The organism is Wolbachia endosymbiont (group A) of Acrocera orbiculus (assembly GCF_947250015.1).
In the GTDB taxonomy this organism is placed as follows: Bacteria; Pseudomonadota; Alphaproteobacteria; order Rickettsiales; family Anaplasmataceae; genus Wolbachia; species Wolbachia pipientis.
In genome coordinates, this window is the sequence record NZ_OX366272.1 from 1,211,099 (window position 1) to 1,268,769 (window position 57,671).

At 35.2% G+C, this 57,671-nt stretch carries 48 protein-coding genes, 1 tRNA gene and 8 pseudogenes (2 of these 57 running past the window's edge); 29 read left to right on the top strand and 28 right to left on the bottom strand.

What is annotated here, in order from left to right; all coding sequences use genetic code 11:
- Positions 1 to 1,009, bottom strand: the 5' portion of a protein-coding gene (locus OOL03_RS05990) for an iron-containing alcohol dehydrogenase (protein ID WP_264707289.1). The gene continues 248 nt to the left of window position 1, outside the view; only the first 1,009 of its 1,257 coding nucleotides appear in the window; its start codon is at positions 1,007 to 1,009; its stop codon lies beyond the left edge, outside the window.
- Between the two features lie 42 nt (positions 1,010 to 1,051).
- On the opposite strand from OOL03_RS05990, the gene dapE reads away from it, so the two are divergent.
- Entirely contained in the window at positions 1,052 to 2,248 is a 1,197-nt protein-coding gene (dapE, locus tag OOL03_RS05995) for a succinyl-diaminopimelate desuccinylase (protein ID WP_010082500.1), read from the top strand.
- 117 nt (positions 2,249 to 2,365) lie between these two features.
- On the opposite strand, the gene nth is transcribed toward dapE, so the two are convergent.
- Both nth and icd read right to left on the bottom strand, forming a co-directional pair.
- Positions 2,366 to 3,004 carry an endonuclease III gene (gene nth, locus OOL03_RS06000; protein ID WP_006279797.1) on the bottom strand — a complete coding sequence of 213 codons (639 nt, stop codon included), beginning with the start codon at positions 3,002 to 3,004 and terminating at the stop codon, positions 2,366 to 2,368.
- A 27-nt stretch (positions 3,005 to 3,031) separates the two neighbouring features.
- On the bottom strand, positions 3,032 to 4,459 hold the full coding sequence (icd, locus tag OOL03_RS06005; protein ID WP_264707291.1) for an isocitrate dehydrogenase: 1,428 nt from the start codon (positions 4,457 to 4,459) through the stop codon (positions 3,032 to 3,034).
- A gap of 145 nt (positions 4,460 to 4,604) precedes the next feature.
- Here icd and OOL03_RS06010 point away from each other — a divergent pair, with 145 nt between their 5' ends.
- On the top strand, positions 4,605 to 5,141 hold the full coding sequence (locus tag OOL03_RS06010; RefSeq protein ID WP_006279799.1) for an RDD family protein: 537 nt from the start codon (positions 4,605 to 4,607) through the stop codon (positions 5,139 to 5,141).
- A gap of 22 nt (positions 5,142 to 5,163) precedes the next feature.
- Complete coding sequence (locus OOL03_RS06015; protein ID WP_006279800.1) at positions 5,164 to 5,640, top strand: RDD family protein; 477 nt, start codon at positions 5,164 to 5,166, stop codon at positions 5,638 to 5,640.
- Between the two features lie 166 nt (positions 5,641 to 5,806).
- Here OOL03_RS06015 and rho read toward each other — a convergent pair whose 3' ends face one another.
- Complete coding sequence (gene rho, locus OOL03_RS06020; RefSeq protein WP_264707292.1) at positions 5,807 to 7,210, bottom strand: transcription termination factor Rho; 1,404 nt, start codon at positions 7,208 to 7,210, stop codon at positions 5,807 to 5,809.
- Between the two features lie 199 nt (positions 7,211 to 7,409).
- Positions 7,410 to 8,012: a cell cycle transcriptional regulator TrcR gene (locus OOL03_RS06025; RefSeq protein WP_274979679.1), complete on the bottom strand. Its 603-nt coding sequence runs from the start codon at positions 8,010 to 8,012 to the stop codon at positions 7,410 to 7,412.
- A gap of 331 nt (positions 8,013 to 8,343) precedes the next feature.
- Between OOL03_RS06025 and OOL03_RS06030 the strand changes: the two genes are divergently transcribed.
- The 5 genes from OOL03_RS06030 (at position 8,344) to trpS (ending at position 13,518) form a co-directional block, all read left to right on the top strand.
- The gene (locus OOL03_RS06030; RefSeq protein ID WP_264707293.1) at positions 8,344 to 10,152 is read left to right on the top strand and encodes a peptidylprolyl isomerase; all 1,809 of its coding nucleotides are present in this window, start codon (positions 8,344 to 8,346) and stop codon (positions 10,150 to 10,152) included.
- A gap of 401 nt (positions 10,153 to 10,553) precedes the next feature.
- Complete coding sequence (gene rpsP / locus OOL03_RS06035; RefSeq protein ID WP_006279266.1) at positions 10,554 to 10,874, top strand: 30S ribosomal protein S16; 321 nt, start codon at positions 10,554 to 10,556, stop codon at positions 10,872 to 10,874.
- 10 nt (positions 10,875 to 10,884) lie between these two features.
- Positions 10,885 to 11,871 carry a polyprenyl synthetase family protein gene (locus tag OOL03_RS06040; RefSeq protein WP_264707294.1) on the top strand — a complete coding sequence of 329 codons (987 nt, stop codon included), beginning with the start codon at positions 10,885 to 10,887 and terminating at the stop codon, positions 11,869 to 11,871.
- 61 nt (positions 11,872 to 11,932) lie between these two features.
- A complete protein-coding gene (locus tag OOL03_RS06045) occupies positions 11,933 to 12,502 on the top strand; it encodes a nucleotide exchange factor GrpE (protein WP_012673267.1) in 570 nt (189 codons plus the stop codon).
- A gap of 17 nt (positions 12,503 to 12,519) precedes the next feature.
- Positions 12,520 to 13,518: a tryptophan--tRNA ligase gene (gene trpS / locus OOL03_RS06050; RefSeq protein ID WP_182320709.1), complete on the top strand. Its 999-nt coding sequence runs from the start codon at positions 12,520 to 12,522 to the stop codon at positions 13,516 to 13,518.
- Between the two features lie 175 nt (positions 13,519 to 13,693).
- Here trpS and OOL03_RS06055 read toward each other — a convergent pair whose 3' ends face one another.
- The 4 genes and pseudogenes from OOL03_RS06055 to OOL03_RS06070 all read right to left on the bottom strand — a co-directional run bounded on the left by OOL03_RS06055 (position 13,694) and on the right by OOL03_RS06070 (position 18,462).
- Positions 13,694 to 14,455, bottom strand: coding sequence for an alpha/beta hydrolase (locus tag OOL03_RS06055; protein WP_012673268.1), 762 nt, complete (start codon positions 14,453 to 14,455; stop codon positions 13,694 to 13,696).
- A 1-nt stretch (position 14,456) separates the two neighbouring features.
- Positions 14,457 to 14,984 carry a c-type cytochrome gene (locus tag OOL03_RS06060; RefSeq protein WP_015589210.1) on the bottom strand — a complete coding sequence of 176 codons (528 nt, stop codon included), beginning with the start codon at positions 14,982 to 14,984 and terminating at the stop codon, positions 14,457 to 14,459.
- A 440-nt stretch (positions 14,985 to 15,424) separates the two neighbouring features.
- Positions 15,425 to 16,680, bottom strand: a pseudogene (locus tag OOL03_RS06065) (IS4 family transposase).
- 922 nt (positions 16,681 to 17,602) lie between these two features.
- A protein-coding gene (locus tag OOL03_RS06070) for an IS630 family transposase (protein ID WP_264707019.1) occupies positions 17,603 to 18,462 on the bottom strand; the annotation gives its coding sequence in 2 pieces (ribosomal slippage) (positions 17,603 to 18,138 and positions 18,138 to 18,462; 861 coding nt in all).
- Positions 18,463 to 18,523: 61 nt separating this feature from the next.
- On the opposite strand from OOL03_RS06070, the pseudogene terL (OOL03_RS06075) reads away from it, so the two are divergent.
- Positions 18,524 to 18,838: pseudogene (terL, locus tag OOL03_RS06075) on the top strand (phage terminase large subunit); the annotation flags it as partial.
- A 42-nt stretch (positions 18,839 to 18,880) separates the two neighbouring features.
- Here terL (OOL03_RS06075) and OOL03_RS06080 read toward each other — a convergent pair.
- The 3 genes from OOL03_RS06080 to OOL03_RS06090 all read right to left on the bottom strand — a co-directional run bounded on the left by OOL03_RS06080 (position 18,881) and on the right by OOL03_RS06090 (position 22,982).
- Positions 18,881 to 21,175, bottom strand: a complete 2,295-nt coding sequence (locus OOL03_RS06080) for a hypothetical protein (RefSeq protein ID WP_264707296.1) — start codon at positions 21,173 to 21,175, stop codon at positions 18,881 to 18,883.
- Between the two features lie 44 nt (positions 21,176 to 21,219).
- Entirely contained in the window at positions 21,220 to 21,417 is a 198-nt protein-coding gene (locus OOL03_RS06085) for a hypothetical protein (RefSeq protein WP_264339090.1), read from the bottom strand.
- Positions 21,418 to 21,689: 272 nt separating this feature from the next.
- Positions 21,690 to 22,982 carry a hypothetical protein gene (locus tag OOL03_RS06090; protein ID WP_264707693.1) on the bottom strand — a complete coding sequence of 431 codons (1,293 nt, stop codon included), beginning with the start codon at positions 22,980 to 22,982 and terminating at the stop codon, positions 21,690 to 21,692.
- Between the two features lie 518 nt (positions 22,983 to 23,500).
- Between OOL03_RS06090 and OOL03_RS07205 the strand changes: the two are divergent.
- The 3 genes and pseudogenes from OOL03_RS07205 to OOL03_RS06105 form a co-directional block, all read left to right on the top strand.
- Positions 23,501 to 24,221: pseudogene (locus OOL03_RS07205) on the top strand (hypothetical protein); the annotation flags it as partial.
- Positions 24,222 to 24,897: 676 nt separating this feature from the next.
- Positions 24,898 to 25,095, top strand: coding sequence for a hypothetical protein (locus OOL03_RS06100; RefSeq protein WP_264339090.1), 198 nt, complete (start codon positions 24,898 to 24,900; stop codon positions 25,093 to 25,095).
- A 44-nt stretch (positions 25,096 to 25,139) separates the two neighbouring features.
- Positions 25,140 to 27,434, top strand: a complete 2,295-nt coding sequence (locus OOL03_RS06105) for a hypothetical protein (RefSeq protein ID WP_264707296.1) — start codon at positions 25,140 to 25,142, stop codon at positions 27,432 to 27,434.
- A 42-nt stretch (positions 27,435 to 27,476) separates the two neighbouring features.
- On the opposite strand, the pseudogene terL (OOL03_RS06110) reads toward OOL03_RS06105, so the two are convergent.
- Positions 27,477 to 27,791 (bottom strand): annotated as a pseudogene (terL, locus tag OOL03_RS06110) (phage terminase large subunit); the annotation flags it as partial.
- Positions 27,792 to 27,852: 61 nt separating this feature from the next.
- Here terL (OOL03_RS06110) and OOL03_RS06115 point away from each other — a divergent pair.
- A protein-coding gene (locus OOL03_RS06115; RefSeq protein WP_264707034.1) for an IS630 family transposase occupies positions 27,853 to 28,712 on the top strand; the annotation gives its coding sequence in 2 pieces (ribosomal slippage) (positions 27,853 to 28,177 and positions 28,177 to 28,712; 861 coding nt in all).
- 28 nt (positions 28,713 to 28,740) lie between these two features.
- On the opposite strand, the pseudogene OOL03_RS06120 reads toward OOL03_RS06115, so the two are convergent.
- The 4 genes and pseudogenes from OOL03_RS06120 to hflK form a co-directional block, all read right to left on the bottom strand.
- Positions 28,741 to 29,973: pseudogene (locus OOL03_RS06120) on the bottom strand (WPE palindromic element domain-containing protein); the annotation flags it as partial.
- A gap of 116 nt (positions 29,974 to 30,089) precedes the next feature.
- Entirely contained in the window at positions 30,090 to 31,574 is a 1,485-nt protein-coding gene (locus OOL03_RS06125) for a DegQ family serine endoprotease (protein ID WP_264707298.1), read from the bottom strand.
- A gap of 3 nt (positions 31,575 to 31,577) precedes the next feature.
- Positions 31,578 to 32,450, bottom strand: coding sequence for a protease modulator HflC (gene hflC / locus OOL03_RS06130; protein WP_012673275.1), 873 nt, complete (start codon positions 32,448 to 32,450; stop codon positions 31,578 to 31,580).
- A 2-nt stretch (positions 32,451 to 32,452) separates the two neighbouring features.
- Complete coding sequence (gene hflK / locus OOL03_RS06135; protein ID WP_264707300.1) at positions 32,453 to 33,487, bottom strand: FtsH protease activity modulator HflK; 1,035 nt, start codon at positions 33,485 to 33,487, stop codon at positions 32,453 to 32,455.
- A gap of 513 nt (positions 33,488 to 34,000) precedes the next feature.
- Between hflK and OOL03_RS06140 the strand changes: the two are divergent.
- The 4 genes and pseudogenes from OOL03_RS06140 to OOL03_RS06155 form a co-directional block, all read left to right on the top strand.
- Positions 34,001 to 35,440 (top strand): annotated as a pseudogene (locus OOL03_RS06140) (actin-bundling T4SS effector WalE1 family protein); the annotation flags it as partial.
- 776 nt (positions 35,441 to 36,216) lie between these two features.
- Positions 36,217 to 36,552, top strand: coding sequence for a divalent-cation tolerance protein CutA (gene cutA, locus OOL03_RS06145; protein ID WP_006279213.1), 336 nt, complete (start codon positions 36,217 to 36,219; stop codon positions 36,550 to 36,552).
- Positions 36,543 to 36,617, top strand: a tRNA-Gln gene (locus OOL03_RS06150). Before cutA ends, OOL03_RS06150 begins: the two co-directional genes overlap by 10 nt.
- Before the next feature lie 135 nt (positions 36,618 to 36,752).
- Positions 36,753 to 37,211 carry a hypothetical protein gene (locus OOL03_RS06155; RefSeq protein ID WP_022626355.1) on the top strand — a complete coding sequence of 153 codons (459 nt, stop codon included), beginning with the start codon at positions 36,753 to 36,755 and terminating at the stop codon, positions 37,209 to 37,211.
- A 15-nt stretch (positions 37,212 to 37,226) separates the two neighbouring features.
- Here the strand turns inward: OOL03_RS06155 and OOL03_RS06160 are convergent, their stop codons facing one another.
- The gene (locus OOL03_RS06160; RefSeq protein WP_010962862.1) at positions 37,227 to 37,514 is read right to left on the bottom strand and encodes a hypothetical protein; all 288 of its coding nucleotides are present in this window, start codon (positions 37,512 to 37,514) and stop codon (positions 37,227 to 37,229) included.
- A 952-nt stretch (positions 37,515 to 38,466) separates the two neighbouring features.
- Positions 38,467 to 40,488 carry an ATP-dependent DNA helicase RecG gene (gene recG, locus OOL03_RS06165; protein WP_264707302.1) on the bottom strand — a complete coding sequence of 674 codons (2,022 nt, stop codon included), beginning with the start codon at positions 40,486 to 40,488 and terminating at the stop codon, positions 38,467 to 38,469.
- 296 nt (positions 40,489 to 40,784) lie between these two features.
- Between recG and OOL03_RS06170 the strand changes: the two genes are divergently transcribed.
- A complete protein-coding gene (locus tag OOL03_RS06170) occupies positions 40,785 to 41,612 on the top strand; it encodes a hypothetical protein (RefSeq protein WP_253303684.1) in 828 nt (275 codons plus the stop codon).
- A 3-nt stretch (positions 41,613 to 41,615) separates the two neighbouring features.
- On the opposite strand, the gene miaA is transcribed toward OOL03_RS06170, so the two are convergent.
- The gene (miaA, locus tag OOL03_RS06175; RefSeq protein WP_264707304.1) at positions 41,616 to 42,509 is read right to left on the bottom strand and encodes a tRNA (adenosine(37)-N6)-dimethylallyltransferase MiaA; all 894 of its coding nucleotides are present in this window, start codon (positions 42,507 to 42,509) and stop codon (positions 41,616 to 41,618) included.
- Between the two features lie 75 nt (positions 42,510 to 42,584).
- Here miaA and OOL03_RS06180 point away from each other — a divergent pair, with 75 nt between their 5' ends.
- The 5 genes from OOL03_RS06180 to OOL03_RS06200 all read left to right on the top strand — a co-directional run bounded on the left by OOL03_RS06180 (position 42,585) and on the right by OOL03_RS06200 (position 46,196).
- The gene (locus tag OOL03_RS06180) at positions 42,585 to 43,055 is read left to right on the top strand and encodes a hypothetical protein (RefSeq protein ID WP_264707306.1); all 471 of its coding nucleotides are present in this window, start codon (positions 42,585 to 42,587) and stop codon (positions 43,053 to 43,055) included.
- A gap of 118 nt (positions 43,056 to 43,173) precedes the next feature.
- A complete protein-coding gene (locus tag OOL03_RS06185; RefSeq protein ID WP_264707308.1) occupies positions 43,174 to 43,761 on the top strand; it encodes an L-threonylcarbamoyladenylate synthase in 588 nt (195 codons plus the stop codon).
- Positions 43,762 to 43,778: 17 nt separating this feature from the next.
- Positions 43,779 to 44,600 carry an AAA family ATPase gene (locus OOL03_RS06190; protein WP_264707310.1) on the top strand — a complete coding sequence of 274 codons (822 nt, stop codon included), beginning with the start codon at positions 43,779 to 43,781 and terminating at the stop codon, positions 44,598 to 44,600.
- Positions 44,601 to 44,673: 73 nt separating this feature from the next.
- The gene (locus OOL03_RS06195) at positions 44,674 to 45,468 is read left to right on the top strand and encodes a hypothetical protein (protein ID WP_264707312.1); all 795 of its coding nucleotides are present in this window, start codon (positions 44,674 to 44,676) and stop codon (positions 45,466 to 45,468) included.
- Positions 45,469 to 45,536: 68 nt separating this feature from the next.
- Positions 45,537 to 46,196, top strand: coding sequence for a conjugal transfer protein TraJ (locus OOL03_RS06200; RefSeq protein WP_264707314.1), 660 nt, complete (start codon positions 45,537 to 45,539; stop codon positions 46,194 to 46,196).
- Positions 46,197 to 46,202: 6 nt separating this feature from the next.
- Here OOL03_RS06200 and OOL03_RS06205 read toward each other — a convergent pair whose 3' ends face one another.
- The 4 genes from OOL03_RS06205 to OOL03_RS06220 all read right to left on the bottom strand — a co-directional run bounded on the left by OOL03_RS06205 (position 46,203) and on the right by OOL03_RS06220 (position 50,932).
- Positions 46,203 to 47,684, bottom strand: coding sequence for a proton-conducting transporter transmembrane domain-containing protein (locus OOL03_RS06205; protein WP_182320759.1), 1,482 nt, complete (start codon positions 47,682 to 47,684; stop codon positions 46,203 to 46,205).
- Positions 47,685 to 48,019: 335 nt separating this feature from the next.
- Positions 48,020 to 48,391: a holo-[acyl-carrier-protein] synthase gene (locus OOL03_RS06210; RefSeq protein WP_182320717.1), complete on the bottom strand. Its 372-nt coding sequence runs from the start codon at positions 48,389 to 48,391 to the stop codon at positions 48,020 to 48,022.
- Positions 48,388 to 49,656 (bottom strand): proline--tRNA ligase, encoded by a 1,269-nt coding sequence (proS, locus tag OOL03_RS06215; protein WP_264707315.1) that lies wholly within the window; start codon positions 49,654 to 49,656, stop codon positions 48,388 to 48,390. The genes OOL03_RS06210 and proS overlap by 4 nt, the downstream gene beginning before the upstream one ends.
- A gap of 55 nt (positions 49,657 to 49,711) precedes the next feature.
- Positions 49,712 to 50,932, bottom strand: a complete 1,221-nt coding sequence (locus OOL03_RS06220) for a WH2 domain-containing protein (RefSeq protein ID WP_264707316.1) — start codon at positions 50,930 to 50,932, stop codon at positions 49,712 to 49,714.
- A gap of 257 nt (positions 50,933 to 51,189) precedes the next feature.
- On the opposite strand from OOL03_RS06220, the gene OOL03_RS06225 reads away from it, so the two are divergent.
- Positions 51,190 to 52,049 (top strand): IS630 family transposase gene (locus tag OOL03_RS06225; RefSeq protein ID WP_264707034.1). Its coding sequence is split into 2 segments (ribosomal slippage): positions 51,190 to 51,514 and positions 51,514 to 52,049, totalling 861 coding nucleotides; the frame shifts between segments, so codons are not numbered across the junction.
- A 132-nt stretch (positions 52,050 to 52,181) separates the two neighbouring features.
- Here OOL03_RS06225 and uvrB read toward each other — a convergent pair.
- Both uvrB and OOL03_RS06235 read right to left on the bottom strand, forming a co-directional pair.
- Positions 52,182 to 54,089, bottom strand: coding sequence for an excinuclease ABC subunit UvrB (uvrB, locus tag OOL03_RS06230; protein WP_264707317.1), 1,908 nt, complete (start codon positions 54,087 to 54,089; stop codon positions 52,182 to 52,184).
- A gap of 394 nt (positions 54,090 to 54,483) precedes the next feature.
- Positions 54,484 to 54,756: pseudogene (locus OOL03_RS06235) on the bottom strand (transposase); the annotation flags it as partial.
- Between the two features lie 133 nt (positions 54,757 to 54,889).
- Between OOL03_RS06235 and OOL03_RS07040 the strand changes: the two are divergent.
- The 5 genes and pseudogenes from OOL03_RS07040 (at position 54,890) to OOL03_RS06245 (ending at position 55,962) form a co-directional block, all read left to right on the top strand.
- Positions 54,890 to 55,063: a hypothetical protein gene (locus OOL03_RS07040; RefSeq protein WP_010082315.1), complete on the top strand. Its 174-nt coding sequence runs from the start codon at positions 54,890 to 54,892 to the stop codon at positions 55,061 to 55,063.
- A gap of 126 nt (positions 55,064 to 55,189) precedes the next feature.
- Entirely contained in the window at positions 55,190 to 55,432 is a 243-nt protein-coding gene (locus OOL03_RS07210) for a hypothetical protein (protein WP_454897178.1), read from the top strand.
- Positions 55,392 to 55,573 (top strand): annotated as a pseudogene (locus OOL03_RS07050) (transposase); the annotation flags it as partial. The gene OOL03_RS07210 and the pseudogene OOL03_RS07050, both read left to right, overlap by 41 nt.
- A complete protein-coding gene (locus OOL03_RS07055; RefSeq protein WP_369408987.1) occupies positions 55,550 to 55,702 on the top strand; it encodes a transposase in 153 nt (50 codons plus the stop codon). The pseudogene OOL03_RS07050 and the gene OOL03_RS07055, both read left to right, overlap by 24 nt.
- Before the next feature lie 11 nt (positions 55,703 to 55,713).
- Positions 55,714 to 55,962, top strand: a complete 249-nt coding sequence (locus tag OOL03_RS06245; RefSeq protein ID WP_049749685.1) for an IS110 family transposase — start codon at positions 55,714 to 55,716, stop codon at positions 55,960 to 55,962.
- A gap of 344 nt (positions 55,963 to 56,306) precedes the next feature.
- Here the strand turns inward: OOL03_RS06245 and OOL03_RS06250 are convergent, their stop codons facing one another.
- Positions 56,307 to 56,693: a cytochrome c-type biogenesis protein gene (locus tag OOL03_RS06250; RefSeq protein ID WP_319803717.1), complete on the bottom strand. Its 387-nt coding sequence runs from the start codon at positions 56,691 to 56,693 to the stop codon at positions 56,307 to 56,309.
- Positions 56,677 to 57,671, bottom strand: the 3' portion of a protein-coding gene (locus tag OOL03_RS06255; protein WP_264707321.1) for a hypothetical protein. The gene runs 46 nt beyond the window's last position; only the last 995 of its 1,041 coding nucleotides appear in the window; the start codon falls outside the window, past its right edge — the gene reads right to left on this strand; it ends in the stop codon at positions 56,677 to 56,679. Before OOL03_RS06255 ends, OOL03_RS06250 begins: the two co-directional genes overlap by 17 nt.

The following is a 57,671-nucleotide window of genomic DNA, read 5'->3' on the forward strand; positions in this document are numbered from 1 at the left end:
TCTGTTCAAAAGTTCTTACAAATTCGATATTATCAAAGCACTGAGTTATATGTTTTACATCTAAAGTGGTCGGTTTGATAATCGGGTTTTGTATTGATAATATCTTTTCCTGCAAATTAGCCATGGTAATCGTCGTAACAGCAATTTTTTCGCCATGTAGTAAGGAATGATCTCTTGTTACCATTTCCATTGCGTGAGCTATCATATGCTCTCCTTGGCTTGCAGAATAGCTGCCTTTTGATATTACCATTCCAAGTCCTGAAATTAGTAGAACTTCCATAAGTAATAGGACCACTTTTCTACTTCTTTTAGTAAGCGCCGTATACTCTCTTAGCAAAATTTGCTCCAAATCGCGAACAAGTGTAAAAGGTAATTCATTGTATTCTGTGCCAAGCAACAAATGAGATAGTAGCCAGTCAGCCTGAACTGTTGAACGACAAATGAAATCTGCAAATCCGCTTAATGTGAGACGCAGTGGTGCATTGGCAAGTATGTCTATATCTATATATACTGCTCTTGGAAGATGTGCTTTGAACGATTTTTTATATCCATTTACTAATATTGAAGCATTTGCAGAGGTATATCCATTCATAGAAGCGGCTGTTGGGAACGATATATAATCTTTTTTCTCGAGGTAGCTTGCATATTTGCAGATATCGTTAACAGTGCCGCTACCAAATGCAACTATTAAGTCACTGTCTTTTGCTTTGTTTCTAACTAGATTTACGGTTTCAAGAGAGGCAGCTCTGCTTGTTGTCATTTCTCTACCTGATGTCATCCCAGCGCGTGACACTGGAATGGCAGGTGGAGCTGGAATAATTAAGTTAGGAATTTTATTAAGTACGTTTTTGTTTAAAAGTTTTGCTGTATTTTTATCTGCAACTAGAAAGACGTCATTTCCGTGTCGTGTGCATATTTCATAGATATCATCAGCAAGGTAGTAATCTGTTATTACTTCCCTTAGAAAAGTTTGTTCGGTTTGATGTAATATTTGTTTTAAATAGTGCATAGAGTGTTTACAATATAGCAGTATAAGTATTTTAAGATTGACATGAAAATTGACCCTGTAGAGCTAACTAGGAAATTGATCTCTTTTGAGAGTATAACACCAGAAGACAGCGGGGCAATAGAGTATATAGCAACAATCTTCAAAAAGAGCGGCTTTGATTGTGAGATTTTAGAATTTGGTGATAAAGTTAAAAATCTTTATGCGAAATATATAAATGGAGTACCAAATTTGTGCTTTGCTGGGCACGTTGATGTTGTACCACCGGGTCAGTTAAAAGATTGGGCATTTGGTCCATTTAAACCAGAAGTGAGGGATGGAATGCTATATGGAAGAGGGGCCGCTGATATGAAAAGCGGAGTAGCTGCATTTATTGCTGCTATGGTAAATTTGATTGCAGAGAAGTTTCAATTTAATGGTTCGATAAGTGCATTGATTACCAGTGCTGAAGAAAGCATGGAAGAATATGGAACAAAGGCAGTTTTGGAATGGATGAAAAATAAGCAGAAAAAGATAGATTTTTGTGTGGTTGGCGAACCAACCAGTAGTGAGAAATTAGGTGATACCATAAAAATAGGCAGAAGAGGTTCTGTAACATTTGAATTAATTTGCCATGGAAAACAAGGGCACGTTGCCTACCCAGACCTAGCAGACAATCCAATATATAAGGTAATATCGATATTGAGTAAGGTAAAAAATACTACTTTTGATCATGGTAATAAATATTTTCAGCCTTCACATTGCGAAGTTACTACTATCGATGTTGGAAATAATACTAGCAATCTAATACCTGGCTCAGCAACTACACGTTTTAACATTCGATATAACAATGAACAAACACCGGGTGGCTTATATAAGCTGATTGATGAAATATGCTCCAGTGTAACTAACGATTATAAACTTTCTATGCATAGCAGCAGGGACGTTTTCCTCTCTACTCCCGATAGAAATACTGATATTATGCTTGATGCAATAAGTAAGGTTACCAACATTGATGCTATACTTAGCACAAGTGGTGGCACATCTGACGCTGCGTTTATCAAAGATGTTTGTCCAGTGATTGAATTTGGTATAATCAACAAAACTGCACATCAGATAAACGAATGCGTATCAGTAAACGATATACACAAGTTAACAGCTATATATAAGGAATTTATAGAAAATTATTTCAATCCCACTAATAAAATATTGAATCAGGTCAACGTAGTTAGTAATATATCTAGTGGTCCATTGTTAGCTTAGATGTAATCAGATCTCTTGCATAACTGTTGTCTGAATAACAACTGGTGTCATTCCAGCAAAATGTGTCAAGTAAGTTTTTTCGTTTCTATAGCTACTTGGATGACAAAAGAAGAAATACTAGACTTTATACCTTTTGCACTCAAATTCACATAAATCATGAATTATGCACGTTTCACACGAAGGTTTCTGTGCTTTGCAAACATATCTACCATGCAAAACTAGCCAATGATGAGCATAAAGCAGGTATTTTTTGGGAACCACATTTAAAAGAGATTGCTCTGTTTTAAACACATCTTTTTCTTTCACAAGCCCAATTCTATTGCTCACTCTAAAAACGTGAGTATCAACTGCCAATGTTGGAATGCCAAGCCCCGAATTTAAGAACACATTAGCGCTCTTTCTCCCCACTCCAGGCAAAGACACCAAATCATCAAAATTAGTAGGTACTTTGCTGTTGTATCGTTCTACCAATATTTTACTAAGCCCGATTATATTTTTTGCTTTGGAATTATATAAACCAATACTGCTTATGCATTTTTTCAGCTCACTCTGCCCAAAGCTCAGCATTTTTTCTGGTGTATCAGCGATATTAAATAGTTCTCTTGTAATTTTATTAACGCTTACATCAGTTGTCCGCGCTGATAAAACTATCGCAACCAGTAACGTAAAATGATTGGTATAATTTAGCTCTATTTTTGGCGCAGGATTTGATTGTTGAAACTTTTCAAATATTAGTTCTACTTTTTTTGAGTCCATTTCATTTACCACACCTCTTTTAAATATTTAAACAAAGAACCCCTCTTTCCCATCATACAAATACAATTTGTCCATTCTCACCACGTCAAAATTGTGTTCTTCAAGTTTGATTAGCAAGTTATTCACATCACTATTTGTAATAGCTTGCTTTTCATTATTTGCGATAAACCTACAGGTTATTTGATCACTTGAAGGTTTTGAGTTTCCTGGCCAAATCGCAAGACCTTTTGAGTATATTGCTATCATTTGCAGATTACTCGATTCAAATAACCTAACTATTTGGTCAAAGTTGCTGGATTTGTCCCAAGCAAGCGCTATATCACTACCTACTAGCTTTTTGGTTTTATAGTCCTGTTCATAGCTATTTTGTATTTCACTTATTTTGCTATTTGTACTGCTACCGACTGTAAGCTCAGATAATGTTTTCGGTTTTTTTCCTAGATTATCTATAACGGCTTCTGCAAATTCTTTGGTACCAATTTTCTGTTTACTCTTTTTCTCTTTATATAAATCGGCGGTATGTATTCCATCCTCCAAAGTCTTGAGCCATGAATCGTAAATTAGTTTTGCAGTACTCACTTGACTGATGTAGACCAACATATGCACTGCAGCATTCAAAAGTCCAGAAGGATTAGCTATGTTTTTTCCTGCAATATCAGGAGCAGAACCGTGCACTGCTTCAAACATTGCATATTCATTACCTATATTGCTACTTCCAGCGAGTCCAACAGATCCAGAGGTTTGCGCCACAATGTCCGATAATATATCGCCATATAAGTTCTCGGTTACTATAACATCGAAATTCTCCGGTTCTGTGGCAACACGTGCCATCCCAATATCGACTATATAATGTTCTGCCTTTATGTCCGGGTATTCCTTTGCAATACGATCAAACGCCGCATGGAAAGTTCCGTCAGTCATTTTCATTATGTTATCTTTAGTAAGACAAGTTACCTTCTTTCTACTATGTTTTTTTGCATATTCAAAAGCGTACCTGCATATTTTTTCTGAGCCGGATCTAGTAATAATTTTAGTGCATTGGTAAGAGTCACCAGTGAGCCTGTGCTCTATTCCGGTGTAAACGTCCTCTTCATTTTCACGTATTACTACGATATCAAACTTATCGAATTTATTTTCTATAACAGGATGATATGAAATGCATGGTCTGATATTTGCATACAACCCTAGATTTTTTCTGAGTGCAACGTTTAAGCTTTTGTGGCCTTTACCTTGAGGAGTTGTTGTCGGAGATTTTAATAATATTTTTGTCCTTTCAATTGATTCCCAACCACTTGGAGAAATTCCGTGAGACCATTCTTTACTATAAACACGCTCCCCTATTTCAATAATATCTATTGAGATTTTCGCTTCTGCTTCGCGCAATATCGACAGCACCGCTTCCATGATTTCTGGTCCGATACCGTCGCCATATGCAACTGTGATTGGTGTTGACATAACTTCCCTAGTTATAAATGATTTAATATTAATTTAAATAATAGAGTGGCACAAGTAGCTAATATTACCCAAGTTAGTATATTTACGGTTATTTAATAACGTATTTTTATATTATATGATGATATTATGAAATATAGGTGGGGTTATGAATACTGAAATAAATGTTAAAGTAAATTATGTAGGATTTACAAGGCGTATTGTAGCAGAAATACTTGACCTCATCATATTTTCCCCTCATTTTATCTTCGGTTTTATCTATGGTGTATTCATCGTATCATTACAAGATCAAGATAAAGACTCTTTTCAGGAACTTGCACAACTAGCAACAGAAATACCATTTATAGTTTCTACAGTGGTCGCAACATTAGTACTAACAATATCCAAAATATTAATGGTAACAAAACTTGGTGGTACCCCAGGAAAACTATTGTGTGGTATGCATATTAAAGATGCTAATACATTTACAAATGTTACCCTTATGCAAGCAACAATAAGATGTATTTCTAAGGGAAGCATCTGGATTATTTTTCGCTTTTTGCTTCATCTGCATTATCATGGTTATACTTTTCTATATCTTTTAATTGTGCTAATTTTATTTTTGTTTGCAGTATTTGATCAACGCAAACAGACTTTTTACGATAAAATTGCAAAAACAGTAGTGATAGACTATAAATCTAGTTGATATTTTTCTTTATAGGTAGTACATGGATAAAAAAGTAAACTACTCAACGATGACAAGACGTACTCTAGCATTTATAGTTGATTGTATTTTATTTATCGCAATACCATTTGGTTTAATGGCGGTGGGTTTCTCACTTACACACGCAATACAAGGGATCATGGGTGCAATAATTGTAATCACCACGATTGTATTTTCTTTATTTTTAATGATACCATGTATATTTCATATATTCATGCTAGTAAAATTTGGCGGCACTCCAGGACACTTGTTATTTAGCATGCGCGTAAAAGACAAAGATACATTTGAGTCAATCACTACAATGCAAGCAATGAAAAGGACTATAGCTCTTTTTATAATTTATTGCATATCACTTTGTAATCCCATTTTATTCTTAGCTATACTAATCTTAGTTTTAGTATGTGCAGTAGGTGATGAACATAAACAAGCTTTTCACGACAAAATTGCAAACACGGTAGTGATAGATTATAAACCTAGTTGATATTTTCCTTTAGCTGTCTGCCACCAAGGGTGTCATTCCAGTGTCACGCGCTAACTTAAGGTAAATTGCCAACTTAACTATAAATATATTTTGGTAAATCCAAATTATTTTAGCTATAAGAGCGTTTTACTTTTTGCTCAGCATATCCATCATAACTGGCTTACTTTTAGTGATTCATGGAGTTAAAAAAGTCAGCATTGCTCTTTGTTAAAAGTAGTTTGTCACGTAAAAATTCCATTGCTTCAACGGGTCCCATAGGATTGAGTATCCTACGTACCACCCATATTTTATTTAGTATAGCCTTATCAACTAATAGCTCTTCCTTCCTTGTTCCGGATTTTGTAATATCAATAGCTGGAAATATACGTTTATCAGAAAGTTTTCTATCAAGTATGATCTCAGCATTTCCTGTACCTTTAAACTCTTCAAAAATAACTTCATCCATTTTTGAACCAGTATCTATAAGAGCTGTGGCGATTATAGTTAAAGAACCCCCATTCTCAATATTACGAGCTGCTCCAAAAAAGCGTTTTGGTCTCTGCAGTGCGTTTGAATCTACACCACCAGTTAGAACTTTCCCAGACGAAGGAATAACCGCATTATAAGCACGTGCAAGTCTAGTAATATTGTCAAGTAGAATTACCACATCTTTTTTATGCTCAACCATTCTTTTAGCTTTTTCTATTACTATTTCAGCAAGCTGTACGTGACGGTAAGCAGTCTCATCGAACGTAGAACTTACTACCTCACCTTTTACAGAACGTATCATATCTGTTACTTCTTCAGGTCTTTCATCTATAAGTAACACTATTAATTCTACTTCAGGGTGATTTATAGCTATAGAGTTAGCCATTTGCTGAAGCAATACAGTTTTTCCTGTGCGAGGTGGAGCAACTACTAACGCTCTTTGCCCTTTTCCAAGAGGAGCTACTATATCTATAGCACGCATGCTTAAGCCTTTTTTATCATCACCATTATTACACTCAAGTACTATGCTTTCCTCAGGATAAAGAGGAAGCAAATTATCAAAATGGACGTACTTTCTTAATTCACTTACTTCAGTAGAGTTTATACTTTGAACCTTAGTTAAAGTAAAATATCTCTCTTTATCACCAGGTGGCCTTATTTCTCCATATGCCATATCTCCTGTACGTAAATTAAACTTCTTTATTTGCCCGTTAGAAATATAAACATCATCGGTACTTGGGGCATAATTTGCACTTGCTGAACGTAAGAAACCAAAACCATCAGGCAATATTTCCACTATTCCACTCCCTGTGGTTATGCCTCCTTCTTCACTCATTTTTTTCATTAAGCTGAATATTATTTCCTGCTTTAGCATTCTACCATTGCTTTTACCGTTAGTTGAAATTTTTCTTTCTTCAGCTAACTCTAACAATTCTTCTGCTGTTTTCTCTTTTAATTCGCTCAGATCTAATGTTTTTCTGTTTTTCTCAGTACCTTCATTGACCATCTGTTTTACTGTATCGTTATTGTAAATTTGCTCACTTTTTTCAGGTTGAGCTGTAACCTTTCCTTTTGCCAAAACATCTTCATTGATTGTTGTCATAATCCTCCAAAAATTTTAATTGATGCTTACTAACCTAAAATGTGACTATAAGATAATAAATTATGCTGAGTTAGTTTCAGTGCGTATTAAGCTTAATTATCATTAAACCCCGTACTTTACTTACATTATACTAATAAACACTAGCAAGTCAAGTTAATTTAATGTTAACAAAACACAAAAATTTGAGGATTTTCAATAGCTATTCTTTATATTTTTTTAACCTTTCTTGCTTCTCCTCTTCTACTTTTGCTTTTTCCACTTCTGCTTCTAAATTTTCTTGACTACATAAGCCGAGTAGTACAGGATCTTGGGGTTTTATATTTTGCATGTTATGATGAGATCCATCTCTTACCTGCTCAACTGTGTAATTTGTTGTACTAATTAATTTAGCTATAACGTTATCGTCCAAGATAGGAAATTTTTTTACTAAATAATAAATCGCATCAGGTTTATCTCTACGTCTTGCCGTAGAGGCAAAGCCAAGAATGCTACCAATCGCTTTACTTCTTTTTTTTATATTTTTTATAATCAAATTTGGTACACGATTTGAATTTTTTTTGCAATCATCGATTTCTTTTTCAGTAATTATTCCAGAAATAATAGGGTTATATTTTTCTACTTCTATTTCCTCATCAGCTATGTCTTGTACTTCTTCAAGGGCCAATCTGCAACATTGTGCTATTTGATTAAAAGTTAAACCAGTGTTGTCTACTAACCAAGCAGCTATTTGCACTAGAAACTGTTTATTTCTATCGTTATTGCCCTTAGAAGATTCCATTGACATCAAAAAAGCATCTCCCATTTAAAGTATCCCTTACTGTTATACAGAGCTAAAATATAAACTATTAAAACTAAAAAAGCATTAATTTTGTCATTCAATAACTTTTTGTTTGTCACTTCCCACCTCTTAAGTTAATTAAATGCGCTTACCTTTAAGCATATTTCAAACAAAATATTTCCCCTTCCTAAGGTATAGTATAACTCAGTTAAACATATGTTCCTATTTAAGATTAGAGAGTTAAATTTTAAGTTAATATATTGTAATATTATATATATTAGCTAATAAAGCAACAGGTTTACAAGCATTAAATTATCACTATTCTATAATTAATCATTAATTAACTGGGTTTAAAATGAATGTTAAAAATTTTTTCACTAAAGTAACCGTTGTCCTTTTAGCTTGCTTGTTAATCTTCATGGGAATTGGCAACCTTTTATCAGGTGATGATGAAAAAGAAGAGGTAGCTAGGGTTGGAAAAGAAGTTATAACGTCAGATGAGTATAAATCACTATATCAAAATTATGAAAAGCAAATTTCTGGATCTGATGCGAGTAGAGAACAAGTAAAAAAGCTGAAATATGATTTGCTTAACGCACTTATAGAGCAAAAACTATTGTTTAACCTAACTAGTGAGCTGGGGGTGACAGTTGGAGAAGAATCTATAAAAAACCATATTAAAAACACCAAATACTTTCAAAATGATAAAGGTGAATTTGACAAAAATAAATTCTATGAAACGCTAAATGACCTGCATATGACAGAGAAAGAGTATATAGCAAAGCTAGAGAAAGTCCTGCCTGCAATGATGTTCATGACTTCATTATTTAAAGATAATTATCCAGTAACTTTTGGCGAGAAAATTGATGAGCAGATATACAAAAGTCGCTACCAAACTAGAGTAGTTGATATTGTTAAAATAACTGAAGATGCAGTTACAAACATTCCTGAACCAGATGATCAAGCCTTACTTGATTTGTACGAAAGAAATAAATCCCATTTTTATTATCCTGAGTATCGAACTGCGCAATATATTTCCCTAGGCCAAAAGTATTTTGAAGATCAAATCAAGATCTCAGATGAAGAAGTTGATGGTATAATAGAACAACAAGAACTTAAAAATCAAAGAGATATATTCAATGCAATATTTTCTACCAAAGAAGAAGCTGAGACAGCAAGAAGAGCATTTGAGGAGGGTAAAACAAGCTTTGAACAGATAGTAGAAGAGTTTGGCAAAGCAAAACTTGAGGAAACTAAAGTAAATAATATAACTAAGGATTTTTTACCAGAAGACGTGAGAGAGAAGGTATTTGCTCTCAAAGTAGGTGAAGTAAGTGAAGTTTTAGCAAGCAGTTTTGGTTGGCACATAGTAAAAGTGGAAAGTGCGCATCAAATCTCTGATGAAGACTTAGTTGATTTAAAAAAAGACATAAAGTCAGTTCTAACTAACCAAAAGTCTTTTGAAAGAGTCAATGATTTCATAAACCAAGTGAACTATAAGATATACAATGGTTCAGAAATTGAAGAAATATTGAGTGAATATAATTTACCTATACAAACTATTGGTCCAGTAGATGCGAGTGGAAAAGATCAAAGCGGTAATAACGTAGGAGATTCTGGTGATTTGATTTCTTTCATTTTTTCGCGAGAAAAGGATCAGAAAGGTTATTTTAAGGGCGTTGGGGACGCTGTTGTTAGTGTAAAAATCGTCGATATCGTTCCACCCAAATTGCAAAGTTTTGAAGAAGGCAAGGCATTAGCGGTAGAGCTTTGGCGTAGTGAGTTTATAAAAGAAAGAATGTTTAAATTCGGGCAAGAGGTTGCAGTTCAACTAAGAGAAAAAACAGATTTGGAAGAAATTCAAGGTGTGGAATTAGTTAAAGGTCAGCAGATGCACCGCAATAAAGTGGATCAACAAAACTACCCCTTTTCTTTTGTAGAAGAGATTTTCAATATGAAAACAACTGGTTCAGTGACAGATCCTATTCAATACAATAATGAAATTATAATAGGTGTTCTAAAAGAAATGCATTCATCAAATGGCAAATTAAACATGCTTGACACCGGAAAACGTGTGATGATATCGCTAAAAGAGCAATTAATTAGCTATCTGGAATCAAAGTATAAAGTCGAAGTTAATCACGCTATACTTGATGATATATAATCAAAAATCTTATAAGTTGCTTCAAACGCATCCAGTGCCCAGACACACAACTGTACGAACATTGCGATTTGAGAGCAATCTTCACTAGAAAGGATGTCATCCCAGTGCCCAGACACTGGGATCCAGGAATTTTATTAAGTTGGTAAGCATAAAAGTAGCCGTTTTATGTTAAAATACAACGTTTTAATGATTAAAAAAAGGCTGGATTCCAGTGTCAAGCACTGGAATGACACCATTTGCTGTGCAATTTACCTTCACAAATGAATGTTCGTATAGCTGTGCACCCGGCACTGCCCTACATTATTGGTAATTATATTATAAGGTGCAAAAGTTGTATAATTCATTTGACTTAAAACGGCTCATTGTATAAAATTGTGGCTAATATATGAATAAAGGTTAACATGGCAGTTAAAATAAGGTTGGCGAGGTTTGGCGCAAAGAAACGCCCTTTTTATAGGATAGTTGTAGCTGATTCACGAGCACCAAGAGATGGGCGTTTTATTGAGAAAATAGGACAATATGATCCAATGTTACCAAAAGACAATAAAAATCGTGTTGTGGTGAAAGCTGATAGATTAAAACATTGGCTAAGTGTAGGCGCGCAGGCAACTGAAAGAGTACTGTGGTTTATCAAAAAAGGCATAGTAACTTTAGAAACAGAACCAAAGAAAACAGAAAAGAAGAAAGTAGAGAACGAGAAAGCACAAGGGCAAGAGGCATAAGTCTCTTAAAATGCTAAATACTGATTTAACAAACAGCGATAAATTAGACGATATTGTATCTTCTGATTTGTCAGCTATGAATGACTTTGTCTTCAAAAATGTCAATGATGAAGATGCTAAGCTTGCTACTGATATTATATCTCATCTTGTTAGGTCAGGTGGAAAAAAAATAAGGCCTAAACTAGTTTTTATTATATGTAAAATGCTAAACTATTCTGGGGAGAATAGGATCAACGTTGCTGCATCGGTAGAGTTTATACACAATGCTACTTTACTTCATGATGATGTGCTCGATGAAAGTGAGGCACGCCATGGAGTTAAAACAGCGAATAAGATTTGGGGAAATAAATCAAGCATTTTAGTTGGTGATCTATTGTTGACTCTAGCATTTAGATGGCTTATAGAGTGTGGAAATTTAAATATTCTCTCTATTTTATCTAAAGCATCGCATTTACTTGTGAAGGGTGAAATAAAGCAGATGACAGCACGCTTTAACCCCCACACAGTCAGGGAAAATTATTTTGATATCATTGGAGAAAAGACAGCATCTTTATTTTCTGCATGCTGTGAAGCTGCATCAACAGTATCTGGTGCAACAAATGACGAAACAGAGAGGCTAAAGAATTTTGGTTTTAATTTTGGTATGGCATTTCAAATAGTTGATGATATGCTCGATTATACTGCTAATCAAGGCACTTCTGGAAAACAAGTCGGAAAAGACTTTTTCGAAGGTAAAGTCACCTTACCTGCTATTATAGCATACGAAAAGGGCAGTCCAGCAGAGCAAACATTCTGGGAAAAATGCTTTTCTTCAGCTAGACACAATTTTGACCAAGCATTACACTATATTAATCACCATAATGCCATTCAGCTTTCTATGGAAAAAGCTAGACACTACATTAATATGGCACAAAATGATATTAGTACTTTTTCTGATTCTTTTTATAAAACTACTTTAATTAACTTTTTAAATGCGAGCATAGAAAGACGAATGTAGCTGGCGCTTGATATTTTCAGATTAATTGTTATATATTTATTAGATTCTTAAGGGTAATGATATGTCAGATAGCAGTAAGGAGAAAAAGAAGAAGTTTGCTGATATGGTAAGTAGGCAGAAAGGTGACGACCAACAAAGTGATAACCATAAGCAAACTGATGATTTAAATGAAGATCTCAATACATTAAAAGAACGTGCAGTTCAGCTTGAAGATCATTTACGCCGTGCTGTTGCAGATAATGAAAACGTCAAACGTATAATGCAAAAGCAAATTAGCGATGCAAGTGACTACGCAGTCACAAAACTTGCACGTGATATGATCGACTCGTGCGACAATTTAAAAAGAGTAATGGAAATTTTGAAAGACGGTGATCCTGTTCATGAGGGGATTAAAGTAGCTTATCAAAAAATTATAAATGATCTAAAAAAACATGGAATAGAGGAAGTAGATCCACTTGGTGAGCTTTTTGATAGTAATTTACACCAAGCTGTTGTGGAAAGAGAAGACAATGAAAAAAAGCCTGGCACCATTGTAGAAGTACTACAAACTGGTTATACTATCAAAAATAGGTTGCTCCGTCCTGCAATGGTTATTCTTTCTAAGAAATCTGCTGATTGTGGAAGCGATTAGCATGAGGTAAATGTATAATGACAAGTATTGTCTTTTCAGGTATCCAGCCAAGTGGCGTACTACATCTAGGTAATTATCTTGGTGCAATCAAACAGTGGATAGACTTACAGGATAAATACAAATCTCTTTTTTGTATTGTCGACCTACACGCAATCACAGCAAATAAGCTTCCCGCAAGTGAATTAAAAAGTAATATTTTCAAAACAGCAGCAGCTTATATTGCATGCGGAATAGATCCAGAAAAGTCCATTATTTTTAGTCAGTCCACAGTTAGTGGTCATGCAGAACTGGGCTGGCTGCTTGGATGCTATACACCAATTGGTTGGCTTAATCGCATGACTCAATTTAAAGATAAAGCTGGCAGCGATAAACAAAAAGCCTCTCTTGGATTATATAGTTATCCAGTACTTATGGCTGCAGATATATTGTTGTATCAAACTAAATACGTTCCTGTTGGTGATGATCAAAAACAGCATTTGGAGCTTGCACGTGATATTGCATCAGCTTTTAACAATCATTATAAGCTGGATTATTTCATCGTACCTGAAATCTTAACTTTGGATTGCACATCAAGGATAATGAGCTTAAGGGATGGCACAAGCAAGATGAGTAAATCTGATCCTTCAGAACATTCGTGCATTAACCTTGATGATACGGATGACTTAATTGTCAAAAAAATAGAAAAAGCAAAAACAGATTCAATTCTAGGCTTTGCTACTTTAAAGTGCCGACCAGAAATAAGCAATTTGATAAACATTTATTCAGTGCTTAGTAATGTAAATGCGGAAAAAGTATGTGAAGAAGTGAACAAACATGACATGAAGCACTTCAAAAAAGAGTTAGCTGATTTAATTATCAGTGTTATATCACCCATACGTGAGAAAATGAATGATCTTTTAAAAGACCAATTCCATTTACATGAAATATTAAAAAAAGGCACAAAGAAAGCAGCAGAAATTGCAACCCATAATATAAAAGAAATCAAGGATATTATTGGATTTGCTCAATATCTGTAAGGTTCCAAAGTGTGATGGTGCGAACCGTCATACCGCCGCGGTATCTCAGCCGCTAACACGTAGCGGGATGACGGTTTTTCAAATTGTCGGTAAATCTAAGTCAGTTTAGCTATAGGCAGCAATTTTCTGTATTTATTTTAAGTTGAAGAAAGCTCAAATGAAAAATCGTGTTTTGCTAAAAATCACAGAATGCAGTCTGGTTACAAAATTCTCTAATGGTCTTAAATAAAACTTCCAGTGAATGATTGTCAGACATATTGTGCTCTGCTGATTTTATTAAGTGTACTTCAACATCGGTTGACTTAATTTTTTCAGCTAAATTCAATGAAGTTTGATAAGGAACATCTTTATCATTAATGCTATGCAGCAAGCGCACAGGACAGTTTATATCTATTGTCTTTTTGTTTAAAAGAAGGTTCTTTCTGCCATCTTCGATCAAATTTTTAGTTATTTTGTATGTACAATGCTCTGAAGTAAAATCTATTACACCTTTAGAATCTAGTTCTTCTTTTTGCTTGCCTGACAATTGCTTGAATATCAAATCTTCAGTAAAATCGGGAGCAGACGATATACCAATTAGTGCTGCAATTTTTTCTGGAAATTGAAGGGCAGTGAGCAACATCAGCCATCCTCCCATACTTGAACCTATAATTATTTGTTTATCGCTAGTTAATTCACTCATTACTTTAGCACAATTTTTTTGCCAATCACTTATCGTGTAATCAATAAAATTACCACTTGAATGACCGTGACCAAAATAATCAAATAGCACAAGTGCTACGTCATTTTCTTGGCAAAATTTGTAAATAGCAGTTGCTTTAGTTCCATCCATATTGGATGCAAATCCACCGAAAAAAACTACAGAAGCTTTCTTTCCTTGTAGCTTTCGATATGCTATGTGACCATTATTTCCATCAAACAATTTACAATAATCCATACTACTTTGGCAAAGCAACCGGGCTATCACTCAATTGATGCAAATAACTAACTAGATCTGCAATTTCTTGCGGATTGGAAATACCTGCAAATGCCATACGTGTACCTTTTATATAGGCTTTTGGGTTCTTTAAAAAGGCAAATAGCTCCTCATACCCCCATTTTCCACCTCTGTCAAGCACTGCTTTTGAGTAATTGAATGAGTTACCAAGATGGGCCTTTTTATTTCCAACTATGTTCCATAAGTTTGGTCCTACTTTATTCATTCCACCTTTCTCAAAACTATGGCAGGCTATACATTTTTTTGCTGCTGATTTACCTTTCTCAAAGCTAGCATTCTGCATGAGCGCTCCAATATCAAGCGCCACTTGCTCGATTTTTTGCTGGAACTCATTGCTGCCAGCAGCTACTATCGTTTGGTGTTCAATCTTATATTCTTCTGGACTGTAAAGCATATCAACTACATTACTAACTATCATAATGATTAGCCCAGAAAGTAAAATCGATGCTGCAATCTTATTAAGCTCCATAGTTAATTTTTATTAAGTAATGTTACTTAAATTATGCGAATATTTTCGCAAATAGCAACCAATTACCTTGAAGCTCGCTAAAGATGAGAGTCTCTATAGCTGACCCAAGAAAGGTTTTCTTACGTCCATACCGCCGCGAACCGTCATACCGCGATTCATTCGCGGTATCTCAGCCGCTAACAAGAGATCCCGCTAACAAGTAGCGGGATGACGAGGTTCACTGCCATTAAGTTAAGGAAAGAATGGTTAAAAACTGAACTAAAAAGTCAGAAATAATTAAGGATTTATGACAAATGCTGAAACAGAATAGAGTAAACTTTAAAGCAGATAAACTCTGAAGTGTAAATTACTTAAGAAATAGTTTGTTTAGAAGTCATTTTACAGGAGCTATGGCAATAAGCTACCCAGTTATTATCAGAAGATATGAATACTACCTCTAGTCAAAATATGTGTTTTCTAACCCTTTTTTGGTAATTGAACGAACGAAGATAAGGTACCTTATGACGATCAACTTTCCTTCCCTTTCTTACCGCCAAAGTGTTCATCAAAAATAGCTTTGATAATTGATCCATAATGCAGTCAGTATCTGATTCCGTAGCAAAAATGTCGAAAGCCAAGTTTTTGATCGCGTTAAATGAGACAGATTTGTTAATGCTCCTCTTAAGCTTATCATCGGTTAAGTCCATATTCAACGCTTCTTCTACATCTTCTGTCATAACACTTTCTAGGTTGCTAATAAAGATAGCTGACCAAAAATCCTGTTTAACAGACTCAACACTTTTTCCTGTAAAATTTTCTAGACTTAGTCTTCCTTTGAGTTTTGCAAAAAATGTCTCAACTCCCCAGCGTAAAAAATATAACTCCTTAAATCCTCCAGTTTGAAACTTTTGTTCATCCATTAATGATGTAGCTAACACTTCAATTTCACCAGATGGCAGTACCACTTTGAAGCGTTATTCCACTATTTTCTTGTTTTATCTTACGCTGAGCACATATGGTAACCTCAACACTAGATGGGCTTTTTTCTTCAAACATAGCATTCACTTCATTAAAAGATGATCTGGGACATCGAATGACATAAGCAATTTTTCTTTTTGTAAGGCTAGAAAGAAATTTATAAGATAAATATACAAATCAGTAAGTCATTAGTATTTACAACTTTAAGCATTTCATCTGCTAAGTTAATTTCATGAGTGTTACCTCTATCTAACACTGACCTTATGGCAACATTATTTAGCACATCTTAACAAACCGCAAAGGTTGCACTTGCATAATCACCTAAATCTTTTGGTTTTTGGTTACGTATTTTTCTTGAGCCAAATTCATTTTTTATTTCAACGCTTGTTGGTAAAATGATTTTGGAGGCATCAAGAGCTAACACTCTAAAGCCAAAACAAGTTTTAAATTTTTGGTCTTGGTAGTACAAGGAAACCACACCTTCGTTAATTTCTGAAAATGCACTGTGTTTCATTTTTTTTCTTGCTTGACTAAAAGCACTAGCAGTAACGGTATAGTCTTTTTTCCTATATAAAATAAATTCGTTTAGTATTACTTGCAGCGACTTTACACTTTTTCTTAAAATTAAGATAAATATGTCAATAAAAGATAACTTCCTCTTTCTCATAAAATCTTTTGAAGATGATTTATGGGATTCTATAAATTCTAGACTTGCCAATTCATTTTGAATAAATTTTATTACTGCCTTTTTTACTCATACTACCTTTAAACTTATTGGTATACATCATTATCCCATAAAATCTATCTTTTTTCCTTAACTTAATGGCAGTGAGACGAGGTTATCGTCATGCCGCCACGAACCGTCATACCGCGATTCATTCGCGGTATCTCTTAGCCGCTAACAAGTAGCTGGATGACGATTGTCAGGGTGTAATCCCAGTGTCCCTATGATGTCATCCCAGTGCTTGACACTGGGATGGCTTTGTTGCATCGCTACTTATGAAAGGCTAACTATAGTTAGGATTATAAGTAACCTATTGAAAATCTTGTTTTTTTGCAATCAATCTGATCAAATTTAAGAATAGTAATTTATTATTTACATTAATAAATTTAATTCTATTGAAAATAGCTAAAGCATTGAAATTCTTGAATTTTAGCCGGATTAGTGAGTGGTAGTGAAATTTCTTTTACTCAAATTTAGGTATTCACTGACCGTTCTTGTTATAAATACCAGAATAATAAGCTACTGATATTCGCTATCTTTTTTATCTTTAATCCATCATAGCTAGCGATGCAACAAAGCCATCCCAGTGTCAAGCACTGGGATGACAAAAAAAGGAGCACTGGAATGGCACCATTTGTTATGTTTAACAAAGTTCGTACTTAGCTTCATGTTAGCCATAAATATTTAAGAAATTTACCAAATGGAAAAAAAGGCAAAAGAAGCCTCATGGTTAACTAGTTCTGACACTGGTTTCCATCCAAGACGGCAGTAGCCCCTTCGGTGTCATTCCAGTGTCAAGCACTGGAATGACAAAGGAGAGCAGTGTCAGCTACTTGGATGACACCTTTTTTCTACTTAGTGTGGGTTATACAAGAAGTCTATTGTATGGCTATTGCTGGTCGTATATTATAGCATTTCTCATAATAGTCCAAACAGGTCATAGGAAGGCAGAATCAACAGCACGAAGAAAGGATTCGAATAGAGGAATGTTTTTCCTGGCTCTGTTTTTTATAGCAAACCAATGATGCTCAATTTTGTTGAAATCTGGAGAATAAGGCGGCAGATACAAAATTTCTGCACCAACCCCTTTAGCAAGCTCGATAATCTTATCAGACTTATGAAAAGTAGCATTGTCAAGAATGACAGTCTGTCCAGGTTCCAAGATCGGTGTCAAAAATTGCTCAAACCATCCATTAAAAACATCCATATTACAGTGGCCTTCAAAGGTTAACGGAACAACTATCTTTCTTCCACTTAAGGCTGCAACCATACTGATTCGTTGAGTTTTCTTTCCAGATTTTAAGGCATAAAACCGCCGTCCTTTCTGGCAATATCCGTAGGGGTAGTCTTCGGTGTTATCAATGCCAGACTCATCTATATACACTAAGTTTTTAGGTTCTTTTGTCGCTATAATTTTCAAAAATTCAGCACGTTTTTCTTCGTTTCTTTCCTTGTATCCATATGTCTTTTTTTGCGCGTAAATCCAATTTTTTTAAGGGCTCGATAGATCGTTTGGATACTAACGTTGTTCCAAAGTTTAGCCATTTCCGATAGAGTCTTTCCTCCGTGTTCTCTGGCAAATTTGGCAAAGGTATCCCAGTCGGTAATTTTGTGATTGTAACCCCCATTTCCAAGTTTTTTTGATTGAAAGTCTCCTGTTTCTTTTCTTCTTTGCTGCCACTCCCATAAAGTAGTTCGTCCAATCTTAAATCTTGCTGCCACTGTTTCTCTGCTTTCTCCTTCGTCTAGCGCTTCCATTGCTTTTTTTCTTAAATCATAACTATATGCTGCTGGCATTCAACCTCCTTATCATCATCTATCCTTATCCTATCACATCCGGACTTTTATCGAAAGAGCTATAACACAAGAGCTAAAGGCAAATAGCGATCTACCGATTATCGAAATAATTCCACACAATGACAAACTCACTCGATTTTATCAAATTGCTCCGATAATAGAGTCTGGCAGGGTTTTTCTGCCGCATCAAGCAGTATGGCTCAGCGATTTCGAATATGAAATTTTAATGTTCCCAGAAGCTCGCCACGATGATCAAGTGGATAGTACCGCGCAATATCTGCAATGGATGAGAAAAATTAACACCAGCGCCTTTAGGGTCAGAGACTTTGGCCCCAACCCTAATAAAACGCTTAGATGGCTGAGAGCAGTGGATTAGATAATAAACCTAAGTTAGTTTCCAAAAGGTCCCTTATCATTTTTATATTCCGGTTTTATTGAGCTGTTCGCGGACTTGTTCGATTGTGGAACCGGAAAAACCTGGGCGTGGTGAACCTACTTCCCCTTCAAATGATGAACTATCGCTTTCGCTTCGAGTTTTTTTTGTTGTACTACCTCCATCTTCAGGCGATGGAGACTTACGTTTTGGCGATCCTCCTCTAGTATTCTCACAATCCATAGACTCATAACCACTTGTTGTTGCCTCAGCTTTAGAGCTTACGTTTTCAGCATCAGTTACGAACCCGGAAGAGTAACCGCTGTCTTTATTATCTTCGGGCTTCATCTTTTCAGCTTTTGATTTATCTTTAGCAGGCCATCGCTCTCCCCTAAACAACTCTACTTCCGAACCATCATAATCACGGTTAATCCAGTATCCACCTTTGTCTTTTGTAATTGAAATATATTCTAATACGCTTTCATCGGGATAACAGGTTTTAATTGCTTCTTTAGGGGATAACCCATGTTCTTGCACCTGAAAATTTACCCATTTGTCCTTTTCAGATTTCACTGCCTTTTCGACGATGTTAATGTCGATATCTTTTATTTCTACTTTTCCCTCATGCTCCCGACTAAAAAGTTCTTTTAAGTTAAGTAAGGCACCACGACTTATATTAGCAACAACTGTTGTTTCTTGGTTTTTCTCACAATTAGAAAGAAATTGAAATGGAAACTCATTGAAATCATAGGCTTCTTCCTTATTGACACGATACTCTTCTTTCGTTTTATCTATTATCTCCTCTAAATACTCTTTTACATCAACACTATCATCAATTAAACTAGCAATCTTCCCATTTTTTACAATAAAGTTAGTATGAGGAGGATCCAAAGCATAATTATTTAAGTTAAACCAATAAAGCAATGCTTTAAACAACTTTTCTTCTTCCTTTTCCTTAGTAACTTGCTGTTTTTCAGGTTCCTTATTACAAATGTTCGCCGTATCTTTTAGAGAATCTTCAGAAACCCCAGAATTTAAGAATGTTGAACTATCCCATGCTCTAGGAGAAAGAATCGATGGTGGTCTACAGGTCAAAGATAGCTGTGATTGACCACAAGTGGATTGACTTGAATCTATTTCCCCCGGCACCAACTGAAACAGCCCCCCTTTTCCTCCCTCTCTTTCTGATTCTTGCCTGGGAGGCCTCTCTAACCCTTTACCACGACTTCGCTTGGGAAACTCCTGTGTCTGTGATGCTTCAGCTAATGGCGTTCGAGGAAGCTCAGGGTCAATGGACAGTTCATGGTCTTTGTTGATTACAGAGTTTTTTATTATTTTGGTTATCACACAGTGAGAAATTTCTTTATTAGAAAAGTCTATACCGTATATTCCTCTACTACCAAATACTGGTAGGTGTTTTGGTGAAGTGTAACTTTCAATATTATTTAACACAACCATACCAAAGCTACTATTAATAGTATCTACTTCTTCTTTGGTTAAAAATCTATAATAGTTATCATAACTTACAATAGGAACTAAAATTGAATCCTCATTATTTCCTGAATAAGAAGTATGAAAGACATAATAAAGAGGAGGGCATGCTTTACGAATGAAGCCAGTTATTAAATACTTAATCTTCTCAATAGCTGGATCATCTGAGCTAGAAGTTTGAAGATCACGTCCTATCAAACATGCTTGACTTTCTTCTATCTCATTAATGAACTTAGTTTTATCAAAGAGGCTTTTCTTTATATATACACAATTGTCCTTGACTTTCAAGAAATCATCAGTTCTTTTAGGACTATTTTTATAACCTTTTACTGTCGCTGAGAATGACTCTATAAAATACTCTTGTAACCTTTTATCATAGAAACGCATACAATATAGATAAGATTTCCTGTCAAAGCTTTCATCAGATGTATACTCTTCTACATGTTCTAAACCAAAATTTCTTCCCATAGCACCTGTGATGTCTCTCGCAAGCCCATTAGCTAGCAAACATTTTAGATTGAAAACTATACTTTGATCTATCGGCACTGAAAATCTATACTTTCCATTACTATCTACCAATTGGCTCCGATTGAAATTAAAAGGAAAAGATTTCATATCAAAAGATAAACTAGCAGTACTTTCATTTCCACAGAATGTTTCTACTATCCTTCCTTTCATATTGTCTAAATACTTCATGCATTGATCAGCATCCATACTTTTATCAAATGAGATAACAATATGATCCTTGTTACGTAAACCTCGATGTACATTTTGTACTTTTAGATTAGTATTAATAATATTGTTATAACAAACACTAATATTAAATGCCTTTACTAATGCTTGATTCATTTCACTCGCACTAAACATAATACCCTCCCTACTTTTAATATACCTTAAAATCTTGAACTGCCTTGACCACTACTTTTACTTTTATTGGATTCATCCCTTCTTTTCCTCTCTTCATCTTCACGCTTAAACCTTTCACCAAAATTCTCTAGCTTTTTCTGATCTAATTTAGTTATATCAACTCTCCCTCCTCCTGGTGCAGTATTATCAAATTGCCTTTTGCCTGAGCCATTATTACTATGCATATTAACCTCCAGTAAAAATATTATGTAACTAATATACTAAAAATAAAATTAAGTGCAAGCACTTTTTTATATTTTTTTTTAAAAAATTTTATTCACTCTTTTTCATAAAATTCAGTTTTCTAGATTCCAGCGTCACGCGCTGGAATGACACCTGTATTTCTCTTTGCCATCAATCCCTACTCTTTAATGTCATACCAGTACCTCTTTTTCTTGTCATCCCAGTGCCCAGACACTGGGATCCAGTCTTTTTTGTCATCTAAAGCTAACACTAGCTATCCCCTCGATGGTGCTTTTTCTGGTGCCTTTCCTATTGAATCCACATGATTATTAACTTTTACATCATCAATCAATCTTTTTGGTGGTTGAGCAGTACTAGCATTAGACTTTCCATTAGAAGCTTGTTCTTGCTGATTGTCAGATGGAATATTCCGTTGATTATTATTACTCAAATTTATCCTTCTTGACTGTGTACTATCGAGTTTAAACTTTCCACCTCTTTTTTGCTGATCTCTCTTCGGCGTCTGCCCTGTAGGTTCCGGTGGACACACCTCTTTCTTCGGTCCCTCCGGCTTCGCTTTTTTCTCTTCTTCCACTTTTGGTTTTGTTTCTTTTACCTCGCGGTTCTCATTGTTTATAACCTCTTTAAATATAGGAGGCATTATAGGTTTTGGTAAAAGATCAAGTTCTGGTTTGCTCAGAACAACCGGTCTTACAAATCCTGGTGAAACTTCAAAAAGGAAAACTGGCACTTTAGGTTTTTCTCTTTCATCTACCTTTATTTCTACGTCTTTATGAACTTCTTTATTTTCTTCCTTTAATGATGTTTTTTCTGCTTTTTTATCTTCTTTTTCTGTAGATGCCTCTACCGCAGCCGCCAACTCAACTCCAAACATCTCTGCGAACATTGTAACAATCCATCCGACAACGGCCATTTGTAACCTGAGTTTCAGATCTTGCAATGCAGTTAATCTTTCTAACGCCCTTGCAAACTCTTCTTCTGATAACTCACCACTGCCTAATTTTTCCTGCAATTCTTTTATCTCTTTGTCCAACCTCTGATTGAAACTTAAATCGCGTGCAAAAATCTTCTTGATTAACTCCTTAAGCTTATCACGCAAAAACTTCATTATCGCAGCAATCAGGTTTTTTTCTTTCTTCTCCTTGAGCATTTGGTAGATTTTCGGATCATCTACATCTACTTCAAAAAGGGTAAAGAGAGATTCAAAGAAATTCCAGAAATCTCCAAGTACTCTTCCTTTTTCACCAGTGAAGTAATCCTCATCATCACCTTCTCCGATATGTAGCTCTGCTTGAGATGATATTTCATCGATACAACTAGAAGCCTGACGCTCACACTCGAGCCTCCTGAGCAAATCTTGTCTGGTGAGCTCCTCTATGGCTGCTTTTAGTTCATTTAGCTTCTGCTCTGCAGAGAAATCTTGCTCCCTGATTTTTCCTTGGAAGATCGAGCTACCGTTTCCGTTATTATCTGAAAAATTTTCCATTATTTTTGCCTCCTCAATAAAATTACTGCCTCTGTTGTTACCTGAAAAGCTTTCCACCATTTTTACTTCCTTCATAAAACTTAATTCTACAGTACTAAATATTTAAGAACTATTAATGTAAAGATGTCAATAAAATTATTTACATTTTTACACTATATATATATTATATCATGTGCTATTTAACCTTTCAATAATATTTTTTATTTTTACTGCTTCTTCAAACTCTAGCATGCGCTTTTCTTAAATTATCCTTATTAATATTTGCTTTTGCCTCTATCCCACTTTTTCTTGTAAAGTATTTGATATAGATTTTATTATACTCTTTGGCATAACATTTGCAACATACTTTATCTATAAATGGAAATTATTATACTTGCAGCTAGACACAATTTGAAATAATTTACACTATAAAGTTAAGGAACGAGATCCCAGTGTCACGCACTGGGATGACAGCAGTCCTACGTCATACCGCGATTCATTCGCGGTATAGATTCCGCTAACAAGTAGCGGAATGACGAATTTTTGTTTTTCAAATTATCGTAAGTCACTTTAGCTATATCAGACAATAGAGGCAGTGCGTAGAGGAGCTCACCAGACAAGATTTGCTCAGGAGGCTCGAGTGTGAGCGTCAGGCTTCTAGTTGTATCGATGAAATATCATCTCAAGCAGAGCTACATATCGGAGAAGGTGATGATGAGGATTACTTCACTGGTGAAAAAGGAAGAGTACTTGGAGATTTCTGGAATTTCTTTGAATCTCTCTTTACCCTTTTTGAAGTAGATGTAGATGATCCGAAAATCTACCAAATGCTCAAGGAGAAGAAAGAAAAAAACCTGATTGCTGCGATAATGAAGTTTTTGCGTGATAAGCTTAAGGAGTTAATCAAGAAGATTTTTGCACGCGATTTAAGTTTCAATCAGAGGTTGGACAAAGAGATAAAAGAATTGCAGGAAAAATTAGGCAGTGGTGAGTTATCAGAAGAAGAGTTTGCAAGGGCGTTAGAAAGATTAACTGCATTGCAAGATCTGAAACTCAGGTTACAAATGGCCGTTGTCGGATGGATTGTTACAATGTTCGCAGAGATGTTTGGAGTTGAGTTGGCGGCTGCGGTAGAGGCATCTACAGAAAAAGAAGATAAAAAAGCAGAAAAAACATCATTAAAGGAAGAAAATAAAGAAGTTCATAAAGACGTAGAAATAAAGGTAGATGAAAGAGAAAAACCTAAAGTGCCAGTTTTCCTTTTTGAAGTTTCACCAGGATTTGTAAGACCGGTTGTTCTGAGCAAACCAGAACTTGATCTTTTACCAAAACCTATAATGCCTCCTATATTTAAAGAGGTTATAAACAATGAGAACCGCGAGGTAAAAGAAACAAAACCAAAAGTGGAAGAAGAGAAAAAAGCGAAGCCGGAGGGACCGAAGAAAGAGGTGTGTCCACCGGAACCTACAGGGCAGACGCCGAAGAGAGATCAGCAAAAAAGAGGTGGAAAGTTTAAACTCGATAGTACACAGTCAAGAAGGATAAATTTGAGTAATAATAATCAACGGAATATTCCATCTGACAATCAGCAAGAACAAGCTTCTAATGGAAAGTCTAATGCTAGTACTGCTCAACCACCAAAAAGATTGATTGATGATGTAAAAGTTAATAATCATGTGGATTCAATAGGAAAGGCACCAGAAAAAGCACCATCGAGGGGATAGCTAGTGTTAGCTTTAGATGACAAAAAAGACTGGATCCCAGTGTCTGGGCACTGGGATGACAAGAAAAAGAGGTACTGGTATGACATTAAAGAGTAGGGATTGATGGCAAAGAGAAATACAGGTGTCATTCCAGCGCGTGACGCTGGAATCTAGAAAACTGAATTTTATGAAAAAGAGTGAATAAAATTTTTTAAAAAAAAATATAAAAAAGTGCTTGCACTTAATTTTATTTTTAGTATATTAGTTACATAATATTTTTACTGGAGGTTAATATGCATAGTAATAATGGCTCAGGCAAAAGGCAATTTGATAATACTGCACCAGGAGGAGGGAGAGTTGATATAACTAAATTAGATCAGAAAAAGCTAGAGAATTTTGGTGAAAGGTTTAAGCGTGAAGATGAAGAGAGGAAAAGAAGGGATGAATCCAATAAAAGTAAAAGTAGTGGTCAAGGCAGTTCAAGATTTTAAGGTATATTAAAAGTAGGGAGGGTATTATGTTTAGTGCGAGTGAAATGAATCAAGCATTAGTAAAGGCATTTAATATTAGTGTTTGTTATAACAATATTATTAATACTAATCTAAAAGTACAAAATGTACATCGAGGTTTACGTAACAAGGATCATATTGTTATCTCATTTGATAAAAGTATGGATGCTGATCAATGCATGAAGTATTTAGACAATATGAAAGGAAGGATAGTAGAAACATTCTGTGGAAATGAAAGTACTGCTAGTTTATCTTTTGATATGAAATCTTTTCCTTTTAATTTCAATCGGAGCCAATTGGTAGATAGTAATGGAAAGTATAGATTTTCAGTGCCGATAGATCAAAGTATAGTTTTCAATCTAAAATGTTTGCTAGCTAATGGGCTTGCGAGAGACATCACAGGTGCTATGGGAAGAAATTTTGGTTTAGAACATGTAGAAGAGTATACATCTGATGAAAGCTTTGACAGGAAATCTTATCTATATTGTATGCGTTTCTATGATAAAAGGTTACAAGAGTATTTTATAGAGTCATTCTCAGCGACAGTAAAAGGTTATAAAAATAGTCCTAAAAGAACTGATGATTTCTTGAAAGTCAAGGACAATTGTGTATATATAAAGAAAAGCCTCTTTGATAAAACTAAGTTCATTAATGAGATAGAAGAAAGTCAAGCATGTTTGATAGGACGTGATCTTCAAACTTCTAGCTCAGATGATCCAGCTATTGAGAAGATTAAGTATTTAATAACTGGCTTCATTCGTAAAGCATGCCCTCCTCTTTATTATGTCTTTCATACTTCTTATTCAGGAAATAATGAGGATTCAATTTTAGTTCCTATTGTAAGTTATGATAACTATTATAGATTTTTAACCAAAGAAGAAGTAGATACTATTAATAGTAGCTTTGGTATGGTTGTGTTAAATAATATTGAAAGTTACACTTCACCAAAACACCTACCAGTATTTGGTAGTAGAGGAATATACGGTATAGACTTTTCTAATAAAGAAATTTCTCACTGTGTGATAACCAAAATAATAAAAAACTCTGTAATCAACAAAGACCATGAACTGTCCATTGACCCTGAGCTTCCTCGAACGCCATTAGCTGAAGCATCACAGACACAGGAGTTTCCCAAGCGAAGTCGTGGTAAAGGGTTAGAGAGGCCTCCCAGGCAAGAATCAGAAAGAGAGGGAGGAAAAGGGGGGCTGTTTCAGTTGGTGCCGGGGGAAATAGATTCAAGTCAATCCACTTGTGGTCAATCACAGCTATCTTTGACCTGTAGACCACCATCGATTCTTTCTCCTAGAGCATGGGATAGTTCAACATTCTTAAATTCTGGGGTTTCTGAAGATTCTCTAAAAGATACGGCGAACATTTGTAATAAGGAACCTGAAAAACAGCAAGTTACTAAGGAAAAGGAAGAAGAAAAGTTGTTTAAAGCATTGCTTTATTGGTTTAACTTAAATAATTATGCTTTGGATCCTCCTCATACTAACTTTATTGTAAAAAATGGGAAGATTGCTAGTTTAATTGATGATAGTGTTGATGTAAAAGAGTATTTAGAGGAGATAATAGATAAAACGAAAGAAGAGTATCGTGTCAATAAGGAAGAAGCCTATGATTTCAATGAGTTTCCATTTCAATTTCTTTCTAATTGTGAGAAAAACCAAGAAACAACAGTTGTTGCTAATATAAGTCGTGGTGCCTTACTTAACTTAAAAGAACTTTTTAGTCGGGAGCATGAGGGAAAAGTAGAAATAAAAGATATCGACATTAACATCGTCGAAAAGGCAGTGAAATCTGAAAAGGACAAATGGGTAAATTTTCAGGTGCAAGAACATGGGTTATCCCCTAAAGAAGCAATTAAAACCTGTTATCCCGATGAAAGCGTATTAGAATATATTTCAATTACAAAAGACAAAGGTGGATACTGGATTAACCGTGATTATGATGGTTCGGAAGTAGAGTTGTTTAGGGGAGAGCGATGGCCTGCTAAAGATAAATCAAAAGCTGAAAAGATGAAGCCCGAAGATAATAAAGACAGCGGTTACTCTTCCGGGTTCGTAACTGATGCTGAAAACGTAAGCTCTAAAGCTGAGGCAACAACAAGTGGTTATGAGTCTATGGATTGTGAGAATACTAGAGGAGGATCGCCAAAACGTAAGTCTCCATCGCCTGAAGATGGAGGTAGTACAACAAAAAAAACTCGAAGCGAAAGCGATAGTTCATCATTTGAAGGGGAAGTAGGTTCACCACGCCCAGGTTTTTCCGGTTCCACAATCGAACAAGTCCGCGAACAGCTCAATAAAACCGGAATATAAAAATGATAAGGGACCTTTTGGAAACTAACTTAGGTTTATTATCTAATCCACTGCTCTCAGCCATCTAAGCGTTTTATTAGGGTTGGGGCCAAAGTCTCTGACCCTAAAGGCGCTGGTGTTAATTTTTCTCATCCATTGCAGATATTGCGCGGTACTATCCACTTGATCATCGTGGCGAGCTTCTGGGAACATTAAAATTTCATATTCGAAATCGCTGAGCCATACTGCTTGATGCGGCAGAAAAACCCTGCCAGACTCTATTATCGGAGCAATTTGATAAAATCGAGTGAGTTTGTCATTGTGTGGAATTATTTCGATAATCGGTAGATCGCTATTTGCCTTTAGCTCTTGTGTTATAGCTCTTTCGATAAAAGTCCGGATGTGATAGGATAAGGATAGATGATGATAAGGAGGTTGAATGCCAGCAGCATATAGTTATGATTTAAGAAAAAAAGCAATGGAAGCGCTAGACGAAGGAGAAAGCAGAGAAACAGTGGCAGCAAGATTTAAGATTGGACGAACTACTTTATGGGAGTGGCAGCAAAGAAGAAAAGAAACAGGAGACTTTCAATCAAAAAAACTTGGAAATGGGGGTTACAATCACAAAATTACCGACTGGGATACCTTTGCCAAATTTGCCAGAGAACACGGAGGAAAGACTCTATCGGAAATGGCTAAACTTTGGAACAACGTTAGTATCCAAACGATCTATCGAGCCCTTAAAAAAATTGGATTTACGCGCAAAAAAAGACATATGGATACAAGGAAAGAAACGAAGAAAAACGTGCTGAATTTTTGAAAATTATAGCGACAAAAGAACCTAAAAACTTAGTGTATATAGATGAGTCTGGCATTGATAACACCGAAGACTACCCCTACGGATATTGCCAGAAAGGACAGCGGTTTTATGCCTTAAAATCTGGAAAGAAAACTCAACGAATCAGTATGGTTGCAGCCTTAAGTGGAAGAAAGATAGTTGTTCCGTTAACCTTTGAAGGCCACTGTAATATGGATGTTTTTAATGGATGGTTTGAGCAATTTTTGACACCGATCTTGGAACCTGGACAGACTGTCATTCTTGACAATGCTACTTTTCATAAGTCTGATAAGATTATCGAGCTTGCTAAAGGGGTTGGTGCAGAAATTTTGTATCTGCCGCCTTATTCTCCAGATTTCAACAAAATTGAGCATCATTGGTTTGCTATAAAAAACAGAGCCAGGAAAAACATTCCTCTATTCGAATCCTTTCTTCGTGCTGTTGATTCTGCCTTCCTATGACCTGTTTGGACTATTATGAGAAATGCTATAATTGTTGACCACTCGTTTTTGCTTCGATCAAAATTGCGTGTGGCGTCCATCTTACAGCTAGTGACAGAACTTGCTCTTTAAGCTTTGGGTACTCAAGCTTTGCTCGATATACATCAAGTAAATAGAATTTATTATCTATTTTTGCCCAGGTGGTGCAGACGCTAAAGTCGCTGGAATCGTTTGTTGAAAATGCAGTGTCCCAGCTTTGAGTTACATGTGAGAGATTATCAGGGAAATTTTTATAGCGCTTTAGCCACTCTTGTTTTATTATACCGCTTGAAAGTGGTAGAGGATTTTGTTGATATTGAGCAGCAAAAGCGTAACTCCCGAGTTCAACTTTTATCATCTCAACTTCTTCTCTTCCTCCCTCCAGGGGATATAATAACTCATTCTCTTCTCTTGAGTATAATACTCTTGCAGGTAGTGTCATTCCAGCACTTGATGCTGGAATCCAGTCTTTTGCGGTTGAATTTTCTGGATCCCAGTGTCTGGGCACTGGGATGACAGGAGGGGGGGTTGGAATGACACCAGTATGGTTATTAATTGAATAAATAACCTCCTTATTTTCAGAAATCATTGGCAAACAAATGTGATGCCATATGTTTTTTGGCTTGGATAAGAGGTGCCCAGTTAAGTCTTCCAGGTGGAGCCTATGCATCACAAGCACAATTACTCCTTTTTTTCTATCGTTGAGTCTCGTTACTAAAGTCTGATCGAACCAGTTTGTGGCACGTTTTCTAAATGTTTCACTCAAAGCTTGAGCAGGGTTAAGCGGATCATCCACAATAATAAAGTCACCACCTTCACCGGTTAATGTTCCTCCAACTGATGTTGCGATTCTGTATCCTCTCTGCACTGTTTGGAATTTATATTTAGTGTTCTGGTCTTTGGATAGTTCTACCTCTGGAAATAGCTTTTTATACCAATCAGATTGCATTATGCACCTCGTATCGAGCGAATGTTTTTCGCTAAGCAACTTAGAATAACTTGCAACTATTATTCTTGCAGTTGGCTGATTTCCCAGTATCCATGCGGGCCACGCAACACTCATACATATGGACTTCATTGAACGCGGAGGCATATTGAATATTATGCGCCTTACTTCGCCAGCATTCGCTGCTTCCAGCCTGTCTGCTATGACTTTTATGTACTGATAATCATTATACTCACATCCCGGCACCACTGTTTGAAAGCACAGTTCAATGAATTTTAGAAAATTTATATTATCCATATGTGTATTTTAGTGAATGGAATGTAGACTTTAATAGTTTTGATTTGTCTTGTAAGATTGAGGTGTTACAATGACAGGCTTACAATGCTGCTAATTTAGTAAATAACCTACGAGTGCTATTTCTTCAACTTTATCGAAGTAAAGAATTGATTTCCATTGCGGTAAATGAGCAACATTATTGAATCTTTACCGTTTTTCTTTACTGCTGAATCAACTTGTTTTTGAAAATCATTAGTATTTTCTATATCGGTTCCATCTAATTGGATAATAATGTCTCCTTTTTTAATACCACGCAACGTGGCATTACTGTTACTATCTACATTAGTAACTATCACACCTTTTGTAGGATTACTTTCTTTTGATTCTTTTGGCAGGTTTGAAACAGTTAAACCAGTTATGTAATCGGATGTTGATTTGTTTTCTTCTTGATTATTACCTTGACCATCATTTGCAGATTCTTCAATCACAACCTTAATATTGACCTCTTTGCTCTTTCTAAGTAACTTAATTTGTACTTTTTTTCCAGGTTCAGTTCTTGAAACCATTTGAGGCAGTTGTGTCATTCTATCAATTTTTTTATCATCAAATTCTAATAATATGTCACCCACCTTAATTCCACCTTTTTCTGCAGGACTATCCTTTACTATACTTGCAACCAATGCGCCTTTTATATCTTTTAAACCCAAGGACTCAGCAAATTCTTTCGTTATAGGCTGAACTTGCACACCAAGCCAACCATGTTTTATTTTTTTGCCACTTTTTAATGTGTCAATAATTGACATAGCTAAATTAGATGGTATAGCAAAGCCTATACCCACATTGCCGCCAGACTCAGATGGGGAATAGATAGCGGTGTTAATGCCTATAACTTTTCCATTTAAATCAAATAATGGCCCTCCAGAGTTGCCTCTATTAATTGCAGCGTCGGTTTGAATAAATTCATTCATAGTGCCGATACTAATGTCTCTAGACCTTGCAGATATAATTCCTGTGCTTACAGAGCTACCCAAACCAAATGGGTTACCTATTGCAATAACTGTATCGCCAACCCTTGCTGTATCAGAATTACCAAATGCAACAAAAGGAAGATCTTTATTAGAATGAACCTTAAGCACAGCAAGATCAGTTCTTGCATCATAGCCTAAAACTTCTGCTTTGAAATAAGTATTATCGTTCATAGTAACTGTGATATCTTGGGCGTTTTTAATAACGTGACAATTGGTTACTATAGTTCCACCTTTATCTATAATAAACCCAGAACCAAGCAACACCACCTCTCTGTTAACACTAGGGCCCCTATCCATAAAAAACTGATCAAAATGCTCAAAAAATTCTCTAAAATCATCAAAGAAATTATTTCTTGGCATAAAAGGGATTTTAGTTCTATTGTTACTTTCTTGTTTGATTATTTGTTCGCTTGAAATATTTACAACCGCAGGAATGAGTTCTTCCACTAAATCGGCAAGTCCTTGATTACAGTTACATGCAGTAGTGCTAGCATTAACGACCTTTTTTGCATTCCAATCAAACATATTAGCGTACGAAGAAAACGCAATTAGAAAATATGCAAATATAGATAAAATAAATGCCTTACTTTTCATAAATTATTTCCATCCTTTGTTTAAAATATCTAAAAAGTTATTGTTTGGTGAAAGTACAAATTTAGTATTATTTTCGGCAAATGATTTACTGTAAGCGCTCATAGAGCGATAAAAGTTAAAGAACTCTTCATCAACCTTAAATGCCTCATTATAAATTCTAGTTGCTTCAGCATAACCACGGCCCCTTATTTCGTACGATTCTTTTACTGCACTGGAGATAATTTCCCTTTTTAATTTATCAGCTTTTGATCTAACTTCCTGCCCAGCTTGCTCTCCTTCTGCTCTAATTTCTTTTGCTTCTTTTTCCCTTTCAGTTTGCATACGGCGAAATATTGCAGAACTATTTTCTTCTGGTAAATCTGCTCTCTTAATTCTTACATCTATTATTTCTATGCCAAATTTTTCAGCTTCAGAATAAACTCCACGCTGAATCAATTGCATAACCTCTGATCTTTTTTCATTCAACAAGCTAATCAACGAAAATCTGCCTATATTTTCTCTTATGTGTGCTTCTATAACCGGATATAATCTTCTAACCAGCCCTGATTCATTCCTCACAGCCTGGTAAAAAGTAACAGGATTTGTTATTTTATATTTTGCATACGCATCTACTATAATACGTTTTTGATCCGCTGTTATCACTTCCCTTGGGATCTTATCAGGACTTAAATCTAAAACTCTTTTATCAAGAAACTCTACACTATTTATGAATGGCAACTTAAAATATAAGCCACTTTCCCTAACATCCCTTACAACTTTACCCAGTTGTATAACTATTGCTTGCTTTGTTTCTTGCACAACAAATATTGAATTAGATAAAACAATCAATAAAACAACAAATACAGAAACAAAAACAATTTTAATATTACTACTCATGGTTATTTTCCTAAATTTGTAAGAGGTAAATAAGAAAACATACCTTTCAGATCATCAGTTACAACAACTTTGTCTACCTTACTGAAAATATTTTCCATAGTTTCAAGATAAATACGATTCTTAACGAGAGAAGGATTCTGTCTATATTCCTCATAAAGAGATAAAAAGCGATTTGCATTACCTTTTGCTTCATTTATTACTTCATTTTCATATGCTTGTGCATCTAATTTTATCTTTATCGCTTCACCCTTTGCTCGAGGTATAATATCATTATTATAAGCATATGCTTCGTTTATAGTACGCTCTTTGTCTGCACGAGCACTTTGTACATCTCTAAACGAACTGATTACTTTTTCTGGTGGATCAATTTTTTTCATTTGAACAGATAAAATCTCTATGCCCATTTGGTATCCATCAAGAATCTGCTGCAATAGAATTCTAGTATCTCTAGAAATTTCTGGTCTGCCTTGACCAAGTGCAAAAGAGATCGTGTTTTTACCTATTATTTCTCTCATGGCACTTTCAGCAGCATTTTTAACACTGAAACCGGGTTTGTAATCCCGCACTTTGAATAAATAGTCCTTAGCATCTCTAACGCGCCATTGAACCTCGAAGTTAACGTTGACTATATTTTCATCTCCAGTTAGCATCACGCCTTCACCGCGATCTGTATCTCGCCCATAAGAACTACTTACCCCAATTTCTTCACGATTTACTTCCTTAACGTTCACTTTAAAAACCTTGCCAATAGGGTAGGGGAAGTGATAACGCAAACCAGGTGTTTCTGTATTAGAATATCTACCAAAGGTAAGTTCTATACTTTCTTCACTAGGATGGACAATATAAAAGCCAGTGCAAGCATAGAGCAGCAAAATAATGACAATGATGAAATAAGGTTTTTTGCCCCTGTTTCTGGTTAATCCATTAAGAAAGAACCTTATATCAGATACAGCTTTACTTAAAATATCTTCATTATTAGGAGTTTTGTTCCCTACCGGTTTCTTTCCCAGATTCCAAGGATTATTATCATCAAACATAATGATTGATTCTATAATTAATACGCTAATATTACTTCTTTAATAAGAAAATGCAAACATAAATTGCTATTTTATTTACAAATTAATCATCAGGATGGAAAACATGATCGTACACTTCCTTTTCTCTATGTAATATGGTCGACTCTATGGAATTTTCTGGCTTTTTTTTGAATTCTTTGTTGTCACTCTTTAAGTGCACTACGTCTTTGTGAAAATGGGAATTATACCTAAATAGTAAAGCTATTATTATTAAAGTTATAACAGCCAAAAAGATGAGAGTCCTTTTTCTATACCTCATAAATGCTGCAGCTTCTTGACCTAATTTTCTACGCTACCACAAAACACGTCAAGCGAAATTATTTGAAGACAAATAAATACTGGCAATCAATTTAACACTAACTTAAGAATCAAGGAATACAATTATACTATATTTAATTAATAGTGAGGTTTAAAATGTTAGCCAGTGAACAAACAAATTCAAGTCCTGTTAAAAAAAGTTCTACTTTTGTGGAAGCTTTGCAGGGTAAACTACATGATATAAAAAATTTCTCTAATTGGTCTGCAAAAGAGCAAATGGTTGCAGTAGGTGCAGTAGGTGTGATGGTTGGTGCATTACTTCCATTTGTGGCAGCTGCTTTACCGGTTGCTGCAACAGGTGCAATAGTTGCCCTTACTCTATTTTTTGCTGTGAAAGCAGTTGAATACACATTCAAAGGGCTCAAATGGTCAGCAGAAAAAACAGTTAATGGGGCGAAATATACTGCCGGAAAAGTTAGAGATGGTGCTGTACATGTTAAAGATAAGGTGAAAGAAGGTTATGAACATTCAGTAGATTCACTGAAAAAAGGCGCTAGTTTTGTAGGCGAAGGAGTGGCAAATAAGTTCCATAAGGCATCTGGTGAGACGGACTATTTAGATAAGGTAAAAAGGTTTACTCCAGATGCAATTAAGAAATCTGACGAAATAAGAAATGATATGAAAGCAATTTTTGCTGATAAAGGAAATAATTCTGGGTTAGTGAAAAATATACTTTCTGGAATATCGTCAGAAATTGATTTAAAAATGGCAGAGAAGGCAAAATCAGGGGAGATTGAACATACTTCTGGATGGCAAGTACAGAAAGAATTCATTAATAATTTAAATGAAAAAAGCTTGCATAACTTGTTAACACAAAGGTCATTACCTAAAGGTAGTTATTTCATCGACAGTGTTTTCTCTGAACATCACGATGAAATTAAGAAGGTTATTAAAGAATGTAGAGAAAATCATTTGTACTCAAGCGTAAGCAATATGTTTGACAGAGCAGAGAAAAAAGCTAACAGGCCTTCTGTCAAAAGTTTAACTAGGTCTGTGTCATCATCATTCTCTTCACTGGGAAGAAAAGGCTCTGAACAATCTAACAGCTTGTCAAAAAGCAGTTCACTAGATTCTGTAAAGACTGATAGTACAGAGCCACCTATAAAAGTAGGAAATAGCACTTTTTACGTTGCTCCACTGAAGCTACCAAGAAGCAATTCACTAAATTCTATAGGAACTGAAAGTACTGCTACTGTCTCTGATTCAGATTCTCAGGACTTTGCAACAGTCCGTAGAAGCAATTCATCTAGTAGCTTAACTCCTAAGCTTACTCCAGTTGCTCCACCAGAACTACCTAGAAGCGCCTCATTGACTAACTTAAATGGACAAAGTTCTTTCAGTGAAGATGTTCTCAGTGATCCTATTGTGGAGCAAAACCTGGATAGTTTGAGTAACAGAACTCTCACTCACAGTAATTCTACTGATAGTGGAATGGGTTCTGGTTCTTCTACGCTAACAAGAAAACAAGTTCTTCCTTTAAAAGAAGAATTTGACAGAGAACTCGAAGAAAAGTTGGCAAAACGACGCGCATCTCTAGATCAACCTAGTGCAGAACCTGTCAACTCAAGAGCTACAGCAACTCCAGGAACAGTGTAATAAGTAAAACTTCTACCTTCTCCAAAAGGATGTTACTCAATGAGTAACGTCCTTTTTTTGTTTTTAAACTATAGAAAAATCCTAGATCCCAGCGGTATGCGTACAACCGTATGAACATTGTGATTTCTCTGCTAGGAAAGGTGTCATCCGAGTAGCTGACACTGGGATGGCTTTGTTGCATCGCTAGCTATGATGGATTAAAGACAAAAAAGATGGAGAATATCAGTAGCTTATTATTCTGGTATTTATAACAAGAACGGTCAGTGAATACCTAAATTTGAGTAAAAGAAATTTCACTACCACTCACTAATCCGGCTAAAATTCAAGAATTTCAATGCTTTAGCTATTTTCAATAGAATTAAATTTATTAATATAAATAATAAATTACTATTCTTAAATTTGATCAGATTGATTGCAAAAAAACAAGATTTTCAATAGGTTACTTATAATCCTAACTATAGTTAGCCTTTCATAAGTAGCGATGCAACAAAGCCCACTGGGATCCAGGAAAGTTTGCTTGTTTACAAGCAAACTAGCATAGAAAGTGGTTACAACGTTTTCGATGAGATTATATGGAAAACTGGATTCCAGTGTCAAGCACTGGAATGACATCACAGGGGCACTGGGATGACACCTTTACGTTTGAGGCAAACTAGCTATAACACTTAACATACTACCTTTGCAAACAAATGTTCATACAGTACGCGCTGGCGTTATTTTCTCTTGATGAATAAATCTCGGTAGAGTATAGTAGCAATGCATTTATGTAGCTACTAATGAATAATTTAGTTTTGGTTTATACAACTTTTTCAAATTTTGAGGAGGCTAAAACTGTTTCTGAAGAATTATTAAACGAGAAATTAATTGTATGTGTAAATATATTTCCCGAAGTGAATTCTCTGTATTTATGGGAAGGTAAAATTAGTAATAGTTGTGAAGTAGTGGCAATTATGAAGAGCAGGAATGATCAAGTTGATAAAATTGTAGAAAAAATCGAAGCAATGCATTCTTATGATCAGCCAGCTATTGCTGTGATGCCCATAGAAAAAGCAAATAAATCTTTTACTAATTGGGCTAATAGTGTTATTGATGTAAGTAGTATTGGGGTGTAGCCAAGTGGTAAGGCAGCGGTTTTTGATACCGCCACGCGAAGGTTCGAATCCTTCCACCCCAGCCATATTGAAGTGGGTGTGAAATGATATTACTTTTCTATAAATTAAGATTATTGAATTATATATTAGGTAGTCTAAAAGATATAATTGTGAAACTGTTTCTCTTCACAATGTATCTTTACACATTCAGCATTGTGCTCATGTTTCTCAGCAATGGTTTTTGGTATGCTGTAGAATTTTGCTCTTTCAAAAATGCGTTTTACCGTTTGTTTCAATATTGCAAGTGGTATTATGAAAATAGGGAAGATCTCGGTTACGGAATTTCTATTCGAATATTAGTGGCGTTTCTTACTCCGCATTTTCTCTATAAATTATTACTTGGCACAGGCTGGAAGTCCTTTTTAAAGGAAAAGATAATACAGATACTCAACACAAGAAGAAAAAAGGGTAGTGAGTTCAGTAACAGTAGCAAACCAAGTGGCAGTAGTTATAGTGATAAGAATAATTACAGCAATAACAGTGGTAACAATGAGCGTCAAGCTCAAGATGCAAAGCGAAAAGTAAACATGATAAAGCAGCTATTAATCAAAGATATAGAGGCAACTATAGATAGGAGATTGAATTATATTTTTTTCGGTAAAAGGAGTAAACCTCATTAAGTATATAAAAAGGCTTTATCTAGTAAGGCTTTTTAAGGTTGGCTGTATTTTATTTTTTACGTATACCGGATCACAATCAGCCAATATACATGTGTGCACAAAATCTTGACTAAAGTCTGACAACCAAGAAATTGCCTTACGTTTTTCTACCAAGCTTTCTGTTTTTTTACAGTTACTTGCTGCATCAATCATTGCCTGCGCTATTACTGATTTCCACAGCAAATAATACCTTTGTATATCATCTGACGTACTATTTGTTTCATAGTGGTTAAAAAATTCTTTAAAATTGAAGTTGTTTGACATAATGATACCTCTTTGGATTGAAATTTGAAATGATTTGAGTTTATGTCGCCACAGCAGATTCCGCTAACAAGCAGCGGGATAACGAATTACTTAACCGTCATTACACCGTCATACCGCGATTCATTCGCGGTATCTCGCTAACAAGCAGCGGACCGTCATACCGCCGCGGCGCTAACAAGCAGCGGGATGACGGTTGTCAGGCCAGCGCCCCCATGATGTCATTCAAGTAGCTGACACTGGTTCCTTTATGACGGCAGTGCCCCTATGGTGTCATCCCAGTGTCCCTATGATGTCATCCCAGTGCCCAGACACTGGGATCCAGGAATTTTGATTGGACACTGGGTTGGTAAGCATAAAAGTGTTATGTAAAATACAACGTTCTTGATGGGATTGTGTGAAATGCTGGATTCCAGACTGGAATGACATCACAGGAGCACTGACCTCCCTTGGGCTCTTTTAGCCATAAACATTAAGAAATTTACCAAATAAAAAAAAGGCAAAAGAAGCCCCGTGGTTATTATCCGCTTTAAAATATTGGCGTTTTTTATGTTTTAAACGCTTGACAAGCGAGATTCAGCCGCTTTTAATTGCAACTAACTTACGCTGCAAATGTTTAAGAAATTTACTAAGCAGAAAAAAAGACAAAGAATCCCCGAGTTAGCTAGTCTTTTACTATCTCTGTCGAGTATTGGCATTTTTTGATGTCTTGTAACGCTTTATAAGCGCGTTCAGCTTATTTAGATAAAAATCTAGATGTAGATGAAGTTTTGTAAAGACATACAGTATCTATATACTGCAAAAAATTGAACATAAGACGCCGATACATTAAGTAATCCTTACCTTTTAATCTGCAGATTGGCGAAAGCAAATACAATAGCTTCAGTTTCATGATAAGGGGGCTGGCGAGGTTTGTCAAGGAAGTTTTTTTGTTTCTGCGGGCTACCTGGTTTTTCTACTGAAATTTTGAAAAATGTAATCTACTCCTATATTCAAATATATCAAGCAGTAATTCAAAATCAGCCATTGCGCCTTTTGCGTTATTATACGCGAGATTGAGCAGCTCTTTGTCCTGATATAAATCAGCAAATTTAAATTCCATACATCCTGATTGTTTTGTGCCTAAAATATCTCCACTGCCTCTTAGCATCATATCCCTTTCAGCAATGTAAAATCCATCTTGTGACTCACACATGATCTTTAACTTTGAAGATGAGCTTTTACTTAAATTATCGTATAATAATACACAAAAAGATGGCTTGTTTCCTCGCCCTACTCTGCCTCTTAACTGATGCAATTGTGATAACCCAAATTGCTCTGCATTTTCTATAATCATGATGGTTGCATCTGGCACATCTATACCAACTTCTATCACAGTAGTTGCAACAAGCAGAGAAAATTCATTCCTTTTGAAGGAAAACATAACTTGATCTTTCTGCTCCTGAGTCAATTTTCCGTGTATTATCCCGACTTTATCAAGAAATGTTTTTTGTAATTCCTGAAAACGCATCTCTGCTGCAGCAATATTGGTCTCTTCGTTTTCTTCTATATATGGACAAATCCAATATGCTTTTTCGCCCCTGTTTATAGCACCTTTTAGCTTTTCAATAACATCTGGCATCCTACTAATGTTCATAGTTACAGTTTTTATTGGCAATCTGGATTTTGGTTTTTCTTTCAAAATTGAACATTCAACATCACCATACATAGCTTGCTGCAAGGTTCTTGGAATGGGAGTTGCAGTAACGAAAAGTATATCGGCATTTTCTCCTTTTCCTACCAAGCGATTTCTCTGCATCACTCCAAATCGCTGTTGCTCGTCTATGACTGCAAGCCCTAAATTTTTAAATGTAACGTTAGCTTGAAATAGTGCATGAGTGCCAATCACTATATTTAAAACACCACTTGCAAGTTCGTTCATGATAATCTTTCTTTCCTTGCGCGAAGTTTTACCAGTAAGCAGCGCAACTTTTATATCGGTACAGGATAAAACTTCCTCAATCCAATTATAATGTTGCTCCGCCAAGATAGTAGTCGGTGCCATTAGAGCTGCCTGCATGTTGTTTTCTACCACATTTATCATCGCAAAAAGTGCAACTACGGTTTTGCCACTACCAACATCACCTTGCAGCAAGCTTATCATGCGATACTTGGATTTTTGTCTCTCTGAGATCTCATCTATTGCACGAGTTTGATCATTTGTTAATTGAAACGACAATTCATTTAAAACTTGCTCTTTGTATTTACTCAATATTATAAATTCTCTTCCCCTTTCTTTCACATGATTTTTTCTTGCAAGTTTCAGCGCTAGCTGATACGCAAACAATTCATCATAAGCAAGCCTTTTTCTACAAACCTCAGCTTCCGCCAATGAGCTTGGTCTGTGCAACTTTATGATGCTTTCCCTCCAACTTAACCATTTTTTTTGCTTGATTAATGTATCATCTATCCACTCTGGTAAATCAGGCAATTCCTTTAGATTAGAGCTTATTATGTTCCCAATGCGCTTATTGGTAATGCCACGGCATAATTGGTAAACTGGCTCTATGCAAGCTATTTCTTTAAATTGGTTGATGTCAAGCGACACGTAATCTGGATGAGTAATTTGCCAATGTTCAGCAAATTTTTCGAGTTTGCCACTGATGATCACATTCGCTCCAATTGGAAATAGTTTATATAAATACTTAACTGAGTAATTAAAAAAGACTATGAATATATACTGACTCTCACTTTCAACGACTATTTTATATGGTCTACCTCTAAAAGTGGGCGACTGATGTTCATAAACTTTTGCAATGAAAGTTGTAAATTCTCCAACTCGAGCATCAGATAGTAACTTGCTTCTATCCACATAACTAAGTGGCTTATAAAACAGCAGATCCACCACCTTGTCCCCACCACAAAGTTTAGGCAATATTGCGGAATGGAACTTAGGTATATTCTCCAGCCTGCTATTTAGAAAAATCTGATTGCTCATTGAGATTCATACATGTGTAAAACTGTTATAGAGCCTTTTTAAAATCTTGTCACCTTATGGTCAGGTATGCACTATAGCTAGCACAGCTCTCTAACGTCATACCGCGATTCATTCGCGGTATCTCAGCCGCTAACACGTAACGGAATGACGAATTTGTTGTTTTTAAAATCGTCGGTAAGCCTAAGTTACCCCTAACTATATTTGCTATCATAGGGCTTATAGTAGGTATTTTATTAACTTATTAATCATTTTTATGTGTTATTATACCATTAGCAGTCTATATCAAGGTATTAATGATGAACAGCTCTACACCAAAAGAAAAGGAAAATCCAATAGTTACACTAAGAGCTCAAGCAGAAAAGTTTGGTTTTAGCAGGTTGAGGGCTGGTAAAGATAATGCTGAAGCGAATTCTGGTGCAACTATGTACGTAGATCTTCCAAGAATGAAACTTGTTATTCAGAACAAAGTTATAACAAAAGAGCTTGTTGATGAATTATATAATAAACATACCAACCTCATTTCAAATGACAAAAATAAGTACCGCCAATTTGTAAAACAAGTTTTTACAGAGCTATTTGAATATGCTGAAGCAGAAGTTCCAAATGATTCTATTCTAGAAGAACTAATCACTAATTGTAACCAGGCTGCTTATGTGGGTGCATTGTATGGTAAAGGAGGACCTATCCTTCATTTAGCTGAAACATATGGGTTATTGTTTCAGTCTAATCATGTAACACATATTAATTGTAGTGATCCAAGTCATGCGGCAATCAGAATTGAAGAAAAAATTGCAGTTCGCACTTTTGCAGAACTGGAAGAAGAATTATGTAAATTGGATAGCTCGCTAGAATTCACACTTAAGTCTCAAGGTGATAAAAATGTAACATATGAAGATGGTAAATTGTCACTTACTGTTCCTAAGAGACTGAAGGACTATAATATAGGTGATAAAAACTTGTTTGACGTTATAAAAGAGTGTTTTCAGAAATTTTGCGAGAGGCTTGGATTTTTTAAAATAAAAATAGAGCATGGCTTGGATAAGCCACCAAAAGTGAACAGCCATCTGGAAAATATGGAACCGCCCATTCATAGCAATGAGTATGGAAATACACCTAGAAACTAACAATTAAAATATTTCAAGCGCTGTTAGCTCATTTGCACAATCAATGACTTCAGAACTTGGGAACTGGTTTTTAAACCAAGTATACTGGCGTTTTGCGTAGTGTCTTGTGTTTGTTTGAGCAATCTGTATCGCTTCGTCTAAAGTAATCTCACCTTTCAAATACTTTACAATTTCTGGCACTCCATGTGCTTTCATAGCTGGCAAATGTGGGGCTAGGTTCATGCTAAGTAGCTTTTTTACTTCATCAATTGCTCCATTTTCAATCATTGTAATGAAACGAGAATTTATTTTTCGGTATACATCTTCACGTTTAGGCAGAATTGTATATATCTTAAAATTATTGAATAAAGGAGGCTGTCTATTCTCTTGCCATACAAAAATTGACTTGCCAGTTTCAGTGATAACTTCAAGTGCCCTTGAAAGGCGGTGCGAGTCATTCATGAACACTTTACCTTGAATCCTTGGATCTTTGCTTAGCGCTAATTTGTAAAACTCCTCTTTACTTAAATTTTTCCTTAATTCGCTTACATTTTTCCTCACTTCCTGACTTATTTGTGGCATTGATGATAAGCCTTTGATTAAACTGCTGATGTAAAGCCCGCTTCCTCCAGTGATGATAGGTATTTGAGCATTTTCTAATGCGTGATTAACTTCTTTTTCTAAATCTTCTAACCATAGACCCACGGAATAATTTTCTTTTGCTGAAACATAACCATATAGTTTATAAAATACTTCTTGCTTTGGTGGTTGAGCAGCAATTATGGGAATTTCTTCATATACCTGCTTTGAATCACAATTTATTATACTAATATTTCCATATTTTTCTATCAGGTTATCGCATAATTCTGATTTACCTGAGGCCGTAATTCCTGTAATAATTACTATATTATTTTTCATTTATATTAATTTAATTAACATATGATAAAGTGTAGTAAAAGTTTGGATTCTACAATCTAAAGTTTGGAGATTTTTATGGCAGAAAACAACGACAATAATTCATTTACTAAGCGTTTCACAAACAGGACTCCTGGCGGTACAGGGGAAGGTTTTTCCAGTAAGTATTCGTCTCAAAACACCAAAGAACGGGCATTAGGGGAAAAAGGAAAAATTTCTGAATTAGCAGGCAAAAAAACCGAATCCAAGGAAGCTTTTTCTGAAAGTGGCGGCATAAAAAGTAAAAGCAGAACTGTCAATGAAAGATCTTTTGCTGATGCAACAAAAAGAAGTAGGTCAGATCTTATATACTTAGTCCGTGGTAAAGATCGTGGAAAATCAGCGTGGCATTATGTATTAGTTGATAAAGAGAAAAGAGAAATGTTTCTAGCAAAAAGCAGAACTGGCTCTATAGATGTTGCAGACTATGGAGAGATTTTGTATTCAGGATGGGGAGAGGATCCACCACAGGCAATAATGGATAAAGTCAATGAAGAGTTTGGGTTGTAGCAAATCTGCATAACAAATGGTAAGCTGCGTTGTATTATATTCACAAAAACTAGCAGTTACTATATAAGATACAATGCAACAAAACTGATCTAGTTGTTATGAATAAGTTTTTAGCTATATGGTATCTAAAATAATAAATGCAATACAGAACAACTTGTTAGTGTGTTTTCCAACAGAAACAGTGTATGCTCTTGCTTGTAATGCATTAAATAATGAATCTATAGGAAAAATATATCAGATAAAGAAACGCTCTCAAAATAAGCCACTCTCCATATTTGTTAGTGATATTTACAATTTGACAAAAATAGCAAAGGTAAAGGAAAGATATATTGATTTAATAAACCACTTTTCTCCTGGACCAATTACCTATATTTTACCACTTAAAAACAACAATATATTGCCAAACGAATTCTTTAAAGATAGTATAGGCATCAGAATCCCTAAGCATCCTATTGCAATTTCAATATTAAATAAACTGAAAGTTCCAATAGTTGCAACTAGTATAAATATTTCAGGAGAAAAAAGTGTATGTAAGGCAGACGATATACCACAATCCATTAAGCAACATTTATCTGTAGTGATTGAAGATGATGAACTAGTTTCTGGTACAGAATCTACTATTATTGACTTAACCGAAGATAAGATTAAGGTTTTAAGGGAAGGTGCAATTTCATTACAAACAGTAAACAACACATTTTCAAACTAAGATCTATAGGAGAAAAAATGAAAAGAGTAATAGGTCACAACCAGGCCAAAAAAAAATTAATGAACAACTTATCTGTTCAGTCTTGGCTGATCTGTGGTAAAAAAGGTATAGGAAAAGCAACGCTTGCAAAATCCTTCTCCAATTGGTTACTCATAAAAAGCTATAATGAAGTAGCATTGGACTTACACATTGTTGAAGGTGATACTATCGGAATAGAAAAAGTCAGAGAAATGAAAAACTTTCTACACTTAAGTCCCATTCAATCAGAACACAAAATAGCTATAATAGATAGCTTAGAGGCAATGACTAATAACGCTAAAAACGCAATATTGAAAATATTAGAAGAGCCGCCAAAAAATTCTAAGATATTTATAATTAGCCATAAGCCATATGATATACAAACCACTATCTTGTGTAGGTGCTTTCAGCTAAATTTACTTCCATTAACTTATGATGAAACAAAGCAAGTTGCTTCATCTCAATGTAAATTTGATGATCAAACGTTTGACGAAATGATTACTTTATTTCCTGGAATGCCAGGAATGATAATAAATGCAATAAGTAGTGATGCTTATGAAGCATACAAATGCTTTTATAAATTTCTTCATGATTTAAAGAATCCCAATATGATTAATAAAGTAATTAATAGCGAAATCGAACTAGAACTAGCATCATATATAATTCAGGCCTTCATTTTAGAAAGCATAAAGAGAGAGGTAAATGATGTTGAAATTCTGCTAAGTCAGTGGAAAAAAATAGATGAACTTTTTGTTGTTGCTAAGCAACTCCACTTAGATAAAAAGCATGTTTTAGCTAATGTAGTTAATATCATGACATAAGTTTACAAAGTATAATACTTTTAACATAAATTCATGATAAAATCCTGTTAATTTAATACTTGAAGTATATAATTTGACTGATAATAAATTAACTGTATGGCAATCAATAGAAGTTTTGACAAAAGCCATACTGAACATGCAGAAAGAATTGAGTTCAATCAAGAATATAGCTTTAGACCAGGACGTCACCTTAGAAAAAGGAAAGGAGTTATTAAGTGGCATCTATGAGGCAAATTTTAAGCTAAACAAGGCAATCAATATAGCCACTTTGCCAAAAATTGGCTATCATATGCTAAATGGCGAGCTTGTTGTACGTAATCATATTACAGAAGAGGAAGTAAAGATTCCTAGAGATTTTCATTACCTTAAAGTCGTTAAATCTGATCATGATGATTATAAATTAACGTTTTGTAATTTTTTAGGTAACGAGTTTTTTGAATATAAAAAGTATGATCCACAATATTCTGGTATTTCAGATGAATATAAATTTGTGAATTTTGGTAGTGTAAAAAAGACTCATAATCTAAAATTTAAGGAATACGTTGGTCATGCACCTAAATTTTTTGCTGCAGAAGGGCCTATTGAGCCTGGATCCCAAAACCATGCAATTGATCTATTTGAGCTAGTCAAAAGTGGTAAAGGTAGAAAAGTGGGAGCCTTTGCTGATGAATTTGGTTATTTTGATGATCAAAATAAATTGCATTATTATAATTATCACAAAAGTGCAGAAAGTAATACTTATGATCCTGAAAATTTCAGTGTAAAAATGATAAATATAGATGTGAGCAAAATCGATAAATTCTACCTCATTGCAGAACAAGGTGATATAATCATTCATCCTATTTGGGAAAATTTAGACATATTTTAAAGTTTTTTTTAGAGTATCTAAGCTTATTGTTATTATAATGATCCGATTAGGTCTGGTAGTATTGTGTTATGGAAGATAAATTACTTGAATCAGTAAAAAACAAAAGTTATTTCAGTAAAGCAGTCGAATGGTACTGCCATAGGTATCTGTTTTGTGTAGCAGAAAGATCTTGGATGGCATTAATAGTATCGCTTCTCCTAGTATGCTTATGTTTATTAACATTAAACATATACCTGTTATTTCCTATTAAAAAAGATTTAAATTTTGTGAAGTATATGAACCACACAGAAGATGAGTTCTCCGCAATGCATAAGCTTAGTTTCAGTAAAAAGGAAGATGAATACACTTCCACAGCGAGGTACTTAATAAGTAAATACATCGAAATATATGAGTCCATTAAGACCGTTGAACCGAAGTACCAAGAAAATTTTATAAGAAACAATTCTATACATAAAATCTATCAAGGCTTTCAGGAAAAAACGAACAATGAAGCTGTTTCATCCAAAAGAAAAATTGCCAACATAAATGTAATAACATTATCTATTGATCGATCGACCAAGGACTTAGTTACATTTGCTGGAAATGCTACTGTAGTTTTTGCAACCGAGCAAAATAAGGAGGTGAAAAATCAGGCTGTTGAGATTAGCTTCACTTTGTCGAATATAAAAGCAACTCTGGCTGGTATAATACCATTTAAATTTATTGTTAATGGTTATAAATACAGATAATCACATTTAAAATATTACTTGGTAGCTAAAAAAAATAACCAAAGTGCACATAGCAGTAATAACTGGAGGTAAAACTAGAAGAATTGGCGTTTTTTTAATGAAGTAATTCTGAGAAGGTTTTAAGAAAAAGGCATTGTAAATCATCGGTAAAAAGTACAGAGCGTTGAGTATAGTACTAACAATTAACACTAGAGTTACAAACACAGAAAGTATTACATTGCCAGAGTTGAAAACAGCTTGAAAAATGAGAAATTTACCCCAAAAAGTTGGAGCAGGCGGCACCCCTATCATAGACAACGCACCTATAGCAAATGCTGTCATGCTAATTGGCATACTGCGTCCTATACCGTAAATCTTATCTATATATTTCTCACCTGCTCTCGTTATTATTGCTCCGGCAACGAAAAACAAAGTGATTTTTGCAAATGCGTGGCAAACTAATTGAAAAATTGCAACCCTCATGCTGAGCTCACTAAAAATTGAAGCGAACAATATAATATATGACAATTGAGAGATGGTAGAGTAAGCAAGCAATTTCTTTAATTCTTTTTGCTTTAGTGCAATCAATGATGCAGTAATAATAGTAAATCCAGCAGCGTACGGAAGCCACCCTCCAGCAAACCAATTTTGCTGCACAAAACGTTGCATGTTATCGACGCCAAAAGTGTATAATATAACTTTTATGATGATGAAAACTCCGGATTTCACAACAGCAACAGCATGCAGTAGTGCACTCACAGGAGTTGGTGCAACCATTGCTTTTGGTAACCAAAAATGCATTGGCATTAATGCAGCTTTTCCTATTCCGTAAATTAGCATAGCAAAACACACTGCAATAAAAGTGATGAGTGAAGTATCAAATTTGAATATTCCACCACTTACAAAGTCTAAAGTATGAAATTCATTATATAAAAGGCCTATTGCAGGAAAAAATAATACCAAAGAAGAGAAAAATAGCACGCCAAAGTAATAGCGTCCTGCAATCATTGATTCATTTGTTGAGTTGTAAGTAACCAGAGGGTATGTACTAATAGTTAGAAGCTCATAAAAGACAAATGTAGTGAGCAAATCTCCAGAAAAAGCAATAAACATTGCACAGCTAATCGATATTGAAAAAAAGCATAGAAAACTTGAGTGATTGCTATCAGCATAGTTATTCTGCATATAACATATTGCATATATACTGGTTAGTATCCATAAAAACGATATCAATAAACTGAATATTACTCCGGTAGACTCTAGCTTTAAACTAATGTGCAAATTATTACCAAAATCCATGAGGATAAATTGAGAATGATCACCATACACCCAATATAAAGTGCACAGACACGTATACGCAAATAGAAGTAGAGAAGAAGTGACAGTAATACTATTGTTCACTCTGGGCCATTTACCAGTAAAAAAAATAGCTAACGCACTTAAAAGTGGAATCAACGCAGTAATTAATAAATAATTCTCAGTAATAAAAAATGGTAAGGAAAGATACATTAACATTAAATTTTTTGTTTAGGTAAAGTTAGAATTATACTCAAATCATAGAAAAACCGCTATGTTTTTTTAGTTATTTGTGTATGCTATAGCTACACTGCGATTCATTCCACAACTGTACGAACATTTGTTTTTGTTAAACACAACAAAGATGTCATCCCAGTCTGGGATCCAGGAAAGTTTGCTTGTGAGCAAGCAAACTAGCATAGAAAAACGTTTTCGATGAGATTGCAGAAACCAGTGTCTGGGCACTGGAATGACACCATTTGCTGTGCAGTTTACCTTTAAAAATGAATGTTCATACAGTAAGCCATAAGATGACAAAAGAGTAAACTTTATCTGTGTGAGCTATAGACGCAAATTATAACAAATGCAGTAGCGTAATCTCCATCGTCACTCAGAGAAAGATGAATTTTGGAGATAAAATCCTTGCTAACGGTAAGATATGGCTTGCCTCTTACATCATTGTATATTTCTATATCTTTCATTATAATACCCTGACCACTACCTCGTGCTTTAACAAAAGCCTCCTTTGCTGCAAAGCGTTTAGCAAAATACCTTGCTCGCATTTCTTGACTATTATACTTTCTACTTAGCTCTATTTCTTTTTCAGTGTAGATTCTATTGAGAAATTTTTCCCCGTATTTTTGTAATATCCTCGATACTCTTGGTATATATACTATGTCAGTGCCGATACCGTGTATCATTTTGTGCTAAAGTGATTTATTGCTTCTTCAATCTGCATTTCCTTTACCTCTCCAGTTGCTCTATTTTTTACTTCAACTATCTTTTCATCTATTGCCTTTTTTCCGACAATTATTTGCCACGGCAAGCCTATCAGATCCATTCTAGAAAATTTTACTCCTACACTCCCTTCCGTATCATCGTAAAGCACTTCATCGCTTTTTAAAGCTTTATATATTTTATCTGCAGCCTCCGTTACTTTCGGTTGTAAATTGATTAAACCAATTCTGAAGGGAGCTACCGATTCTGGCCAGATAATTCCTTTATCATCATGAAAAGCTTCTATTATTGCACCAACAAGTCTTGAAACCCCAATGCCATACGAACCCATATGTATATTGACATTTTTTCCATCTTGAGAAATAACACTTGCCTTCATAAGCTTTGAGTATTTGTCGCCAAAATAAAAAATATGCCCTATTTCAATACCTTTACTAACATTTAACTGCTCTTGTGATATAGGGCAAGTCTCAGGATCATGCATATCATCTGCAACTGCGTATATACTCTTCAAACTTTCAACATCTTCGCTTTCTAGCAACTCAGAAAATTTGTTGTCGTAATATAAAGTGCTTTCACCAGTGTTTGCCAATATATGAAACTCGTGGCTCAAATTTCCTCCAATTGGCCCCGTATCAGCTCGAACTCCAATTGGGGTAAGTCCCATGCGTTTGAAGATTTTTATGTAAGTCTTGTACATCAAATTGTATGAATTCTGTGCACTTTCGTAATCCACATCAAAACTATATGCATCCTTCATCAAAAATTCCCTACCCCTCATAACGCCATAACGTGGTCTTACCTCATCACGAAATTTCCATTGAATTTGGTATAAACAAAGTGCCAAATCTTTGTAACTTTTTACCACATTTCTAATTAGATCAGTTGCTACCTCCTCGTGCGTTGGACCAAAAAGCATATCTTCCTCATGCCTATCCTTTATACGCAACATTTCCTTACCGTGATCATCGTAACGCCCTGATTCTCGCCAAAGATTTGCCGGTTGTACACAAGGCATCAACACTTCAATAGCACCAGATTTATCCATTTCATCTCTGATGATGTCTTCAATATTTTTAAGCACGCGCAGACCAAGTGGTAACCACGTATAGATGCCAGATGCTATCTGCTTTATTAAACCTGCACGTAAAGAATATTGATGGGAGATAATTTTAGCATGAGCAGGCTTTTCCTTTAGAGTTGGTAAGTAATACTTGGATAAACGCATATAATAGATCTGATTGTATTAAGTAATCTTAATACAATCAGACTTGTAGGCAAACTTATTTTGAAAAAGAAGGGAAGTGCGTGGTGCTTTCCTTAACGTATCGTAACACCGATTCCCTCTCAAATTTAGTAGCCGCTCTACCAAACATGCCACAACGTTCCTTAACAGAACGAGTAAATGAGTCTTTCACTTCAGTCGCTGTTGTTGCAAGAGGAGCTTCAGGTTTCGTTTTTAAATTAACAGGCTTAGGCGGTATCGGTGGCTTTTTTGTATTTGGTTGGTGGCTTGGCGGAGCTGCAGTTTCAGGATATTGTTGGTCATCATCAGATCTATAACCACTCTCGGGAGTGCTTGTTCCTTTTTTATTGTCTGATTGGGAATTTGAAGGCGTAGATTTTTTCCTGCTTTTTGTCAGCACCTTCTTTTTCTGCTCTATCTCTTTCTGTTTGTCTTTGCTTTCATCTGTAGTCCAACCTGAATCGCTAATAGAATCAGAATGCTCACTTTCACTATCTGAGAATTCAATGGCTATTCTCCTTGCAAGAATAGAAGCCGTATCACACTTTGTTTTTGGAGTACTCTTCTCAGGGCTTTGTTGATTTTTATTAACTGGTTTCAATTTAAAACCTCCTCTTATTTCTGCAAATAAAGCATTTTTGGAATCTGTTTGCTCACCTTCACTATTCTTTTCTCGTTTTTCCCTATTTTGTTTTAATTTTTCATCGCGTGCTTTTTTCTGTTCTTTGCTCACACCTGCCTTACCGCCAGCTTTTTTTATACTATTAAGTAAATCATTACTACCCTGTTGAGTTGATGAATTTTGAGGAGGTGGTGGTGGAGGTACTGCACCACTTGCTTGATTCAATTGCTCAGGAGTTGGCATAGGAGGAGGTGGTGGTGGTGCACAGCTTGATAGAGGAGGAGGAGGCGGCTGTAGCATATTGGCACTTGGATTTGGTTGTGTTCCAAACGTTACTGGAGGTGATTGAGGAGTAGGTACATTTGATTTATTCTCCAGATTAGTACAATTTTTACACACAAATTTTTGTGGTTCTTGAGATGGAGTATGGCCGAATTTCTGTCCATTAAGACCTACTTCTTTCTTATTATCATCTCTAGAAATAACCAGTTTAACAAGATATGTCACTGAAATAAGTGCAACAACCGCAGAAACAGCAAAGATTGCTAAAGGAACTGCTGCAATGGCACCAGAACCAGAAACTGCTGCGATAACATAAGGAAGATATTGACCAGATGTGAAACTAAATACAGACAATAATTAAAGGTTTCCATATAGTCCCATTAGTTTTAGTAAGCTCCTGACTATCTTTTAGCAATGAAGAATTATTGGATGTCGTCATTTCTTTGTCTCATTTGTTAATGATAATTTAATAATAACCCAATTAATAATTTCTGTCAATAATGAATTATGAAAAATAAAGTCAAAATTTGAATAGATAAGCTATAAGTATAGCTCTTTCGATAAAAGTCCGGATGTGATAGGATAAGGATAGATGATGATAAGGAGGTTGAATGCCAGCAGCATATAGTTATGATTTAAGAAAAAAAGCAATGGAAGCGCTAGACGAAGGAGAAAGCAGAGAAACAGTGGCAGCAAGATTTAAGATTGGACGAACTACTTTATGGGAGTGGCAGCAAAGAAGAAAAGAAACAGGAGACTTTCAATCAAAAAAACTTGGAAATGGGGGTTACAATCACAAAATTACCGACTGGGATACCTTTGCCAAATTTGCCAGAGAACACGGAGGAAAGACTCTATCGGAAATGGCTAAACTTTGGAACAACGTTAGTATCCAAACGATCTATCGAGCCCTTAAAAAAATTGGATTTACGCGCAAAAAAAGACATATGGATACAAGGAAAGAAACGAAGAAAAACGTGCTGAATTTTTGAAAATTATAGCGACAAAAGAACCTAAAAACTTAGTGTATATAGATGAGTCTGGCATTGATAACACCGAAGACTACCCCTACGGATATTGCCAGAAAGGACAGCGGTTTTATGCCTTAAAATCTGGAAAGAAAACTCAACGAATCAGTATGGTTGCAGCCTTAAGTGGAAGAAAGATAGTTGTTCCGTTAACCTTTGAAGGCCACTGTAATATGGATGTTTTTAATGGATGGTTTGAGCAATTTTTGACACCGATCTTGGAACCTGGACAGACTGTCATTCTTGACAATGCTACTTTTCATAAGTCTGATAAGATTATCGAGCTTGCTAAAGGGGTTGGTGCAGAAATTTTGTATCTGCCGCCTTATTCTCCAGATTTCAACAAAATTGAGCATCATTGGTTTGCTATAAAAAACAGAGCCAGGAAAAACATTCCTCTATTCGAATCCTTTCTTCGTGCTGTTGATTCTGCCTTCCTATGACCTGTTTGGACTATTATGAGAAATGCTATAAATATTGTACCGTACTAAATATTTAAAAAGTATTAATATAAAGATATCAATAAAATATTTACATTTTTATACTATGCCCATAGCATCATATATTACTTAACCTTACAATAATTTTTTTATTCTTGCTGCTTCTTCAAATTCTAAATTTTTAGCATGCTCTATCATTTGCTTTCTCAAATCATCCTTATTAGTATTTACTTTCGGTTCTGCTATTGCCCTCTCCTGTAAGGTGTTTGATATAGGTTTTATTATAGTCTTTGGGACAATATTGTGCAATATATTATGTTCTTCTTGTTTTTTTCTTCTTCTTTCGGTCTCTCTTAATGCACGGTCCAGAGAACCAGTGATTTTATCTGCATACAAAATTACTCTACCTTCAGCATTACGCGCAGCACGACCGATCGTTTGAATTAATGAAGTTTCCGATCGCAAAAATCCTTCTTTATCAGCATCCAAAATTGCAACCAACCCACACTCTGGAATATCAAGACCTTCCCTCAGCAAGTTAACACCTACTAAAACATCGATTTCTTTAGATCTCAATTTGTATATAATTTCTATTCTCTCCAGCGCAGCAATATCAGAATGCAAATAACTCACTCTCATATTCAATTCACTCATATATTCAGCTAAATTTTCAGCCATTTTTTTCGTCAATGTAGTGATTAAAACACAAAATCCCTTCCCTATTGTCACTTGTGCCTCATGAATTACATCATCAATTTGACTCTCTATTGGTTTTACAATGCAGATTGGGTCCGTAAGCCCTGTTGGACGGATAACTTGCTCTATAAATACATTATTGGTCTTTGCCAACTCATACTTTCCTGGAGTGGCTGAAATGTAAACAGTCTGCGGCCTAACTCCCTCCCACTCTTCAAATTTTAATGGACGATTATCAAAAGCGGAAGGGAGCCTGAAGCCATAGTCGATCAATTTCTTTTTACGCGCCTCATTACCACTGTACATCGCACCAACCTGAGGAACGGTGACATGACTCTCATCAACAAATAAAATTACGTCTTTGGGTAAATATTCAAACAAAGTAGGTGGTGGATCCCCAGCTTCCATTCCATAGAGATAACGCGAATAATTTTCAATACCTTTACATATTCCTGTTGTTCTCATCATTTCGATATCAAAATTAGTGCGTTGCTCGAGGCGCTTTGCTTCAACAATCTTGTTTTGCGAGTAGTAATAATCCAAGCGTTCATGCAGCTCTTTTTTGACTAGTTCAATTGCCTGCAACAAAGCCTCACGCGGGGTTATGTAATAGCTATTTGGAAAAATGGTGATTTTATTTACGCCTTTGGTAACATTGCCCGTTATAGCATCAACTTCAGAAATTTCTTCTATTTCATCGCCAAATAACGATAAACGCCAAGCTTTATTTTCATAATGGGAAGGAAATATATCAACAATATCGCCGCGCACTCTGAAATATCCTCTCTCAAACCTGGCATCAGAGCGCTTGTATTGAAGATCAGTTAAGTTGCTCAGGAAATCATTAATACGAATTTTATTTCCAACACTAAGCGGTATGATCATGCTGCGGTAGCTCTCAGGCGAACCAAGACCGTATATGCAGGAAACACTGGCAACTACGATCGTATCCCTGCGCTCCAAAAGGGAGCAGACGGTGGAATAACGCAGCATCTCAATTCTTTCGTTAATTGCAGAATCTTTTTCGATATAAGTATCAGTTTGTGGTAAATAGGCTTCAGGTTGATAATAATCATAATAAGAAATGAAGTATTCAACAGCATTATGGGGAAACAATCCTTTCATTTCCTCATAAAGCTGTGCTGCTAAAGTTTTATTGTGTGCCATAATTAATGCAGGCCTATTTGTTCTTGCAATAACATTTGCCATAGTAAAAGTTTTCCCAGAACCAGTAACTCCAAGCAAAACCTGATCTCTTTTATTACTATTTAGCCCTGCAATTAAGCTATCGATTGCCTGTGGTTGATCCCCAGCCGGTTGAAAATGTGTAGCGATTTGAAATTTCATAGACTTTACTTACTATCTTTGATTCATTGTATAGTAAACACTATATTGCTTTTAAGATAAGTTGTATAGCTATCGTAAAGCCATAAAACATTAACCAACAATGTCATGCAAGTAGCTGACACTGGAATCTTGTTTCAATGTTAAACAAAATACCATAGAATTCAAGAAGACAATTCCTAAAAAATCCCTACATCCAAAAAAAGGCAAAATGCTGCTTGAATAAGCTAAATTTTTTTAGATGCAAAAACAATAAAACATAGTTGATACTAAATTATAGTACTCCTATGACAACGTTACAAAAATTAAGGAAATGGATAGCTCTGATCAATTGGAATAGTATTTTCAGGTACCGGTGGTCAATATGACATTTTTAAAATAAAGATTTAGAACCTGTTTAAAATCTTCTCAATAGAAGAGAAATGAAGGAAAGAACGACCATTTGTAGGCTAGTGTTAAGTTTTCGCTCGCAATTTTTCCACAATCGTCTGCATTTTTCTAACCAAGCGAAAGATCGCTCTACAACCCATCTTTGTGGCAATACAGCAAAGGAATGTAATTCACTTCGTTTTATTACTTCTACAGTTGCTCCAATAATCGTTTTTATTTTAGTTGCAAAATTTTCTCCTGTATAACCTGCATCGACCAGTATATTTTTAACTTCCGAGAGGTTTTCTTTTGCGCTTTCAACCATTCTCACAGCACTGCTAACCCCAGTTGTAAATTAGAAAAAATAGAAAAGGTAAGGAAATAGGGTAAACTCCAAGGTATTTGATATTCATTCCTAAAATAGGAGGTTACCAATGAAAGAGAAAGTAACAGAAATCTTTTGTATAGTCGATGATTTTTGCAATACAGTCGATGAAAATTTTGCAGAAAAACTTCTACCAAGTGGCAAAAAACCAACCAGGACGCCAGAGATTACGCATTCAGAGATTTTTACCATAATATTGCTATATCAAGTGCGACAATTTTAAAATTTTCTATGTGCATTATTTGAAATTATTATACAAATCAGCGTTTCCAAAATTGCCATCCTATAGTAGGTTTATCAGGTTAAAATCGCGGGTTTTATGGTATTTAGCGCTCTTAATGCAATGGTTTTGCGAACAGTCAAAAGTGACAGGGATTTCGTACATAATCTATCGCTGTTTGCCATCCAAAAAGGACCTCGAGAAACAAAGTTTTCAAAGGGTTGGCAAAGATTGGAAAGACTACTTATGGGTGGTTTTTCGGTACATCTAGTAATCAACGAAACTGGCGAAATTCAAGGGGTTACGGTGACAAAAGGCAACGTTGATACCTGTGCCAAATTTAACTCAGAAATTGACTGGATTATTGTTTAGAGATAAAGGATATATCAAAAAAGATCTTTTTCACGAATTATTCGATAGAGGGTTAAAGCTTGTAACCAGTATAAAAAGGGTATGAAAAACTCATTAATGGTGCTAAATGAGAAGATTTTGTTAAGAAAAAGATCGATTATTGAGACAGTTTTTGGCTCTCTGAAAAACAAATTTGAGATTGAGCATACTCGCCACAGATCACCGATAAATTTTTTGGTACACATTTTTTCTACGCTTGTTTCATATTCCATGCAGCCGCTGCATTTCTAAGCTTTACTTCGTTGGCTAATCCGCAACTGGGGTATATAGGGTTGACACCAAGGCAATATTCTTCTGGAAAAGTTGATCGGCATGGCAGCATATCAAAGATGGGACCAGCGGAATGTAGAAGTATGTTATATGAAGCTGCACAAACAATGCTTACAGTTACCAAGAGGACATTTAAATTAAAAAACTGGGGTTGCGAAGAAAAAAGGAATGAAAAAAGCAATTGTAGCAGTAGCAAGAAAATTAGCTGTAATTATGCATAGGATGTTGGTTGATAAAACAGAATTTTATTATCAATAAACATCAAAAGAGCATAGGACAATAATTTTATTGAAAATAAAGATAGCAATGCCGATGGAAGGGACAAGCAAGAACTTAGTTAGACTTCGTGGTAAATATGTTGCCGTCCACTTCCGCCTAACAAGTATAATGCGGCTTGACAAATTTATTGTCATCTCAGACCGCGGAGAGAACCATATGCTACTTTTAACTTATGTAAAATTACCAAGGATTATGGAGAAGATATGCTGTTTTGATTTGTGTGAAAATTATTGTTGACTTATGTGCAATTAGAGAACCTAAGTCACTTTAGCTATATATAAAAGGTTTAAGTGGTTGTATTGATGTATCTTTGTATTAAAAAACACCCAATAAGCAGAGTTGTAAGTGGAATAAACCACAAAATGTAAGTGCTAGATTTTATAGGCGGTACGATTATAATTGAATTGCCGTAAGAATTTTTTAACTCTGAGATTATCTCTTCATCTGTGTATCCATCATTGATTTTTTTACGAATTGCTTCTCGCATATCATACGCGATCTGAGATCCAGATTCAGACAATGATTCGCCAGAACATATTGGACACCTTATTATTTCAAATAAACTGGTTGCTCGTTTTTCCATGCTTTTATCTCTGAGTTTATTATCCAGAGTAAAAGCGTTTACGCCTGAGTGGAATATCAACATGAAAAGTAAACTAACTACTGCTCTCATCCTTGGTTAATTGGGTTATTTTACTGAGCTGGTTCATAAAATCAGTGGTGGATAACTTTCCAATAAAGCTTGACCCTACATCATCATCGTACTTTATTGAAAATTGAATGCCATCATCAGTTGTTTTTTCTGATAAGGAAGACATTAATTTTTCAAACGCATCTGAAGTTTTTGAGTCACCAATCATAAACGAGATTAATTCTTTATAATTTGATATAGCCACGTTGATTTTGTCTTTAAATGAAGACGTAACCAAATTATAATTTCGCACTCCACCATCTGCAGCAAGAGAAAAATTATTACTTTGAATTAAAAATTTCTCTATGTTGAAATTAATTCTGGAAGCTGAGATGTGGTTTACAAATTCGTAATCAAATTTAGTGTCGATACTAAGGTAACTTTCAGGACTTGCAGTATTTTTATACCGATAAGTATAAAAATCAAATCCTAGTTTAGTATTTCCACTTGGTTCTTTATCGAGGTAAAATTGAATGTAATTGCTTTTATCATTCACTTCAGTTATAACACTTTGCTGATTTTCTAAAACATCACATTTTAATCCATAATCTTCGTAACGAAGTGTATCTATATAGTCTATCACGGTACTATTTTTGTTGAATCGCAATGAAGATGGTAAATAGTTTAGTCTAACAACAAAGTGGCTGCTATCGTTTGTGTGGCATTTTATATTCTTTTTCTCATCACCATGAACAGCAATATTGACTTCATTGCTTGGTATGTAGATATATACTGATTTATCAAACAATCTATTTTTTATCAATAAAGCATCAGATGAGATGGTTAATTGCTCATTGGAAAATTTTGGGTTTGTCACACGAAAAATTAGGTTAGAAGGAAATCCACTAAAATCATGTGAAATATCAAATTTTTCGTCGTTAATGTATAGTATTGTTTCAGCTAAAAGATTTTTTACCTTACATGCAGAAAAATACCAAAAACCACTATACGCTACAGGAA

Excerpts from the sequence above, each read along its gene's own strand:
- dapE (WP_010082500.1), top strand. The coding sequence starts at position 1,052 with ATGAAAATTGACCCTGTAGAGCTAACTAGGAAATTGATCTCTTTTGAG.
- nth (WP_006279797.1), bottom strand. The coding sequence starts at position 3,004 with ATGGACTCAAAAAAAGTAGAACTAATATTTGAAAAGTTTCAACAATCA.
- icd (WP_264707291.1), bottom strand. The coding sequence starts at position 4,459 with ATGTCAACACCAATCACAGTTGCATATGGCGACGGTATCGGACCAGAA.
- OOL03_RS06010 (WP_006279799.1), top strand. The coding sequence starts at position 4,605 with ATGAATACTGAAATAAATGTTAAAGTAAATTATGTAGGATTTACAAGG.
- OOL03_RS06015 (WP_006279800.1), top strand. The coding sequence starts at position 5,164 with ATGGATAAAAAAGTAAACTACTCAACGATGACAAGACGTACTCTAGCA.
- rho (WP_264707292.1), bottom strand. The coding sequence starts at position 7,210 with ATGACAACAATCAATGAAGATGTTTTGGCAAAAGGAAAGGTTACAGCT.
- OOL03_RS06025 (WP_274979679.1), bottom strand. The coding sequence starts at position 8,012 with ATGGGAGATGCTTTTTTGATGTCAATGGAATCTTCTAAGGGCAATAAC.
- OOL03_RS06030 (WP_264707293.1), top strand. The coding sequence starts at position 8,344 with ATGAATGTTAAAAATTTTTTCACTAAAGTAACCGTTGTCCTTTTAGCT.
- rpsP (WP_006279266.1), top strand. The coding sequence starts at position 10,554 with ATGGCAGTTAAAATAAGGTTGGCGAGGTTTGGCGCAAAGAAACGCCCT.
- OOL03_RS06040 (WP_264707294.1), top strand. The coding sequence starts at position 10,885 with ATGCTAAATACTGATTTAACAAACAGCGATAAATTAGACGATATTGTA.
- OOL03_RS06045 (WP_012673267.1), top strand. The coding sequence starts at position 11,933 with ATGTCAGATAGCAGTAAGGAGAAAAAGAAGAAGTTTGCTGATATGGTA.
- trpS (WP_182320709.1), top strand. The coding sequence starts at position 12,520 with ATGACAAGTATTGTCTTTTCAGGTATCCAGCCAAGTGGCGTACTACAT.
- OOL03_RS06055 (WP_012673268.1), bottom strand. The coding sequence starts at position 14,455 with ATGGATTATTGTAAATTGTTTGATGGAAATAATGGTCACATAGCATAT.
- OOL03_RS06060 (WP_015589210.1), bottom strand. The coding sequence starts at position 14,984 with ATGGAGCTTAATAAGATTGCAGCATCGATTTTACTTTCTGGGCTAATC.
- OOL03_RS06080 (WP_264707296.1), bottom strand. The coding sequence starts at position 21,175 with ATGAATCAAGCATTAGTAAAGGCATTTAATATTAGTGTTTGTTATAAC.
- OOL03_RS06085 (WP_264339090.1), bottom strand. The coding sequence starts at position 21,417 with ATGCATAGTAATAATGGCTCAGGCAAAAGGCAATTTGATAATACTGCA.
- OOL03_RS06090 (WP_264707693.1), bottom strand. The coding sequence starts at position 22,982 with ATGGTGGAAAGCTTTTCAGGTAACAACAGAGGCAGTAATTTTATTGAG.
- OOL03_RS06100 (WP_264339090.1), top strand. The coding sequence starts at position 24,898 with ATGCATAGTAATAATGGCTCAGGCAAAAGGCAATTTGATAATACTGCA.
- OOL03_RS06105 (WP_264707296.1), top strand. The coding sequence starts at position 25,140 with ATGAATCAAGCATTAGTAAAGGCATTTAATATTAGTGTTTGTTATAAC.
- OOL03_RS06125 (WP_264707298.1), bottom strand. The coding sequence starts at position 31,574 with ATGAAAAGTAAGGCATTTATTTTATCTATATTTGCATATTTTCTAATT.
- hflC (WP_012673275.1), bottom strand. The coding sequence starts at position 32,450 with ATGAGTAGTAATATTAAAATTGTTTTTGTTTCTGTATTTGTTGTTTTA.
- hflK (WP_264707300.1), bottom strand. The coding sequence starts at position 33,487 with ATGTTTGATGATAATAATCCTTGGAATCTGGGAAAGAAACCGGTAGGG.
- cutA (WP_006279213.1), top strand. The coding sequence starts at position 36,217 with ATGAATAATTTAGTTTTGGTTTATACAACTTTTTCAAATTTTGAGGAG.
- OOL03_RS06155 (WP_022626355.1), top strand. The coding sequence starts at position 36,753 with ATGTTTCTCAGCAATGGTTTTTGGTATGCTGTAGAATTTTGCTCTTTC.
- OOL03_RS06160 (WP_010962862.1), bottom strand. The coding sequence starts at position 37,514 with ATGTCAAACAACTTCAATTTTAAAGAATTTTTTAACCACTATGAAACA.
- recG (WP_264707302.1), bottom strand. The coding sequence starts at position 40,488 with ATGAGCAATCAGATTTTTCTAAATAGCAGGCTGGAGAATATACCTAAG.
- OOL03_RS06170 (WP_253303684.1), top strand. The coding sequence starts at position 40,785 with ATGAACAGCTCTACACCAAAAGAAAAGGAAAATCCAATAGTTACACTA.
- miaA (WP_264707304.1), bottom strand. The coding sequence starts at position 42,509 with ATGAAAAATAATATAGTAATTATTACAGGAATTACGGCCTCAGGTAAA.
- OOL03_RS06180 (WP_264707306.1), top strand. The coding sequence starts at position 42,585 with ATGGCAGAAAACAACGACAATAATTCATTTACTAAGCGTTTCACAAAC.
- OOL03_RS06185 (WP_264707308.1), top strand. The coding sequence starts at position 43,174 with ATGGTATCTAAAATAATAAATGCAATACAGAACAACTTGTTAGTGTGT.
- OOL03_RS06190 (WP_264707310.1), top strand. The coding sequence starts at position 43,779 with ATGAAAAGAGTAATAGGTCACAACCAGGCCAAAAAAAAATTAATGAAC.
- OOL03_RS06200 (WP_264707314.1), top strand. The coding sequence starts at position 45,537 with ATGGAAGATAAATTACTTGAATCAGTAAAAAACAAAAGTTATTTCAGT.
- OOL03_RS06205 (WP_182320759.1), bottom strand. The coding sequence starts at position 47,684 with ATGTATCTTTCCTTACCATTTTTTATTACTGAGAATTATTTATTAATT.
- OOL03_RS06210 (WP_182320717.1), bottom strand. The coding sequence starts at position 48,391 with ATGATACACGGTATCGGCACTGACATAGTATATATACCAAGAGTATCG.
- proS (WP_264707315.1), bottom strand. The coding sequence starts at position 49,656 with ATGCGTTTATCCAAGTATTACTTACCAACTCTAAAGGAAAAGCCTGCT.
- uvrB (WP_264707317.1), bottom strand. The coding sequence starts at position 54,089 with ATGAAATTTCAAATCGCTACACATTTTCAACCGGCTGGGGATCAACCA.
- OOL03_RS07040 (WP_010082315.1), top strand. The coding sequence starts at position 54,890 with ATGAAAGAGAAAGTAACAGAAATCTTTTGTATAGTCGATGATTTTTGC.
- OOL03_RS06250 (WP_319803717.1), bottom strand. The coding sequence starts at position 56,693 with ATGAGAGCAGTAGTTAGTTTACTTTTCATGTTGATATTCCACTCAGGC.